At 62.6% G+C, this 43,461-nt stretch carries 40 protein-coding genes and 1 pseudogene (1 of these 41 cut by a window edge); 24 read left to right on the top strand and 17 right to left on the bottom strand.

Annotated elements, in window-relative coordinates:
* The 3 genes from F6X62_RS15255 to F6X62_RS15265 form a co-directional block, all read left to right on the top strand.
* Nucleotides 1-57, top strand: partial view of an OmpA family protein gene (locus F6X62_RS15255; protein WP_054891767.1) — the 3' end only. It extends 666 nt beyond the left edge of the window; the window shows 57 of its 723 coding nt (coding positions 667-723); its start codon lies beyond the left edge, outside the window; its stop codon occupies nucleotides 55-57.
* Nucleotides 58-167: 110 nt separating this feature from the next.
* Nucleotides 168-443, top strand: a complete 276-nt coding sequence (locus F6X62_RS15260; protein WP_065863069.1) for a DUF1145 domain-containing protein — start codon at nucleotides 168-170, stop codon at nucleotides 441-443.
* Nucleotides 436-1,194 (top strand): collagen-like protein, encoded by a 759-nt coding sequence (locus F6X62_RS15265; protein ID WP_153774022.1) that lies wholly within the window; start codon nucleotides 436-438, stop codon nucleotides 1,192-1,194. The genes F6X62_RS15260 and F6X62_RS15265 overlap by 8 nt, the downstream gene beginning before the upstream one ends.
* A 69-nt stretch (nucleotides 1,195-1,263) precedes the next feature.
* Here the strand turns inward: F6X62_RS15265 and F6X62_RS15270 are convergent, their stop codons facing one another.
* Nucleotides 1,264-1,728 (bottom strand): CopD family protein, encoded by a 465-nt coding sequence (locus F6X62_RS15270; RefSeq protein ID WP_153774023.1) that lies wholly within the window; start codon nucleotides 1,726-1,728, stop codon nucleotides 1,264-1,266.
* Nucleotides 1,729-1,826: 98 nt separating this feature from the next.
* On the opposite strand from F6X62_RS15270, the gene dinG reads away from it, so the two are divergent.
* The 6 genes from dinG (at nucleotide 1,827) to F6X62_RS15300 (ending at nucleotide 10,068) form a co-directional block, all read left to right on the top strand.
* Nucleotides 1,827-3,971, top strand: coding sequence for an ATP-dependent DNA helicase DinG (dinG, locus tag F6X62_RS15275; RefSeq protein ID WP_054891763.1), 2,145 nt, complete (start codon nucleotides 1,827-1,829; stop codon nucleotides 3,969-3,971).
* Nucleotides 3,972-4,049: 78 nt separating this feature from the next.
* Nucleotides 4,050-6,287, top strand: coding sequence for a beta-galactosidase (locus F6X62_RS15280; protein WP_153774024.1), 2,238 nt, complete (start codon nucleotides 4,050-4,052; stop codon nucleotides 6,285-6,287).
* Nucleotides 6,288-6,432: 145 nt separating this feature from the next.
* Nucleotides 6,433-7,578, top strand: a complete 1,146-nt coding sequence (locus tag F6X62_RS15285; protein ID WP_054891761.1) for a serine hydrolase domain-containing protein — start codon at nucleotides 6,433-6,435, stop codon at nucleotides 7,576-7,578.
* Nucleotides 7,579-7,677: 99 nt separating this feature from the next.
* Nucleotides 7,678-8,670 (top strand): OmpA family protein, encoded by a 993-nt coding sequence (locus F6X62_RS15290; protein ID WP_153774025.1) that lies wholly within the window; start codon nucleotides 7,678-7,680, stop codon nucleotides 8,668-8,670.
* Nucleotides 8,671-8,690: 20 nt separating this feature from the next.
* Nucleotides 8,691-9,338: a pyridoxamine 5'-phosphate oxidase gene (gene pdxH, locus F6X62_RS15295; RefSeq protein ID WP_153774026.1), complete on the top strand. Its 648-nt coding sequence runs from the start codon at nucleotides 8,691-8,693 to the stop codon at nucleotides 9,336-9,338.
* A 265-nt stretch (nucleotides 9,339-9,603) separates the two neighbouring features.
* On the top strand, nucleotides 9,604-10,068 hold the full coding sequence (locus tag F6X62_RS15300; protein WP_054891758.1) for a glycine zipper 2TM domain-containing protein: 465 nt from the start codon (nucleotides 9,604-9,606) through the stop codon (nucleotides 10,066-10,068).
* A 65-nt stretch (nucleotides 10,069-10,133) separates the two neighbouring features.
* Here the strand turns inward: F6X62_RS15300 and nhaA are convergent, their stop codons facing one another.
* Nucleotides 10,134-11,324, bottom strand: coding sequence for a Na+/H+ antiporter NhaA (gene nhaA / locus F6X62_RS15305; RefSeq protein WP_063543485.1), 1,191 nt, complete (start codon nucleotides 11,322-11,324; stop codon nucleotides 10,134-10,136).
* Nucleotides 11,325-11,799: 475 nt separating this feature from the next.
* Here nhaA and F6X62_RS15310 point away from each other — a divergent pair, with 475 nt between their 5' ends.
* Together F6X62_RS15310 and F6X62_RS15315 are read left to right on the top strand one after the other, a co-directional pair.
* The gene (locus F6X62_RS15310; protein ID WP_153774027.1) at nucleotides 11,800-13,071 is read left to right on the top strand and encodes an OprO/OprP family phosphate-selective porin; all 1,272 of its coding nucleotides are present in this window, start codon (nucleotides 11,800-11,802) and stop codon (nucleotides 13,069-13,071) included.
* Between the two features lie 62 nt (nucleotides 13,072-13,133).
* Nucleotides 13,134-14,057 (top strand): ParB/Srx family N-terminal domain-containing protein, encoded by a 924-nt coding sequence (locus F6X62_RS15315; RefSeq protein ID WP_153774028.1) that lies wholly within the window; start codon nucleotides 13,134-13,136, stop codon nucleotides 14,055-14,057.
* 27 nt (nucleotides 14,058-14,084) lie between these two features.
* On the opposite strand, the gene F6X62_RS15320 is transcribed toward F6X62_RS15315, so the two are convergent.
* From F6X62_RS15320 to F6X62_RS15350, 7 genes are all read right to left on the bottom strand, one after another.
* Complete coding sequence (locus F6X62_RS15320) at nucleotides 14,085-15,698, bottom strand: NAD(P)/FAD-dependent oxidoreductase (RefSeq protein WP_153774029.1); 1,614 nt, start codon at nucleotides 15,696-15,698, stop codon at nucleotides 14,085-14,087.
* 104 nt (nucleotides 15,699-15,802) lie between these two features.
* On the bottom strand, nucleotides 15,803-16,477 hold the full coding sequence (locus F6X62_RS15325; RefSeq protein ID WP_153774030.1) for a COG3650 family protein: 675 nt from the start codon (nucleotides 16,475-16,477) through the stop codon (nucleotides 15,803-15,805).
* Between the two features lie 131 nt (nucleotides 16,478-16,608).
* Nucleotides 16,609-17,310, bottom strand: coding sequence for an ABC transporter ATP-binding protein (locus F6X62_RS15330; RefSeq protein ID WP_153774031.1), 702 nt, complete (start codon nucleotides 17,308-17,310; stop codon nucleotides 16,609-16,611).
* On the bottom strand, nucleotides 17,311-18,078 hold the full coding sequence (gene livG, locus F6X62_RS15335; RefSeq protein ID WP_054891752.1) for a high-affinity branched-chain amino acid ABC transporter ATP-binding protein LivG: 768 nt from the start codon (nucleotides 18,076-18,078) through the stop codon (nucleotides 17,311-17,313). It abuts the gene before it with no gap.
* Nucleotides 18,075-19,331, bottom strand: a complete 1,257-nt coding sequence (locus tag F6X62_RS15340; RefSeq protein ID WP_054891751.1) for a high-affinity branched-chain amino acid ABC transporter permease LivM — start codon at nucleotides 19,329-19,331, stop codon at nucleotides 18,075-18,077. The genes livG and F6X62_RS15340 overlap by 4 nt, the downstream gene beginning before the upstream one ends.
* Nucleotides 19,328-20,251 (bottom strand): high-affinity branched-chain amino acid ABC transporter permease LivH, encoded by a 924-nt coding sequence (gene livH, locus F6X62_RS15345; protein WP_054891750.1) that lies wholly within the window; start codon nucleotides 20,249-20,251, stop codon nucleotides 19,328-19,330. Before livH ends, F6X62_RS15340 begins: the two co-directional genes overlap by 4 nt.
* A 226-nt stretch (nucleotides 20,252-20,477) precedes the next feature.
* On the bottom strand, nucleotides 20,478-21,593 hold the full coding sequence (locus F6X62_RS15350; RefSeq protein ID WP_054891749.1) for a branched-chain amino acid ABC transporter substrate-binding protein: 1,116 nt from the start codon (nucleotides 21,591-21,593) through the stop codon (nucleotides 20,478-20,480).
* A 361-nt stretch (nucleotides 21,594-21,954) separates the two neighbouring features.
* Between F6X62_RS15350 and F6X62_RS15355 the strand changes: the two genes are divergently transcribed.
* Nucleotides 21,955-22,260 (top strand): DUF2288 domain-containing protein, encoded by a 306-nt coding sequence (locus tag F6X62_RS15355; protein ID WP_153774032.1) that lies wholly within the window; start codon nucleotides 21,955-21,957, stop codon nucleotides 22,258-22,260.
* 187 nt (nucleotides 22,261-22,447) lie between these two features.
* On the opposite strand, the gene F6X62_RS15360 is transcribed toward F6X62_RS15355, so the two are convergent.
* Complete coding sequence (locus F6X62_RS15360; RefSeq protein ID WP_153774033.1) at nucleotides 22,448-24,619, bottom strand: hypothetical protein; 2,172 nt, start codon at nucleotides 24,617-24,619, stop codon at nucleotides 22,448-22,450.
* Between the two features lie 194 nt (nucleotides 24,620-24,813).
* Between F6X62_RS15360 and F6X62_RS15365 the strand changes: the two genes are divergently transcribed.
* Nucleotides 24,814-25,701 (top strand): NAD(P)-dependent oxidoreductase, encoded by an 888-nt coding sequence (locus F6X62_RS15365; RefSeq protein WP_153774034.1) that lies wholly within the window; start codon nucleotides 24,814-24,816, stop codon nucleotides 25,699-25,701.
* Here F6X62_RS15365 and F6X62_RS15370 read toward each other — a convergent pair.
* Nucleotides 25,601-27,865 (bottom strand): bifunctional diguanylate cyclase/phosphodiesterase, encoded by a 2,265-nt coding sequence (locus tag F6X62_RS15370; protein ID WP_153774035.1) that lies wholly within the window; start codon nucleotides 27,863-27,865, stop codon nucleotides 25,601-25,603. The genes F6X62_RS15365 and F6X62_RS15370 overlap by 101 nt on opposite strands.
* 232 nt (nucleotides 27,866-28,097) lie before the next feature.
* The gene (rapA, locus tag F6X62_RS15375) at nucleotides 28,098-30,944 is read right to left on the bottom strand and encodes an RNA polymerase-associated protein RapA (RefSeq protein ID WP_153774036.1); all 2,847 of its coding nucleotides are present in this window, start codon (nucleotides 30,942-30,944) and stop codon (nucleotides 28,098-28,100) included.
* A gap of 118 nt (nucleotides 30,945-31,062) precedes the next feature.
* Between rapA and F6X62_RS15380 the strand changes: the two genes are divergently transcribed.
* The 7 genes from F6X62_RS15380 to F6X62_RS15400 all read left to right on the top strand — a co-directional run bounded on the left by F6X62_RS15380 (nucleotide 31,063) and on the right by F6X62_RS15400 (nucleotide 35,910).
* A complete protein-coding gene (locus tag F6X62_RS15380) occupies nucleotides 31,063-31,758 on the top strand; it encodes a M949_RS01915 family surface polysaccharide biosynthesis protein (RefSeq protein WP_153774037.1) in 696 nt (231 codons plus the stop codon).
* A gap of 110 nt (nucleotides 31,759-31,868) precedes the next feature.
* Complete coding sequence (locus F6X62_RS15385) at nucleotides 31,869-32,207, top strand: hypothetical protein (protein WP_054891742.1); 339 nt, start codon at nucleotides 31,869-31,871, stop codon at nucleotides 32,205-32,207.
* A 67-nt stretch (nucleotides 32,208-32,274) separates the two neighbouring features.
* The gene (locus F6X62_RS25215; RefSeq protein WP_172964788.1) at nucleotides 32,275-32,436 is read left to right on the top strand and encodes a hypothetical protein; all 162 of its coding nucleotides are present in this window, start codon (nucleotides 32,275-32,277) and stop codon (nucleotides 32,434-32,436) included.
* A gap of 133 nt (nucleotides 32,437-32,569) precedes the next feature.
* Nucleotides 32,570-32,686, top strand: a complete 117-nt coding sequence (gene ccoM / locus F6X62_RS25520; RefSeq protein WP_054891741.1) for a cytochrome c oxidase subunit CcoM — start codon at nucleotides 32,570-32,572, stop codon at nucleotides 32,684-32,686.
* A gap of 161 nt (nucleotides 32,687-32,847) precedes the next feature.
* Entirely contained in the window at nucleotides 32,848-34,836 is a 1,989-nt protein-coding gene (locus tag F6X62_RS15390) for an FUSC family protein (RefSeq protein ID WP_063543512.1), read from the top strand.
* On the top strand, nucleotides 34,823-35,029 hold the full coding sequence (locus tag F6X62_RS15395; protein ID WP_054891739.1) for a DUF1656 domain-containing protein: 207 nt from the start codon (nucleotides 34,823-34,825) through the stop codon (nucleotides 35,027-35,029). The genes F6X62_RS15390 and F6X62_RS15395 overlap by 14 nt, the downstream gene beginning before the upstream one ends.
* An 11-nt stretch (nucleotides 35,030-35,040) precedes the next feature.
* A complete protein-coding gene (locus F6X62_RS15400; protein WP_153774038.1) occupies nucleotides 35,041-35,910 on the top strand; it encodes an HlyD family secretion protein in 870 nt (289 codons plus the stop codon).
* A 45-nt stretch (nucleotides 35,911-35,955) separates the two neighbouring features.
* Here F6X62_RS15400 and F6X62_RS15405 read toward each other — a convergent pair whose 3' ends face one another.
* Complete coding sequence (locus F6X62_RS15405; protein ID WP_054891860.1) at nucleotides 35,956-36,684, bottom strand: SDR family oxidoreductase; 729 nt, start codon at nucleotides 36,682-36,684, stop codon at nucleotides 35,956-35,958.
* A gap of 101 nt (nucleotides 36,685-36,785) precedes the next feature.
* On the opposite strand from F6X62_RS15405, the gene F6X62_RS15410 reads away from it, so the two are divergent.
* A complete protein-coding gene (locus tag F6X62_RS15410; protein WP_153774039.1) occupies nucleotides 36,786-37,574 on the top strand; it encodes a LysR family transcriptional regulator in 789 nt (262 codons plus the stop codon).
* On the opposite strand, the gene F6X62_RS15415 is transcribed toward F6X62_RS15410, so the two are convergent.
* Nucleotides 37,571-38,329 (bottom strand): SDR family NAD(P)-dependent oxidoreductase, encoded by a 759-nt coding sequence (locus F6X62_RS15415; protein WP_153774040.1) that lies wholly within the window; start codon nucleotides 38,327-38,329, stop codon nucleotides 37,571-37,573. The two genes, F6X62_RS15410 and F6X62_RS15415, sit on opposite strands and share 4 nt — an antisense overlap.
* Before the next feature lie 115 nt (nucleotides 38,330-38,444).
* Here F6X62_RS15415 and F6X62_RS15420 point away from each other — a divergent pair, with 115 nt between their 5' ends.
* Together F6X62_RS15420 and F6X62_RS15425 are read left to right on the top strand one after the other, a co-directional pair.
* Complete coding sequence (locus tag F6X62_RS15420) at nucleotides 38,445-39,365, top strand: LysR family transcriptional regulator (protein WP_153774041.1); 921 nt, start codon at nucleotides 38,445-38,447, stop codon at nucleotides 39,363-39,365.
* Between the two features lie 125 nt (nucleotides 39,366-39,490).
* Complete coding sequence (locus tag F6X62_RS15425) at nucleotides 39,491-39,811, top strand: DUF2025 family protein (protein ID WP_054891734.1); 321 nt, start codon at nucleotides 39,491-39,493, stop codon at nucleotides 39,809-39,811.
* A 10-nt stretch (nucleotides 39,812-39,821) separates the two neighbouring features.
* Here the strand turns inward: F6X62_RS15425 and F6X62_RS15430 are convergent, their stop codons facing one another.
* A complete protein-coding gene (locus F6X62_RS15430; RefSeq protein ID WP_178117556.1) occupies nucleotides 39,822-40,898 on the bottom strand; it encodes a diguanylate cyclase in 1,077 nt (358 codons plus the stop codon).
* 128 nt (nucleotides 40,899-41,026) lie between these two features.
* Here F6X62_RS15430 and F6X62_RS15435 point away from each other — a divergent pair, with 128 nt between their 5' ends.
* A complete protein-coding gene (locus F6X62_RS15435) occupies nucleotides 41,027-42,121 on the top strand; it encodes an MBL fold metallo-hydrolase (RefSeq protein ID WP_153774042.1) in 1,095 nt (364 codons plus the stop codon).
* 3 nt (nucleotides 42,122-42,124) lie between these two features.
* Here the strand turns inward: F6X62_RS15435 and F6X62_RS15440 are convergent, their stop codons facing one another.
* Nucleotides 42,125-43,018: a formate/nitrite transporter family protein gene (locus tag F6X62_RS15440; RefSeq protein WP_153774043.1), complete on the bottom strand. Its 894-nt coding sequence runs from the start codon at nucleotides 43,016-43,018 to the stop codon at nucleotides 42,125-42,127.
* Nucleotides 43,019-43,081: 63 nt separating this feature from the next.
* A pseudogene (locus F6X62_RS25285) lies at nucleotides 43,082-43,461 on the bottom strand (hypothetical protein); the annotation flags it as partial.

Below are 43,461 nucleotides of genomic sequence, written 5' to 3' on the forward strand. Positions count from 1 at the left end.
AACGACACCGACGAAGGGCGAGCGCAGAACCGACGGGTGGAACTGCATCTGAACTGAATCGCCTCTGGCGCGCGCCCTGGCGCGGCGGTACTGTTGTGCGCACGGCCCGCTCGAACGGGCCGCGCGCACATAACAAAGACAGTACAAAGACAGTCGGGGGGCGGGGTATGAAGTTCATCCTGGGCCTGGGCAAGGCCCTGACGGTGGTTTTCTGGTGGGTGGTGCTGGTCAATCTGTTGATGCCGCAACCCCTGCCGTTCAATCTGCTGATCAATGCGGCAGGCATCACGCTGCTGGGCTTGCATGTGCTGGAGGTGTTGTTCTTCAACGCCAGCCTGCGCGGGCGCAGCCATCGCTGGTTCGATCGCTTGCAGATCCTGCTGACCGGCATCTTCCATGTCATGTCCATTCCCCGTCCGCAGGAGGCTTCGCGCCATGCGTAAGTTGATGTTGCTGGCCGCGCTGGCCACCCCGCTGGCCCAGGCCGAGAGTCTCGAAGTCGCTGCCCATTCGATGCTGCGCCTGCCGAACAAGGCGTCCAGCGTGCACCTGGAGCGCGTGCAGGTGGCTGATTCGGCGACCTTGCTGTTGCCCGCCACGCTCACCGCATTGAAGATCGACCACCTCGAACTGGGCCGTGACGCGCGCATCGCCATCGCTCCGGCGCAAAGCGCCTTGAGCATCGAAGCGAGCAGTGCCGTGCTGGGTGTCGGTAGTGAAATCAGCGCGCCGGGGGCACCGGGCAGCTACGAGCGTGCGGCGCGTCCCGGTCGTGACCTCGACTTGCGCCTGCAAACGCTGGAGGCCGAGCAGCTGTCGATCGACGCCCGTGGCGGCGCCGGGGCACCGGGCTATGCCGGCCTCGATGGCGGCAATGGCACGGCCGGAGGGTGTACCTGGGGCACCGCCAGCCGTGGCGCGAACGGTGACAACGGAGGAAATGGGCATGACGGCGCGGCCGGAGGCCGGATTCGCCTGGCCCTGCCGGCAGACTTCCCGCAGGAGCGTATCCAGGTACGCCTCGATGGTGGTGCGCCGGGCAAGCCGGGCGCTGCCGGCAAGGCCGGGCAGGGTGGTGCGAGCAAGGGGTGCCTGGTGTATCGCACCGAGGCCGGTGCCAACGGTCGTCCGGGCCTGCCAGGGCAACCGGGGCTTGCCGGTACCGCGGGGGAGTTGATTCTGCAGCGGCTTTGACGGGGAGCGTGTTGCGCTCTCAAGCGTTTGCGTTCCCAAGGGCCGCGTTGCGGCCCCGAGTCGATGACTTCAGAGCATGACGCGAGCGCTGGCCACTGCCACCACGGCAATGCCCAGCAGCAGGTTGATCCCCACCATCCGTCGGATCCTGCCCAGCACCCCGGCACCCGCCGGCCAGTCCTCGGCCTGCACCGCAGCGCGCAGTTCCGGCAGCAGCAGTGCCTGCACGCGCAGGAACAAGGCAAACATCACGATCCCGCCGCCCATCATCAGTTGTACATAGCGGGGCGCGGTCTCGAAGCCGGAAAATCGCAGGTGCAACATGCCGATACCACTTATCGCCAGCACCGCTATCGCCAGCCAGACCCATCCGAAGAAGCGTCGGAATACTTCCACCCACAGCCGCAGCCGCGCGGGCCCTTCCAGCGCTGCGACCGTTGCCGGGCGCAGTACCAGCCAGGCGAAGAACATCCCGCCAACCCAGACAAGGGCGGCCAGGACATGCAGTGTGTAGGGCAGGGCAAAGGCAAGCATCCGGATCTCCATGCGGCACAAAGGGCAATAGCGGGGTATGATAGCCGCCCCATGCGAAACACTGAAAATATATCCAGCCCTTCGGGCGCCCGCAGACCATGATCAGCAACGAACTCAAAGCCACCATCCAGGGCGCCTATTCGCGTTTTCTCGAAGCCAAGAGCCTCAAGCCGCGTTACGGCCAGCGCCTGATGATCGCCGAAGTGGCCAAGGTACTCGGCGACATCGCCTGCGATGATGAAGGTCGCCGGGCCGGCGAACCTGCCGTGGTCGCGGTCGAGGCCGGCACCGGTACCGGCAAGACGGTCGCCTACAGCCTCGCCGCGATTCCCGCCGCCAAGGCCGCCGGCAAGCGCCTGGTGATCGCCACCGCCACCGTCGCCCTGCAGGAGCAGATCGTCTTCAAGGACCTGCCCGACCTGATGCGCAACAGCGGCCTGAACTTCAGCTTCGCCCTGGCCAAGGGGCGTGGGCGCTACTTGTGCCTGTCCAAACTCGACGTGCTGCTGCAGGAGGGCCACGCCCAGTCGGCGACCGCCCAGCTGTTCGAAGAAGAAGGCTTCCACATCGAAGTCGACGAGCGCAGCCAGAAGCTGTTCAACAGCATGATCGAGAAACTTGCCGGCAACCGCTGGGACGGCGACCGCGACAGTTGGTCGGAAACCCTCGAGGACCAGGACTGGGCGCGCCTGACCACCGACCACAGCCAGTGCACCGGCCGACATTGCCCGAACTTCCAGCAGTGCGTGTTCTACAAGGCGCGCGAAGGCATGGGCAAGGTCGATGTGATCGTCACCAACCACGACATGGTCCTGGCCGACCTGGCCCTGGGCGGTGGCGCGGTACTGCCCGACCCGCGCGACACGATGTACGTGTTCGACGAAGGCCATCACCTGCCAGACAAGGCCATCGGCCATTTCGCCCATTATTCGCGGCTGCGCTCCACAGCCGACTGGCTGGAGCAGACGGCCAAGAACCTCACCAAGCTGTTGGCCCAGCACCCGTTGCCAGGCGACCTGGGCAAGCTGATCGAGCAGGTGCCGGAGCTGGCGCGGGAAATCCGCACCCAGCAGCAGTTCATGTTCACCCTGTGCGAACAGGTTGCCGATTTCCGGCCCGGTGAAGACATGGAAGGGCGTGATCGCCCGCGCTACCGCTTCGAGGGGGGCGTGGTGCCGGAGCAGATCCGCGAGGTCGGCATCGAGCTGAAAAAGGGCTTCGCCCGCCTCAACGATCTGTTCACCCGGCTTGCCGACCTGTTAAAGGAAGGCATGGACGGTGAGGTCAATATCGGCATCGCCAGCCACCAGGCCGAAGAGTGGTACCCGCTGTTCGGCAGTCTGGTCACCCGTGCCCAGGGCAACTGGGAGCTGTGGACCGCCTTCACCGCCGAAGACCCTGAAGACAGCCCGCCCATGGCGCGTTGGCTGACACTGGCCGAAAGTGGGGCGCTGTTCGATATCGAGGTCAACGCCAGCCCGATTCTCGCTGCCGAGATGCTGCGCCGCAGCCTGTGGAGCGTTGCCCATGGTGCACTGGTCACTTCGGCGACTCTGACTGCGCTGGGCAAGTTCGACCGCTTCCGCATGCGCTCCGGGCTGCCGCGTGATGCGGTGACCTGCGTCGTGCCCAGCCCATTCGTGCATGGCGATGCCGGCTTGCTGCGGGTGCCCGACCTGGGCGCCGACCCGCGCGATGCAGCGGGCCATACTGCGGCGATCATCCGCGAATTGCCGAACATCGTCGAAGAAGCCCGTGGCGCGCTGGTGCTGTTCTCTTCGCGCAAGCAGATGCAGGACGTGTTCGATGGCCTGGACCGCGACTGGCGCAAGCTGGTGCTGATCCAGGGCAACCTGTCCAAGCAGGAGACGCTGAACAAGCACAAGGCCCGGGTCGATGACGGTCAGCACAGCGTGTTGTTTGGCCTGGCCAGTTTCGCCGAGGGTGTCGACCTGCCAGGTGCTTATTGCGAGCACGTGGTCATCGCCAAGATTCCGTTCGCCGTGCCGGACGACCCTGTCGAGGCGGCCCTGGCGGAGTGGATCGAGGCGCGTGGCGGTAACCCGTTCATGGAAATCGCCGTGCCCGACGCCTCCCTGCGCCTGATCCAGGCCTGCGGTCGTCTGCTGCGTACCGAGCAGGACCGTGGTGTCATCACCTTGCTCGATCGACGCCTGGTCACCCAGCGCTACGGCAAGGCTATTCTCAATGCGCTGCCGCCCTTCCGGCGGGAGATCCAGTAACGGCCGGAGCATGATGCCCGGCCCGTTGTCCATGACTCGACCAGGTCCATGAGGGCCTTGAAGGAGAGCCACGTCCACATGATCCGCCGTACCTTGCCCGTCGTTTTCACCTTGTTGTTCAGTACCCCGTTGCTGGCAGCCCAGCAGACGTTGTTCAGCTTCGTGCGCCCGACTTCGGTCGTCACCGTGACCACCGAAGACACGGGGATGCCGCAGTACAACGCGGAGCAAACAGCCGAAGGCGAAGTGCTGCGGCGCGTGGTATTCAACCCGGTGGAGCGCCCGACCTTGCGCCTCAGCCCGCAGTCAGGGACCTGGGACTGGTCGACAGGGCAGTTTCTGACGCTACGCCTGCAAAGTGCGATGGACTGGGCCTTGACCGTGGATGTCACGCTGCTGGGCAGCGATGGGCGTACGCTCACCAGCCGCATCGACCTGCCAGCGGGCCCGGCGCAAACGGTGATGGTGCCGCTCAAGGCCAGTTCGCCGTTGAGTCAGGGCATGCGTGCCGGTCCGCCGATGCCTTGGACGTACGAAGGGCAACGCGTGCTGTTGACCAGCAGCACGGGCGAGGTAGATCTCAAACAGGTGGTTTCGATCAGCCTGAGCATTCCCCGACCCAAGGTCGCGCAGAACCTGCTGATCGAAAAGGTCGGGATACAGGATGATGACCAGGCATACCGGGCGGCCTACGGCGATTTGATCGATGCCTATGGCCAGTCCACCCGAGGTCGCTGGCCGGAAAAAATCGTCAACGATGAGCAACTCAAGGCCGCCGATGCCCGTGAGCGCCAGCAACTCAAGGCCTGGCTGGCCGAGCGCGAGAAGCAGAAACTGGACACGTACGGCGGCCTGGTGGCCGGACCGACCTTCGAAGCCACCGGCTTCTTCCGCACTGAAAAGCGCGACGGCCGCTGGTTCCTGGTGACCCCGCAGGGGCACCCTTTCTACTCGCTGGGCGTCAACGCGGTGGCCGCCGATGGCGGGCGCACCTACGTCGCGGGCCGAGAATCGATGTTCAAAGGGTTGCCTGGGGAGGGCGATCCGCTCGCGGCGTTCTATGGCCAAGGCAACAATGACGACGGTAATGCGTCTTCCCAAGGGCGTGGCTTCAAGCAAGGGCGTTGGTATGACTTCTATGCTGCCAACCTGCAGCGCACCTATGCCAAGCCCTGCGCCCCGGCGCCCGAGGGGCAGCCTCCGGTGGACTGCCCGGCCGCCGGTGTCGATGCCGAACGCTGGCAGGTGCACAGCCTCGATCGTTTGCAGGCCTGGGGGTTCAACACCCTGGGGAACTGGAGCGATCCGGCCCTGAGCCAGGCCAGGCGCGTGCCGTACACCCTGCCGCTGTCGATCGTCGGTGACTATGCCAGTATCAGCACCGGCATGGACTGGTGGGGGCGCATGCCCGACCCGTTCGACCCGCGATTTGCCATGGCTACAGAACGTGCGGTGGCCATTGCCGCGCGGGATCATCGCGACGACCCGTGGCTGATCGGTTATTTCGCGGACAACGAGCTGGCCTGGGCGGCGCCGGGCGATGATCCCAAGGCACGGTATGGCCTGGCTTACGGCACCTTGCGCCTGACCACCGATGTGCCGGCCAAACGCGCCTTCCTCAAGCAGTTGCGTGACAAGTACCGAAACCAGGAGGGGCTGTCGAAGGCGTGGGGTATCGAACTGAAAGCCTGGGAGCTCATGGAGGACCCCGGTTTCGAGGCGCCACTGCCCAACCCTGAGCACCCGGAAATCGAGCGTGACTATCAGTACTTCCAACAGGTGTTTGCACAGACTTACTTCAAGACCATCTCCGATGCGCTGAAATGGCATGCGCCCAACCATTTGTTGCTGGGTGGACGCTACGCGGTCAGTACACCTGAGGCAGTGAAGGCCTGTGCCGAGTTCTGCGATGTGCTCAGTTTCAACTTCTATACCCTCAAGCCCGAGGACGGCTACGACTTCGCCCGGTTGGCCGAGCTGGACAAGCCGGTGCTGGTCTCGGAGTTCCAGTTCGGCTCCCGTGACCGTGGCCCGTTCTGGCCAGGGCCGCTCGAGGTCGCGCGTGAAGAGGACCGTGGGCCTGCCTACGGCAATTTCCTCAAGGCAGCGCTCGCTCAACCGATGATCGTGGGTGCTCACTGGTTCCAATACCTCGACCAGCCAGCCAGCGGGCGTCTGCTCGACGGGGAAAATGGGCATCTGGGCCTGGTCGGTATTACCGACGTGGCCTATCCGGGGTTTGTCGAGGCGGTAAGGCGGAGCAACCAGCAGGCGTTGGAGCAATTGCGCAGGGGGCTTGAGGTCATGGCGCCCTGAGCACAGCAGTTGGGTTCCGGCCAGTACTGGCCGCCTAACCTCTGGGGTTTTGCTTACAACCTTCCAGCCACATTCAGTAGGCAAACCCGCCAACTACTGAAACAATGCACGACTTTGTGAGACAGGTCGTACGGAGAGTAGGCGGGTGCAGATCCAGGGCCACTATGAGCTGAAGTTCGAAGCGGTGCGCGACGCGTTTGCCGCATTGTTCGATGATCCCCAGGAGCGTGGCGCGGCGCTGTGCATCCAGGTTGGTGGCGAAACCGTCATCGATCTGTGGGCCGGCAGCGCCGACAAGGACGGCCAGCAGGCGTGGCACAGCGATACCATCGCCAACCTGTTTTCCTGCACCAAGACCTTCACTGCTGTGACTGCGCTGCAATTGGTGGGTGAGGGCAAGCTGGCCCTGGACGTGCCGGTGACCCGTTACTGGCCGGAGTTTGGCCAGGCGGGCAAGGACGGCATTACCCTGCGCCAGTTGCTGAGCCACCGCGCCGGCCTGCCGGCAATCCGTGAGTTGTTGCCGGCCGAGGCCCTCTACGACTGGCAGGTCATGGTCGACGCCCTGGCGGCCGAAACGCCGTGGTGGACCCCTGGCAGCGAGCATGGCTATGCCGCCATCACCTATGGCTGGCTGATCGGCGAACTGATCCGCCGCGCCGATGGCCGTGGCCCTGGTGACTCGATCGTCGCCCGCACTGCGCGCCCGTTGGGGCTGGATTTTCATGTGGGGCTGGCCGATGAGGAGTTCCACCGCGTGGCGCATATCGCCCGTGGCAAGGGTAATCCTGGTGATGCCGCAGCCCAGCGTTTGCTGCAGGTGACCATGCGCGAGCCTGAGGCGTTGTCGACCCGTGCTTTCACCAATCCGCCAGCGATCCTCACCAGCACCAACAAACCCGAGTGGCGCCGCATGCAGCAACCGGCTGCCAATGGCCACGGCAATGCCCGCAGCCTGGCGGGCTTCTATGCCGGCCTGCTCGATGGCAGCCTGCTGGAATCCGAACTGCTCGATGAACTGACCCGCGAGCATAGCCTTGGGCAGGATCGCACCCTGTTGACCCAGACCCGTTTTGGCCTGGGCTGCATGCTCGACCAGCCGGATGTCGCCAACGCCACCTTCGGCTTGGGTGCTCGGGCTTTCGGTCATCCGGGGGCGGGTGGATCGGTCGGTTTCGCCGACCCCGAGCACGACGTGGCCTTCGGTTTCGTCACCAATACCCTTGGCCCCTACGTATTGATGGACCCCCGTGCGCAGAAACTGGTGCGGGTACTGGGTAGTTGCCTTTGATCGGGTAATGCGGGTAATGCCCGATTCCTTTGACTATCCTCAATGCCAACGCCTCGTGTGTGTGGGCAAAATTTCTTTCTAATTCATGGTGTATCGCTGATGTCTTCACAAAAAACCTTAGCACTTGCCCTGTGCCTGGCCATGACCGGCTGCGCCAGCCACTCCCAGGACGCTTCGAAGGACGGCGGCCTCAGCTGGTGGCCCTTCGGTTCGGACAAGGTTGCCGAACAGGACGTGAAGGACGCGGTGACCGAAAAGGTCGTCCAAGCCGATGCGAAGTCTGAAAGCAGCAGCCGCTGGTGGTGGCCGTTCGGCTCGAGCGACAAGCAGGCCGAGGCGCCGGCAGTGCCCAAGATCGACCAGAAGGCTACCCAGGCCTGGCTGGACGAGTACGAACCGAAGCTGCGCGAGGCCGCCAAAGACAGCAAGCTTGAAATCGAGCGTCGTGACAACGTGCTTGCGGTGACCCTGCCGGTCGACGGCTCCTACAACCCGGACCGCCCGAACATGCTGCTGCCGTCTTCTCTGGGCCCGATCACCCGTGTGGCCAAGATCGTCGAAGGCGACCCGAAGACTGCCGTGCTCGTACTTGGCCATGCCGATACCAGCGGTGTCGCCGTCGCCAACCAGAAGCTCAGCCTCGAGCGTGCCGCGTCGGTCTCGGCGATCTTCCGCTTGAGCGGCTTGCAGCGTGACCGCCTGACCCTCAAGGGCATGGGCGCCGTGATGCCACGCGCGGCCAATGACAGCGTCGAGGGGCGAGCCCTGAACCGCCGTGTGGAAATGCTGCTGACCCCGCAGAACACCATGGTCGCCTTGCTGGCCAAGTACCAGCAGGCAGCCCCGGCACCGGTACCTGCGGCGATGGTTGCCACCCAGGATGCCAAGGCACCCGCCAAGGCCGCTGATGCCAAGCCCGCCGCGAAGAAGACTGTTGCCAAGGCTGCAGCCAAGCCCGCTGCGAAAAAGCCTGTCGCCAAGGCTGCAGCCAAGCCGGCCGCGAAAAAGCCAGCAACCAAGCCCGCAGCCAAGAAAGCGGCGCCTGCTGCCGACAAGAAAGTCGCCGCCAACAGCCCTGCGAAGACCAATTGATCGTCTAAGGAAACGCAGCCATGACTCAATCCCTGGCCGACATGCGGCGCGACTACACCCGTGATGGCCTGGCCGAGGCCCAGGCACCGGGTGAGCCGTTCGCGCTGTTTCACCATTGGTTCGGCGACGCGGTGAAGACCGAACAGCCGCCTGTCGAGGCCAATGCCATGACCCTTGCCACGGTTGACGGTGAAGGGCGTCCGCATTGTCGGGTGCTGTTGCTCAAGGGGCTCGATGAGCGCGGATTCACGTTCTTCACCAACTATGAAAGCGCCAAAGGCCAGCAATTGCTGGTCAATCCGTTCGCTGCGATGACGTTCTTCTGGCCGGCGCTCGAGCGCCAGGTGCGCATCGAAGGGCGAGTGGAAAAAGTCAGCGCAAAAGAGTCGGACGACTACTACCAGGTACGTCCTCTGGGCAGTCGGCTGGGGGCCTGGGCCTCGCCACAGAGCCGAGTGATCGCCGATCGCGCAGCGCTCGAAGGTTTGGTCAAGGCTACCGAGGCGCGGTTCTCCGACACTCAGCCGCATTGCCCGGACCATTGGGGTGGTTACCGCTTGCTACCTGAGCGGATCGAGTTCTGGCAGGGGCGCTCCAGCCGCTTGCACGATCGCCTCAATTACCGGCTGGTCGATGGTCAGTGGCAGCGAGAGCGGTTGGCTCCGTGATTGCCAGGGGGCCGCTTGCGGCCCTCGCCATTACCCGGTACGGCTTGATCTTCATCCCGTCTTCAGCGGCGAAAACACAGTCCAGCGCCCCCTGTCATTGCGACGATGAAGTAATCCACGACTATTCTTGGTCTCATTGGTGAAGTGGGCGGCAAGCTGCTTGGCGCCTGTACTCGAGCTGAATGAAAACAATTTAATAACGTTTGTGTCGTGACACCCATCCACACGGGGAGTCTAATAGACACCTGACTTATGGAGATTCCCCATGCGTAAATCCGTTTTGATGGTGGCAAGCTTCACCACCATGGCGCTGTTGCTCGGTGGCTGCCAGTCCAGCCTGACCGGTGACAGTTACTCTCGAGATGAAGCCCGTCGCGTGCAGACTGTGCGCATGGGCACGATCGAATCCCTGCGCCCGGTCAAGATCGAGGGTACCAAGACTCCGATCGGCGGTGGCGCCGGTGCCATTGTCGGTGGCGTCGCGGGCAGCGCCGTAGGGGGTGGTCGCGGCAGTATCGTTGCTGCGGTGATCGGTGCCGTGGCCGGTGGCCTGGCAGGCTCGGCCGCTGAAGAAGGCCTGACCCGCACCCAAGGCGTTGAAATTACCGTTCGTGAAGACGACGGCAGCATGCGCGCCTATGTGCAGCAAGTGCAGCAGAACGAGATCTTCCGCGTTGGTGAACGTGTGCGCATCATGACCGTCGATGGCACCAGCCGCGTCACTCACTGATTTCGCAGCGCAAAGAAAACCCCGATCCGGCGAGGCCGGTCGGGGTTTTTTTGTGCCTGATGCTATCAGCTGGTTGCAACCGATACTTGTCGCTTGCGGCTGGCCGCCGCAGTCACGGCATAGCCGATCAACGCCGCGAAGAGCGAGCCGGTGAGGATGCCCATGCGGTCCTCCCCGGCATACTCGCTGACACCGGATGGGAAGGCCAGGGAGCCAACGAACAGGCTCATGGTGAAACCGATACCGCACAGAATCGCGACGCCAAACACCTGGCCCCAGTTGGCGCCCGCGGGCAGGGCGGCCAGGCGCAGCTTGATGGCCATCCAGGTCAGGCCGAACACACCAACCGTCTTACCCAGCAGCAATCCGATGGCGATGCCCATGGGCACCGAATGCGTGAAGCTCTCCGCGCTGGCATTGGTCAGCGATACTCCAGCATTGGCGAACGCGAACAGCGGCAGGATCGCGTAGGCCACCCAGGGGTGTAGCGCGTGCTCCAGGGTGAGCAGTGGAGAGGCATTTTTCTTGTCGCCGGTGCCCAGGGGAATGAACATTGCCAGCGCCACGCCGGCGAGGGTGGCATGGACGCCGCTCTTCAGCACGCAGACCCAAAGGACCAGCCCGACGATCAGGTACGGCGCAAGCTTCTTCACCCCGAGGCGGTTCATGCCCAGCAGCGCCAGCAGACAAGCTCCGGCAAGCATCAATGCCATGTTCGAAAGCTCGCCGGAATAGAACAGGGCGATGATGATGATCGCGCCGAGGTCGTCGATGATCGCCAGGGTCATCAGGAACAATTTGAGCGATACCGGCACACGCTTGCCGAGCAGCGCCAGCACGCCAAGGGCGAACGCGATGTCGGTGGCGGTAGGGATGGCCCAGCCAGCCAGTGTGGCGGGGTTGTCACGGTTGATGAACCAGTAGATCAGCGCCGGTACCAGCATGCCGCCGACCGCCGCAGTGGCAGGAAGAATGATCTGCGAGGGCTTGGACAACTGGCCTTCGAGTACCTCGCGCTTGACCTCCAGGCCGATCAGCAGGAAGAACAGTGCCATCAGGCCATCGTTGATCCACAACAGCAGCGGCTTGGCGATCTGCAGGGCGCCGATCTGCACCGCGACAGGAACGTCGAGAAAGCCCATGTACAGGTGCGACAGGGGTGAGTTGTTGACGATCAGGGCAATGACCGCCGCGATGATGAGCAGCAGGCCGCTGGCAGACTCCAGCTGCAGGAAACGATTGATAAGGCTGCGCACGGGCGAGCGTCTCCAGTACGTATTTGAACGGAACGGGCGTACACCCTAACGTGCGGCGATATTCTTTAAAACAAAAACTATATTCTTTTTTGTTATAAATGATTGCGCTTTGGCTATCTGACTCCTGGGCGGAGGTATCCCTCTGGATTCCAGGAATATTCAGCCAACTGCCGAGCCGTTTTACCGTTGAAATCTGTGCTGCAACGCTTTTCTTCGAAACAGGCGTCACGGAGGGGGAGTTGGGGACTGCGCATTGGCCTACATCCTGCTCGGATCGTTCCCCCGCTCTCTACAGAATTGGGTGTCTGCCTTCCAAGAACATGGCTGGTGAAATTTCAAAAAAACTCACTAATTCTCTGATTTTATTGGCTAATTATTTCAAGGAAACCTAACTGTAATGCGCTCCCAACAGGCTCTGCTGCCACCGATCGGCTGTGGTCCGGCGGTAGAAAACCATTACTTTGGGAGAAGTTGCATGAACGCTATTCACCGCCTGGCAAGCTGTCGTTTCGGCTTTGCTGCGGGCGCTCTGGGATTGATGGTCAGCACCCAGGCATCAGCCGGTACCGTTACAACCGATGGGGCTGATATCGTCATCAAGACCAAGGGGGGGCTTGAAGTTGCCACGACCGACAAGCAATTCGCTTTCCAGATAGGTGGCCTGTTGCAGGCTGACTACAGTGAGTTCGACGGTATCTATAGCAAGAATGGCAAGCGCGCGAACGAGGCTTTCCTGCGTCGTGCCAGATTGGAGCTCAATGGCAAGGCCTATGGTGATTGGTCCTATGAGTTCTCCATCGATTTCGCCGACGACGGTGCGACGTCCTGGAAGGAAGCCTCTGTCAGCTACCTGGCGCTGGAGCCGGTGACGATCAAGTTGGGGCGTTTTGATCCCGACTTCGGGCTGGAGCAAGCTACCAGTTCCAAATGGACAACCGCCATGGAGCGTAGCCTGCTCGGCGATCTGGCCCCGTGGGTAGCCGACCATGCAGACGGCATGGGCGTGCAATTGAGCGCCAGCACCGATCTGTTCTATGGCGTCGCCAGTGTCAATCGCCCCAAGGGGCAGGAAGACAAGAACGGCAAGAACACCAATATCTATAACCTCCGCGCCGTCGTCGCGCCCTGGGCCGAGCCTGGCAATGTGCTGCATTTTGGTGTCGATTACGCCATGAGTGATATGGACAAGGTTGCCAGCAACGGCCGTATCCGTTCACGCCTGGGCGCGCGCGCAACCTCCGAGGACGCTGTCAACGGCAACCGCGTGGACCTTGCTCCCGGTGTTGCCGGAGCCTACGACGGTGATGCGGTCTGGGGGCTGGAAGCCGCCTGGGCGCGGGGGGCTTTTTCGGTGCAGGCCGAGTACCTGCGCCGGGATCTTGATGCAGTATCGGATACCAGGCGCAATGATCGAAAAGCTGAGGGGTACTACGGCCAGTTGGCCTACACCCTCACTGGCGAGCCTCGGGGTTACAAACTCAACGGTGGCAAGTTCGACAAGGTCAAGCCGTCCGACAAGCAACTGGGGGCATGGGAGGTCTTCTACCGCTTCGATGCCGCGCGAGTCGAAGAGCGCGGTTACCTGGGTAACCGGGCGAAGCTGCACACCTTGGGCGTCAACTGGTATGTAAATGATCAGGTCAAGGTTTCGGCCAATTATGTGAAAACAAACGTCGATGGCATCAGCAACCAGGCCGGTGATGACTCTGGCGACGCCGTGGCGATGCGCCTGCAGTATGTTTTCTGAGGCCTGGACCAGACATGTAGCAGCCCCGGTGCTCCGGGGCTTGCCTGACCGCGAGGAATACCATGATCCGCTTCTGCACTACCGTTTTGGCGCTGTTTCTGCTCTGTGCCCAAGCCCGAGCCGATGGCGAGCCTGTCCGCATCGGACAGCTGCTGGAGGTCAGCATCGAGCAGGTGCACCCAACCCAGGCTGTCATCGGATTCGACCAGATCTATTACAAGCTGGGTCGTTATGCCGCCGAGCCGAAAAGAGCCTTCGATGACTATTGTGAAGTCAACGGGCAGGGCGAGGCTCGTGCGGTGGGCAAAGGCGCCGAGTTGAGCAATCTTGACAGCTTTGTCTGTGAGGCCGCCATAGGTACTCGCAAGGCCGACATGAAGACGGTCGTCGTCGGCCCGGGCGGGCGCCTTTATCTCACCGATGGTCACCATGGTTTCACCAGCCTCGCCGAGTGGGCCGGTCGTGGCTTGAAGGTCTGGGTGAGAGTTACCGACGATTTCAGCGACAGCACCGACCTTGCGCAGTTCTGGCAGCGCATGCAGCAGGCCCGCAAGACCTGGCTGCGCGATGCTGACGGCAAACCGATCAAACCTGCCCAGCTACCCGCCCATGTTGGCTTGAGTGATATGGCCGATGACCCGTATCGGTCCCTGGTGTACTTCGCCCGCAAGGTTGGCTACGACAAGCCGCGCTCCGGTGACGTGGCGCCTGAGTTTCTCGAATTTTACTGGGGCAACTGGCTGCGGGGAACGTTGCCGCTGGCAGCTTTCGATCTTGATGAGCGCAGCGGTTATCGGCAGGCGGTTGCCGCAGCCGCCAGGTTGATGGTGACGCTGGCCCCGGACGAGGTTGTTGGCGACAGCGGCTTCACTGCGCGCCAACTGGGCGGTTATCACAGCGTTGACCGCAAGGAACTGGACAAGACTGCGAGCCGCAAGCTGGGCTATGTGGCCGAGTACCGCAAGAACCGCAGTACTCGGCAATAGCCCGTGCAACTGGCCTGGCTCGGGGCGTCAGGCCTTGATTCCCAGTATGTCGCGCGCGACCGCTTCGGCGATCCGAATGCCATCGACGCCCGCCGACAGGATGCCGCCGGCATAGCCTGCCCCTTCACCGGCCGGGAACAGCCCTTTGAGGTTCAGGCTCTGGTAGTCCTCGCCACGGGTAATGCGCAGTGGCGACGAGGTACGTGTCTCGATGCCGGTCAGCACTGCATCGTGCAGGTTGTAGCCCTTGATCTGGCGATCGAAGGCCGGTAGCGCTTCGCGAATCGCCTCGATGGCGAAGTCTGGCAGGCTGGGAGCCAGGTCACCGAGAGTGACGCCTGGTTTGTAGGAAGGTTCGACGCTGCCCAGCGCCGTGGACGCACGACCTGCGACGAAATCGCCGACCAGTTGCGCCGGCGCCTGGTAGTTGCTGCCGCCCATGACATAGGCGTGGGCTTCCAGGCGCTCCTGCAACTCGATGCCGGCCAGCGGGCCGCCCGGATAGTCACGCTCAGGGTCGATGCCCACGACGATGCCAGAGTTGGCATTGCGCTCATTGCGCGAATACTGGCTCATGCCGTTGGTGACTACGCGCCCCGGCTCGCTGGTGGCGGCGACCACGGTACCGCCCGGGCACATGCAGAAGCTGTAGACCGAGCGGCCATTCTTGGCGTGGTAGACCAGCTTGTAGTCGGCGGCGCCGAGTTTCGGGTGCCCGGCATACTTGCCCAGGCGCGCCTTGTCGATCAGCGATTGCGGGTGCTCGATACGGAAGCCCACCGAGAAGGGCTTGGCCTCCATGAACACGCCCCTGGCGTGGAGCATACGGAAGGTGTCGCGGGCACTGTGCCCCAGGGCCAGCACCACATGGCGCGAGTGCAGCTGTTCGCCGCTTTCCAGAACGACGCCGGTGAGCTGTTCGCCATCGACCAGCAGGTCGGTGACCTTCTCCTGGAAGCGGATTTCACCGCCCAGGGCAATGATCTCCTCGCGCATCTTCTCGACCATGCTGGTCAGGCGGAAGGTGCCGATGTGCGGCTTGTTGATGTAGAGGATCTCCTCCGGTGCGCCTGCCTTGACGAATTCTTCGAGCACCTTGCGGCCATGGTGCTGCGGGTCCTTGATCTGGCTGTACAGCTTGCCGTCGGAGAAGGTGCCGGCGCCGCCTTCGCCGAACTGCACGTTGGATTCGGGGTTGAGCACGCTCTTGCGCCACAGGCCCCAGGTATCCTTGGTGCGCTGGCGTACTTCCTTGCCGCGCTCGAGCACGATCGGCTTGAAGCCCATCTGCGCCAGCAGCAGGCCTGCAAAGATGCCGCACGGGCCGAAGCCGACCACGATCGGACGTTGCTGAAGATCGGCCGGGGCATGCCCGACGAACTTGTAGCTGACGTCCGGCGCCACGCTGATATTGCGATCATCGGCGAACCTGTGCAGAAGCTCGGCTTCGTTGCTGGCTTCAAGGTCGATGGTGTAGATGAACAGCAGTTCGCTGTTCTTCTTGCGTGCGTCGTAGCTGCGCTTGAACAGGTTGAAGCCGAGCAGTTGCTCGTCGCGGATCCCCAGGCGCTGGACGATAGCCTCGCGCAAGGCTTCGTCGGGATGGTCCAGGGGCAGCTTCAGTTCGGTGATTCGTAGCATGGCAGGGTCCAGTATCCCGGCCATGGGGCGGCCGGCGGCTTTACTCAAACCGCCAAGTATAAGCTGTTCGCCGCCCCGACTGGCAGGATAAAAGTACCCGATGATCAGTTGTCGCGCGCACCGCCGTAGTAAGCACAGCCTTGCAGGGCCTGGCCATCGATGCGCAGTTCGGCGCGCAGGTGACGTACGGCGCCAGTGCCAGGCTCCACGCAGCGCTGCGGCGCGACCCACAGCTCGACGCGCTGGCCGTTGGCTTCGCTGGACAGGCTCAGGCCGCCGCCGGGCATCTGCTCTTCGAGGAACGGCAGCGGCAGCGGATCCTTGCCTTCACGGTTGATCACCATGCCCTTGCCGCTGGCCTTGATGTCCCAGTCGGGTGCATGCCCGCCAGCACGCAGGGTCAGTTGCTTGAAGTTGGGGTCTTCGCAGGCACTGGCCGAGGCTTCGACTCGGTACAGCCGGGTAACGTCCAGCTGGCCGTCACTGTTGGCCTCGCGACTGCCGGCCAGGCGCCCACGGATATCGGCGAACAGCATTGTCTTGGGGCCACTGGCGAGGTTGGCGGCTTCCTGCAGGATGCCGGTTCCAGCGGCATCCTTGACCACGAAGCGACGTGCCTCGCTGCAGGGCTTGAACAGCAACTGACTATTGGCTGCACTGAGTTCGCCTTGCATGCGGGTAGTGCCGACGTTCGGGTCGCTCGGTTGTTCGGCGAGCATCTGGCAGCCGGCGAACAGGGGCAGCAGGGCGGCGAGCAGCAGGGAAGGGGTGAGACGCATCGTGCAGACTCCGGGGTCGCGGGTATCGAGGGGAGTCACGTTACCCAGCGAGCGTTGGCTTCACAAGGGTCATCACCCAGTGTCGTATTTCGCGGGATCATGAAAAAAGGGCCCGCAGGCCCTTTGATCATTCAACCACCCAGGTACGCGTCACGCACCTTCGGATCGGTCAGCAATGCCTCACCAGTCCCTTGCATCACCACCTTGCCGTTCTCCAGCACGTAGGCGCGGTCGGCGATCTTCAGTGCCTGGTTGGCGTTCTGCTCTACCAGGAACACCGTCACGCCATCACGGCGCAGTTGTTCGATGATGTCGAAGATCTGCTGGATGATGATCGGCGCCAGGCCCAGCGACGGCTCGTCGAGCAGCAGCAGCTTGGGTTTGCTCATCAGCGCGCGGCCGATGGCCAGCATCTGCTGCTCGCCACCGGACATGGTGCCGCCGCGCTGGGTGAAGCGCTCCTTCAGGCGCGGGAACAGTTGCAGGACCTTGTCCTTCTGCTCCTGGTAATCGCCCTTGTCGGTGAAGAAACCGCCCATGGCCAGGTTTTCCTCGACAGTCAGGCGGGCGAACACGCGGCGGCCTTCCGGCACCACCGCGATGCTCTTGCGCATGATGTGCGAGGAGGGCTGGCCGACCAGCTCTTCGCCCAGGTACTTGATGCTGCCGCTGTGTGCCTGTGGCGAGCCGCACAGGGTCATCAGCAGGGTCGACTTGCCGGCGCCGTTGGCGCCGATCAGCGTGACGATCTCGCCCTGGTTGATTTCCACGTTGACGCTGTGCAGCGCCTGGATCTTGCCGTAGAAAGTGGAAACGTTCTCGAACTTCAGCATTTACGCTTCCCCCAGGTAGGCCTTGATCACATCAGGGTTGCCGCGGATTTCCTCCGGCGTGCCATCGGCCAGGGGTGTGCCCTGGTTGATCACCACGATGTGGTCGGAAATGCTCATCACCAGTTTCATGTCGTGCTCGATCAGCAGCACGGTCACGTTGTGGGATTCGCGCAGGTAGCCGATGAGGGCCTTGAGGTCTTCGGTTTCCTTGGGGTTCAGGCCTGCTGCCGGTTCGTCGAGCATGATGATCCGTGGCTGGGTCATCATGCAGCGGGCGATTTCCAGGCGGCGCTGCTGGCCGTAGGCGAGGGTGCCGGCGGTACGGTTGGCGAACTCGGTCAGGTTGACCTTCTCCAGCCAGTACTGGGCCCGCTCCATGGCTTCCTTCTCGCTGCGGCGGAACGCCGGGGTCTTGAACAGGCCGGCGAAGAAGTTGGTGTTCAGGTGGCGGTGCTGGGCGATCAGCAGGTTTTCCAGCGCGGTCATTTCCTTGAACAGACGTACGTTCTGGAAGGTCCGCACCACGCCCTTGCGGGCGATCTGGTGGCCGGCCAGGCCCTGGATCGGCTGACCGTCGAGCAGGATGGTGCCGCCACTTGGCTTGTAGAAGCCGGTCAGGCAGTTGAACACCGTGGTCTTGCCGGCACCGTTCGGGCCGATCAGGGCGACCACCTGTTTTTCCTTGACGGTCAGGCCCACGCCATTGACCGCCAACAAGCCGCCGAAGCGCATGCTCAGGCCGCTGACTTGCAGAATTTCGCGGCTCATCGACGCAGCTCCATGTGTGGACGTTGCATAGGCAGCAGGCCTTGCGGACGCCAGATCATCATCAACACCATCAGCGCACCGAACATCAGCATCCGGTATTCGCTGAACTCACGCATCAGCTCAGGCAGCAGGATCATCACGATGGCCGCGAGAATCACGCCCAACTGAGAGCCCATGCCGCCAAGCACGACGATGGCGAGGATGATCGCCGACTCGATGAAGGTGAACGACTCCGGCGTCACCAGGCCCTGGCGCGCAGCGAAGAAGCTGCCGGCGAAACCTGCGAAGCAGGCGCCCAGGGTGAAGGCCGAGAGCTTGATCACGGTAGGGTTCAGGCCCAGCGCGCGGCAGGCGATCTCGTCTTCGCGCAGCGCTTCCCAGGCACGCCCGATCGGCATGCGCAGCAGGCGGTTGATCACGAACAGCGCGAGCAATGCCAGCAGCAGGGCGACCAGGTAGAGGAAGATGACCTTGTTGATCGAGTTGTATTCCAGCCCGAAGAACTCATGGAAGGTCTGCATGCCCTCTGCCGCACGGCGTTCGAAGGTGAGCCCGAAGAACTCGGGTTTGGGGATGTTGCTGATGCCGTTGGGGCCGCCGGTCCAGTCGGTGAGGTTACGCAGGAACAGGCGAATGATTTCGCCGAAGCCGAGCGTGACGATCGCCAGGTAGTCGCCGCGCAGGCGCAGTACCGGGAAGCCGAGCAGGAAACCGAAGGTTGCGGCCATGAGGCCCGCGATCGGCAGGCAGACCCAGAAGCTCCAGCCCAGGTAGTGCGAGAGCATGGCGTAGCTGTAGGCACCGACGGCGTAGAAACCGACGTAACCCAGGTCGAGCAGGCCGGCCAGGCCGACCACGATGTTCAGGCCCAGGCCCAGCAACACGTAGATCAGGATCAGGGTGGCGATGTCGACCGCGCCGCGCGAGCCGAAGAACGGCCAGATCAGGGCGGCCACGATCAGGCCCAGGATGATCCAGCGCTGGGTCTTGGGCAGGGTCAGGAAGTTGCTTACCGAAGGCGGGATCAGTTTGCGATCGGAACGCCCGCCCATCACTGAGCTCCACTGCTTGTCGAACAGCACACGCAGGAACATCAGTATCGAACACACGGCAATGATGCTGATGGTGAAGCTGCCCTGGCTGTGCACGATCAGGCTGATGCCATCGATGCTCAGCTTCAGGCCCAGCACCGGGAAGGCGACGGCCCAGACCAGCAAGGCGCTGAAGAACGCCTGTTTGAGATTTCTGTTCATACTTTTTCAACCTCCGGACGGCCCAGGATGCCGGTCGGCCGGAACAGCAAGACGAGAACCAACAAGCCAAACGCCACCACATCCTTGTACTGGTCGCCGAAGATGTCGGCGCCGAAGGCTTCGGCCACACCCAGCACCAGCCCGCCGAGCATGGCGCCCGGGATGCTGCCGATGCCGCCCAGAACCGCTGCGGTGAAGGCTTTAAGGCCTACCAGGAAGCCGGCGTTGGGGTTGATCACCCCGTACTGCATGCTCAGCAGCACGGCCGCCACGGCTGCCAGGGCGGCGCCGATGACGAAGGTCAGGGCAATGATGTTGTTGGTGTTGATGCCCAGCAGGTTGGCCATCTTGATGTCCTCGGCGCAGGCGCGGCAGGCGCGGCCCAGACGGGAACGGGAGATGAACAGGGTCAGGCAGGTCATGGCCACCAGCGTGACGACGAATACCAGCACCTGCATGTAGGACACCAGCACTTCCTCCGCACCGCCCGGGCCGAACGAGAAGGCGCCCGGAATCAGGTTGGGGATGGATTTGTCCTTGGAGTCCTGCGACAGGAGCACGGTGTTCTGCAGGAAGATCGACATGCCGATGGCGGAAATCAGCGGGATCAGGCGGTTGCTGTTACGCAGCGGCCGGTAGGCGACCCGTTCGATGCTGTAGCCGTAGGCACTGGTCACGCAGATGGTTGCGACGAAGGCCACGGTCATGAGGATCGGCAGCGAGTGGATACCCATCATGGCCAGGCCCGCGAGGGCGATGAAGGCCACATAGGATCCGATCATGTACACCTCGCCGTGGGCGAAGTTGATCATCCCGATGATGCCGTACACCATCGTGTAACCGATGGCGATCAAGGCATAGGTGCTGCCGATGGTCAATCCATTAACCAGTTGTTGGAAGAAATGGTAGATCTCAGGCATTACAGCGCTCCTAAAAACCTGATTTGCATTTCGCTGGCGGGCGATGGGCCCGGCCCGTTTCGTGGTCTTCGCCAAGTCAGTGGGCACAGCCAGGAAACCGCGGGTGACGGTTTTAAGATTTTCAGGTGAACCGGCTCCCGGATCGCGGGAATCAGGTCCATGAACCTCGTAAAACAAAGCCCACTGCTCGCACAGTGGGCTTCTCGGTCAGCTATTAGTCACGCAGTTACTGAGGGGAGACTTCGGTCTTCGGCTTGCCGAAGTGCCATTCGTAGACCACGAACTTGAAGTCTTTCAGGTCACCTTTCTCGTCGTAGGACAGCTCGCCGGTCGGGGTCTTGAACTTGCCGGCGTGGATGGCGGCTGCCACCTTGTCGGTGTCTTCGGACTTGGCGGCTTCGATACCCTTGGCGATCAGCTCGACAGCGGAGTAGGCCGGGAACACGAACGGACCGCTAGGATCCTTGCCGTCAGCCTTGATGGCGTCGACGATTGCCTTGTTCTCAGGATCAGCGTCGAACGACTTCGGCAGGGTGACCAGCAGGCCTTCCGAAGCGCCCTGGGCGATCTGCGAGATGGAGTCGTTGCCGACACCTTCCGGACCCATGAACTTGGCTTTCAGGCCCTTCTCTTGCGCCTGGCGCAGGATCAGGCCCAGCTCTGGGTGGTAGCCACCGTAGTAGACGAAGTCGACGTTGTTCTGCTTGAGCTTCTGGATGATCGAGGAGAAGTCCTTGTCACCGGCGTTCAGGCCTTCGAAGACGGCGACCTTGGTGCCTTTCTTCTCGAGGGTCTGCTTGACCGCGGTGGCGATGCCTTCACCGTACTGCTGCTTGTCGTGCAGGACGGCAACGACCTTGGGCTTGACGTGGTCGGCAATGTAGTTGCCGGCTGCCGGGCCCTGGGCGCTGTCCAGACCGATGGTGCGGAAGATCAGCTTGTAGCCACGGGCGGTGATTTCCGGGGAGGTGGCGGCGGGGGTGATCATGATCACGCCTTCGTCTTCGTAGATGTCGGACGCAGGCTGGGTGGAGCTGGAGCACAGGTGGCCGATGACAAACTTGACGCCGTCGTTGACCACTTTGTTGGCGACTGCAACGGCCTGTTTCGGGTCGCACGCGTCGTCATATTCCTTGGCCTCGAGCATCTTGCCGTCGACGCCACCCTTGGCGTTGATGTCTTTGATGGCCTGTTTGGCGCCGATGAACTGCATGTCGCCGTACTGGGTTACCGGACCGGTCTTGGGACCGGCGATGCCGATCTTGATGGTGTCGGCGGCAAACGAATGGCTGGCTACCCCGGCCAGGACCATTGCGGCGAACAGCTTGGAAATCTTGATCATAGTGCTCCACTCATTCTGTTGTAATTCTTATAGTCCTGGCGGCCAGGGCTACAGACCGGGCGGGATTTGCGGCACGCTCGTGCCATGTCGCAAGCCCACCTTCCCCCGGAACATGTCCCGGAACTGTACCGGTACAGTGTAGAGCGCTGTTCGAGCGCTTGAAAAGCGGGCAAAAAGCGCCTGTTTCCCGGGGTGTCGCATGATCGACATAAAGATACAGAAAAGCGCCATCACTTTGCCTCTATCCTGGGCCCAACCCCATACAACCGGGGCCCGTCGATCAAATTACGTATTTGAAACCGGGTTTTTCTGCAAAAATGCCGGCCTTTTACAAACGGCCATTCTGTCGGCAGGAACCCCCATGACTGATCACACAAGCACCCTCTATGCCAAATTGCTCGGCGAGACCGCGATTATCGAGTGGAAAGCCTTGGAGCGTTTCTGGGCCAAGGGTGACCTGATTTGGGTCGACCCCAGCCTTGACCTGATCGCTGTTGCCGAGGCGATGGCCGAGAATCGCAGCGAAATCTTCGCCAAGTGGCGTAATGATGGCGTTGTCGGACCGCTCACTGCAGAGCAGGCGCTAGACCTGCAAACCCGTGATCCTGAGATCTGGGCGGTGGTGGTTTCGCCGTTCATCGTGATCCAGATGAAGAAAGCGGAATAATCGCGGGCGTTTTTAGTGCGAAAAAGGAGTTGATCGCACCTTGTTGGTGCGCGTTGACGCTGACGTAAGGTGGAAGTAAGTAACAAGTCGCCGGGGCGTTCGCCAGTGCGGTAACAGTTTACGGGATGCGTAATACCCCCTGCAGGGGTGGCGAACCGCCACTCCTGCAGCAGTGACGTGCCAGCCCTCAGTAATCCACCCGCCCGGTATGGCTGTTGAGCGAAATCACCCGGGTCTTGCCGATCCGATGCCTGAAGATCTCGCGCAGGTACTTCACCGCTTTCTTCACGCATTCGCGCGACAGGCGGATGTCGTTGATCGAGACGAAGCGGCTCTTGTCGTTGATCAGCTCGCGGTACTTCTTCTCGTACATCGGTTTGATCGCATACCAGTTGGTATCGAGTATTTTCGCCGGATTCTCGAACTCGTTTAGCAGGTCATCGATACGGTCTTCATCGAAATGTTCGCTGGTGATGAATTCCAGGATGGCGTTGTCCAGCGTGTCGTCGAAACGGTAGGGTGTGCGCGCGAAGCAGCGCTTGATGAAGGCCACGATCAGCGTCAGGAAGTCGTCCGACAGGCATGGGCTCTTGGCGATCAGGGTGGTCAGCGACAGGTTGGCCGAGGCGCCGATCACCAACGCGTAGCGCTTGAGCGTGGTGTTGGGGAACAGGCTGTTGAGGTGGGTCTTGAGCCGGTTCAGGTCCATGTACGACAGCTTGTAGTCCTTGGGCAGCGACACGATCGATACCACTGACGAGCAGTTCTTGAAGAAATGCAGGTCGTGCAGTGCCGCCGCGTCGAAACCCGAGGCCTGGTACTGCTCCAGTGCCGCGCGATAGCGGCGCGACTCGATGGGCAGCAGGCTGATGCCCTCGATGGCCTGGGTCTGTTTGTTGAAGTGGGGCAGGTCGATGGAGCGCAAGAACAGGTCGTCGATGTCCAGGCGCGGCGATTCGCGTTCGAACACCTTGAACTTGTCCGAGGCCTGCGCGGGCGCCTCCGGCACTACCGATTCGGCATAGGCGATGGCTACCGGGCCCGCGAGGCTCATGAAGAGGTCGTTGGCGTCCAGGCGGATGGTTTCGCCAATGTCGATGCCGGCGCGGCGGAAGTAGTTCTGGTCGTAGTCGGTGGTCACGGCCTGCGCGGTGAGGATGTTGAAGATCTGCTGGGAGATGTACTGGTTGGCGTGCTTCTCCATGGCATTGACGTCGATGTTCTGGATCGTTCCGTCATCGCTCTCTTCGGCGTAGCGCATGATGTCGTTGGAGATCAGCATCATGGCGTTCCACGGGCGGATGCGCCCCATGACGCTGGCTTCGCTGCTGTCTTCGTTATCGAAGTTGTACGAGAAATCCCATTCTTCGGACAAGTATTTGCACAACAGGCGCCCGGCATTGATGTGCAAGGCCTCGGACATTTCACTGCGGTGGTCGGAGGCATTGGGCAGCACACAGATGCCGCTGGTGAAGATCGGCTCGAAAACGAAAGAATGCCCGCCCTTGCCGTCGTTCTCGTCAGCCGGCTTGGTGTCGAAAGTCTTGTTCATGTACGAGTACTGCTGGGCCAGCCCGAACTCCGAGGCCATCCCTGAGCCGGTGCCACCGCCAGCGCTGAAGATGTAGAAATACAGGCGCGATTGGTTGGCCTTGATGCCGCAGGAATCGATCAGGTAGGAGTGGATCAGTTTCCAGTCGGCGCTCGAGAAGCGCTGGGTATCCTTGTTGAGGATGATCTTGGCCAGGTACTGGCCGAGGATCGGCGCATTGCCGGCGCCGCCGGCGTGCACCTCGGACAGGTCCATGATCTTCATCTTGCTATAGTCGCGCAGGAACCCGCCGCGCTCACCCTTGCGCGAGAAGCGGATGCGCCCGGCGATGTCCTTGTCCAGATCGCCGAGCATCACCAGTGGCTCGACCAGAAATACCGGTTTGGCGCCCTTGTTCTGTACCAGGCGCAGGTTCTGTCGGATCCAGCGTGCAGGGCTGTAGCCGCCTTCGTTCCTGTTGCGGTCTTCGTTGTTGAACTCGTTGAGGAAGAAGGTGCGCGCGTTGTACACCAGTTCCGCCACGTCCAGGGCAATGTTCGAACCACAGCGCCCCAGGCCGATCAGGCATACCGAGGGGAACTGCTGGTCCAGACGCAATTGGCTTTCGTCTTCCGCGTGCAGGCCCTGCGGGAATACCAGGTCACGCAGGCCGTCGAGGTTGTCGAGGATGCGCTGGATATCGCTCTCGGTGAAGTACAGGTATTGCGCGGGGACGTTGCGGGTGGCCTGGCCGCCACCGAGGGTCAACGAGGTGCTGTTGGTGGAGGGCTCGGGCACTGCATTGGCAGAAGTATTATTGGAGGTCATAGTGCGCCATTTGCCTGGAGTGGTGGACGGTCGGAAGATATGTCATCTGGCCATTACGTAAATCCGGCGACTGTAGCAGTGCGCCTTTTGCCTATGCGATAGGGGTTTACCCTATGGTCGTTAGGGGTTCGTGCTGGCATCTGCACTGCATCGTCCGAAGGTCGCGCTTCTTTAATCCTTGCCTGGAGTCGTTCATGAGTACTGCATTGCCTTCCCTGGGATTCGCCGGGATCGGCCTGATGGGCCTGCCGATGTGCCGTCGTCTGCTGGCTGCCGGCTACCCGCTGACCGTGTGGAACCGCAGCCCGCAGAAGTGCGCCGAGCTGGTCGCCGCTGGCGCACGCCTGGCCGAGAGCCCGGCGGCGTTGTGCCGTGACACTGACATCGTGCTGCTGTGCCTGGCCGACACGGGCGTGGTCCGCGAGGTGGTGTTCGGCGAGCAAGGCATCGCCCAGGGCGGGCGCAGCGGCCAGTTGCTGGTGGATTTCTCCAGCCTCGAGCCAACCGCCACCCGCGACATGGCCGCGGAGCTTGCGGCCCTGTGCGGCATGGCCTGGCTGGATGCGCCAGTGTCCGGCGGTACGCCAGGCGCCGAGGCGGGTACCCTGGCGATCATGGTGGGCGGTGACGCTGCGGACCTGGCGCGCGTGCGCCCGGTGTTGCTGACCCTCGGCCAGCGCGTGACGCACATGGGGGCGGTTGGTGCCGGCCAGGTGACCAAGGCCTGCAACCAGATGATCGTTGCCTGCAATGCCTTGGTGATTGCCGAGGTGGTGGCCCTGGCCGAACGTTCAGGGGTGGATGCCAGCCTGATCGCCGAAGCGCTTTGCGGCGGATTCGCCGACTCCCGGCCGCTGCAGATCCTCGCGCCACAGATGGCGCAAAGTCGCTACACCCCGGTCAAATGGCATGTGCGCACCTTGCTCAAGGACCTCGACACTGCAGTGAAGTTTTCCCGCGAGCAAGGTTCGGCAACACCCATCAGTGGCCTCGCCGCGCAACTGATGCGCCTGCACGGCAGCCAGGGGCATCTGCAAAACGATCCGGCGACCCTGGTAGAGCTGTTCCGCGCTCGGGAATGAAGTCGCTGTCCAGATTGTCGAGCCGCTCCAGCACCAGCGGCAGGTCGGTCAACGGTACCGGACGGCTGAGCAGGTAGCCTTGAAGGAAATCGCAGCCCTGGGCGGCGAGAAATGCGCGTTGCTCGTCGGTTTCCACGCCCTCGGTGACGACCTGCAGGTGCAGGGTGTGGGCCATGATGATGATGGCCTGGACGATCTCTCGGTCTTGCTGGCTGCCTGGCACATCCTGGATGAACGAGCGGTCGATCTTCAGCACGTCCAGGGGAAGGCGCTTGAGGTAGGCCAGCGATGAATAGCCGGTGCCGAAGTCGTCGATCGACAGGGCCACGCCCTGAGCGCGGATGCGTTTGAGCAGGTTGATGGTGCGGTGGATATCGCCCATCAGGGCGTTTTCGGTGACTTCCAGTTCCAGTTGGCGAGCAGCCACACCGGCCTGGAACAAGGCCATCTCCACTTCGCTGGCCAGTTCCTCGCGCCCCAGTGTCACGGCGGAGCAATTGACCGTGACCTTGAGGTGTCCGTAGCCCAGGCGGTTGAGTTCTGCCACGTCTTCGCAGGCGCGGCGCAGTACCCAGAGGTCGAGTTCGGCGATCAGGCCATTGGCTTCGGCAATACCGATGAAGCGGTCGGGGCCGAGCAGGCCATGCTGCGGGTGCTGCCAGCGTACCAGGGCTTCCAGCTTGGCGACCCGTGCGCTGTGCAGGTCGAAGATCGGCTGGTAATGCACGCACAATCCGCGCTCATCGAGCAGCGCCACGCGCAGTTCCTCTTCCAGTTGCAACTCGAGCGTGGCGCGGGTCTTCAGGCTGCTGTTGAAGAAGTTCAGGTTGTTGCGCCCGCCACCCTTGGACTGGTACAGCGCCAGGTCGGCATTCTTCAGCAGCTCCTCGGCGCTGCGTCCATCGTCGGGAAAGATGCTGATACCGATACTGGTGGTCATGACCATGCGTCGCCCACCGAGATCGATGGGCTCCTTCATGCGCTGCATGATGCGTTGCGCCAGGTGACGGGCTTCGTCGCGGTTGTGCAGGCTGGTGACGATGCAGAACTCATCGCCGCCAAAACGCGCCACCACGTCCTGGGAGCGGGTCGCCGCCTTGATGTGTCCGGCGATCACCTTGAGCAGTTCGTCGCCAGCGGCGTGCCCGAGGCTGTCGTTGATGCGCTTGAAGTGGTCGATGTCGAGGAACATCACGGCCAGCATGCCTTCGCTTGCGGTCTGCTCGGCCAGGCGTTCGGCAAAGACCTGGTTGAAGCCGCGGCGATTGATCAGGTTGGTCAAGGCATCGTAGTGGGCGGCCTGTTGCAGCGAGGCACGGGCCTGGTCGAGCTGGCTGAGCAGCACATTGACCCGCCGCAGGTCATGTTCCTTGCTTTGCAGCTTCTTGTCGGCCAGTGCAGCGCTGATGCTGCTGCCACTGATCAGCAGGGTGATGAACGCGATGGTCAGCCCCAACTGCAGGCTGTTGTTGGCCGAGGGCAGTTGCAGGGGCAGGTTGTCTGGAATGACCAGCGACAGTGCCGCCATGCCCGTGAAGTGGGTGAGGACGATGCCTGCCGCCATCATCAGGCTGGCGCCGTACTTCATCACCAGATGCAGGGTGCCGCTGCCACTGCGAAAGTGTCGGGCCATCAGCAGCGCCACCAGGCTGGTGACTACAGCGATGCCCAGCGAGGCGACCAGCAGTGGGGTCTGGTAGTACTGCAGGGCGCTGGTCTGCAGGGCGGCCATGCCGACGTAATGCATCACGGTGATGCCGAGGCCGATCGCCAGCGCAGCCTGCAGGTAATGACGCCACTGCATCACAGTGCGATCGAGGCTGTTCATTGCCAGCCACGCGGCGAGCAGGGCGATGATCAGCGAGAGGGCGGTCAGCGGCATGTCGTAATGCACTTCAAGCGGCGCCTGGAACGCCAGCAGGCTGATGAAGTGCATGGCCCAGATACCGCTGGCCAGGCAGCAGGCACCCAGAATCCGCCATTGGCGGCGGGCGTTGAGCCCCTCGCTGTGACTTTGCCGCTCGGCCATGTCCAGGGTGGCGAAGCATGCAGCGCAGGCCACCAGGTAGGCGAGCATGACCAGGAAAGGGTTATGACGGCAGTCGAGGATGATTTGTCCGCTCGCCGGAAGCTCGGCGAACAATTGAAGTCCCAGCCACTCCATTGCCTGTCTCTTCGTCGAGTTTGCACTCGTCCCCAAACAGCGTGGTGGAGACCGTTGAAACCGGAGTATAGGAAAGGGGAGCTAGGCCTTCCTGATTAATGGCAGTTTGATCTCTACCATTTGGACATGAGGTCAATAGCGGAAGGTTATAAAAACAGATGAGGCGGCGCGTGCTTCGCGGGCAAGCCCGCTCCTGCATGTACAACGCTGCGGGAGCGGGCTCGCCGTTTTGTCAGCCGGCCACCAGCACGCGAATCGCTTCCAGGCGCAGCGCGGCCTTTTCGAGCATCGCCAGGCCCTGTTCGCGCTGCTTGCGCAGGGCATCGATCTCGCTGTCACGCACGCTCGGGTTGACTGCCTTGAGCGCCGTCAGGCGAGCCAGCTCCTCGTCGGCTTCAGCGGCCAGGCGACGCTGCGCCTCGGCGACACGCTCGTCATGCACCGGCAGTACCTTCGCCTCGCCAGCGGCGATGCGCTTGGCCAAGACATCGCGCTGGGCCTGGATGAACTTGTTGGCGCTGGCCTTGGGTACGCTTTCGAGCTGGTCGTTGAGGGTTTCGAAGGCAACCCGCGGCGCCAGGTCGTTGCCATTGGTATCGAGCAGGCAGCGCAAGGCGGCCGAGGGCAGGTAGCGACCCAGTTGCAGGCTACGTGGTGCCACCACCTCGCTGACATAGAGCAGTTCGAGCAGCACGGTGCCAGGCTTGAGCGCCTTGTTCTTGATCAGCGCCACGGCGGTGTTGCCCATCGAGCCGGACAGCACCAGGTCCATGCCGCCCTGCACCATCGGGTGTTCCCAGGTCAGGAACTGCATGTCCTCGCGCGACAGGGCCTGGCCACGGTCGTAGGTGATGGTCACGCCTTCGTCGTCGCCCAGCGGGAAGCTCGCGTCGAGCATCTTCTCGCTGGGTTTGAGCACCAGCGCATTTTCCGAATGGTCTTCGCTGTCGATGCCGAAGGCGTCGAACAGGGTTTCCATATAGATAGGCAGGGCGAACTGGTCATCTTGCTCGAGAATCGCCTCGACCAGTGCTTCGCCTTCGCCAGCGCCGCCGGAATTGAGCTCCAGCAGGCGGTCGCGGCCGCTGTGCAGTTCGGCCTCCAGGCGCTCGCGCTCGCCGCGGGCTTCAGCGACCAAGGCGCTCCAGGCGGCATTGTCGACGCCGACCAGTTGCGCCAGCAGGCGCGTGCCGAACTGGTGCTGCAGGGCGCTGCCGGTCGGGCAGGTGTTGAGGAAGGCATTCAGGCCTTCGTGGTACCACTGGAACAGGCGCTCTTGCGGGCTGTCCTGCAGGTACGGGATGTGCAGCTGGATGGTGTGTTTCTGACCGATCCGGTCGAGGCGACCGATGCGTTGCTCGAGCAGGTCCGGGTGCGCCGGCAGGTCGAACATCACCAGGTGGTGGGCGAACTGGAAGTTGCGGCCTTCACTGCCGATTTCCGAGCAGATCAGCACCTGCGCGCCAAATTCTTCGTCGGCAAAGTACGCGGCGGCGCGGTCACGCTCAAGGATGCTCATGCCTTCATGGAATACCGTCGCGGGGATGCCGGAGCGCACACGCAGGGCGTCTTCCAGGTCCATGGCGGTCTCGGCATGGGCGCAGATCACCAGAACCTTGGTGCGTTTGAGCATCTTCAGGGTGTCGATCAGCCAATCGACCCGTGGGTCGAAGCGCCACCAGCGTTCGTCGTCGCTGCCTTCGCCCTGGGCCTGGAAGGCCACTTCCGGGTACAGCTCGGCACGCTCACCGGCGGGCAGCGCGCTGTACGGTTCGGGGTTGGCGAGCGGGTAGGGGTGCAGTTGGCGCTCGGGGAAGCCCTGGATCGCGGCGCGGGTGTTGCGGAACAGCACGCGGCCGGTGCCATGGCGGTCGAGCAATTCGCGGATCAGGCGTGCGCTGGCCTGGCTGTCGCCATCGCTGACTGCGGCCAGCAGGGCTTCGCCCTCGGCGCCGAGGAAATTGTGAATGGTGGCGTGGGCCTTGGGCGACAGGCGGCCTTCGTCGAGCAACTCCTGGACGGCTTCGGCTACTGGGCGATAGTGCTCGCTCTCGGCGCGGAAGGCGGCCAGGTCGTGGAAACGGTTGGGGTCGAGCAGGCGCAGGCGGGCGAAATGACTGTCCTGGCCAAGCTGTTCGGGGGTTGCAGTGAGCAGCAGCACGCCAGCAATGACCTGGGCCAACTGCTCGACCAGCGCGTATTCGGCACTGGCCTGCTCCTCGTGCCATACCAGGTGGTGGGCTTCGTCGACCACCATCAGGTCCCAGCCGGCGGCGAACAGGGCGTCCTGGGCCTTTTCATCGTCGACCAGCCACTCCAGCGCCACCAGCGCCAGTTGGGCATCTTCGAACGGGTTGCTGGCATCGCTCTCGATGAAACGCTCGGCGTCGAACAGTGCCACCTGCAGGTTGAAGCGCCGGCGCATTTCCACCAGCCACTGGTGCTGAAGGTTTTCCGGAACCAGGATCAGCACGCGACTGGCACGGCCCGTCAGCAATTGGCGATGGATGGCCAGGCCCGCCTCGATGGTCTTGCCCAAGCCTACTTCGTCGGCCAGCAATACCCGCGGGGCGATACGGTCGGCGACTTCACGGGCAATGTGCAACTGGTGGGCGATCGGCTGGGCGCGGCAGCCGCCCAGGCCCCAGAGCGAGGAGAGCATCTGCTTGCTGCTGTGCTGCAGGGTGTTGTAGCGCAGCGAGAACCACGACAGCGGGTCGATCTGCCCGGCGAACAGACGGTCGCTGGCCAGGCGGAACTGGATGAAGTTCGACAGTTGCGTCTCAGGCAGGGTACGCGCCTGGTTCTGCCCGTCCAGGCCATGGTAGACCAGCAGGCCATCGACATCCTCGACCTCGCGCACGGTCAGCTTCCAGCCATCGAAGTGAGTGATCTGGTCACCCGGCGAGAAGCGCACGCGGGTCAGCGGCGCGTTGCGTAGCGAGTACTGACGGGTATCGCCAGTGGCCGGATAGAGCACGGTCAACAGGCGGCCATCCTGCGCCAGGATGGTTCCCAGGCCGAGCTCGGCTTCGCTGTCGCTGATCCAGCGTTGCCCCGGTTGATACTGCTGCGCCATACTGCCTGAACTCCCGCGATGAAAAAGCGCACTATCTTAACGGATAGGCCCGGCGGACCAAAGCGTTCAGCCACTTCATCGACGAATACCCTTTAGTCAACGAGGGCCTCGCGCCAACATGCCTGTCACGCACCGCTGGTTGAACCTCTCCCTGGCCGTGGGCAGCCTGGCGCTGCTCGCAGCCTGTGACCAGAAGAAGTTCGAGATCCTCGCGCCGATTCCGGTCGAGCAACTGGAAGTCCTGGGCGTTCAGACGCCGCTCAAGAGCGTGCATTTCCACGACCGCGAAGGCGAAGGCCTGCTGGTGCTCAGCCGTGTGGACGGCCAGGCGACCGATGCCGACAGCGAACAGGAAGTCGACAAGGTCGTGCTCAAGGCCACGCTCTATGGGCGTGCGAGCGAAAGCGAGGCGTTCAAGCCACGCTGGCAGATCGATCAGGAGACAACGTGCCCGGGGCTGGACCTGGATGTCGACTTCTATACCGATGTCAGCGACGTCACCGACCTGAACAAGGATGGTGTCGCTGAGGTCACCGTGGCCAGCCACGCCTTCTGTGGCGGCGGCATCGACCCGCACGACATCAGCATCGAACTGCGCGAAGGCGAGGCGATCTACAGCATCAGTGGTCAGTCGCAGATCAGCCCGGCGGGCGAGGAGCCCATCGGTGGCGAGCGCGAGGACAGTGCGTCGCTCAAGAGTGCGCCGCAGGTGTTGCGCGAACACATGGACGCGGTCTGGCAACAGGTCTACAAGCGGCCCTGGAGCGAAACCAGCCAGCCCGCTGACGACGATCCCGACGACGAAGGCGAATGATCGCGGTCTATACTTTGCAGACGGTATTGTGACCGGCCGCACAAACCCTTGCCCATGTGCTCAAGGCGCACCTTGGCTGGCCGACACAGTGGCTACAGGAGAACCGACTCATGCTGCCGCCGATCATTCCGCTCAGTGCCGTCCCCGTGACCTCGCAACAAGACCCCGTCAAGCAGAGCCCCAATATTCCTCCGGTGGTTCCGGCCCAGCCTGCCTCCAGCGATGGCACCATCGACCTCAAGCAGCAGCGCGACCCGCAGGATGAAGCCTATCGGCTGCGTGAGGAACAACGCCGCCAGCAGCAGCGCCGTCAGCAACGCCGCCAGGACGAGCAGGAAGAACTCTACAGCGCCATGCCCGGCGATGAACTCAATGCCGACAATACCGTGCCGGTGGCGCCGCTCGGTGAGCGCCCGCGTCAGGGGTTGCTGGTGGATATCGAAGTCTGAGACGGGGCTGTTCAGCGTCGCCATCAGGCTTCATCATGGGCGCATCCGCTGTCAGTCGAGCCCGCCCATGAGCCAAGACAACCTGATCGACTTCGGCGCCGAGCGCGCCAAACGCATCCACGACATCAAGGACAAGCGCCTGGATGAAATGCGCCAGGCCTTCGAACAGGCCATGCCGTTGAGCAAAAGCAAGAAGAAGAAAGGCAAAAGCAAGCCCAAGAAGCGCTGAAAACTGATGCAGGTCAAACCTGCGCCCCCTCCTGTGCCCGGTCCCGGGCCCTATTGACCCTGGTCAATTTCTCCTCCCCGCACATTCGTTACCTTGCACACATCGGACAACGGCAACGAATCGGGAGGCCGACATGTTCTTCGACAACGTGGTGATCGCCGGTGTGGTGACAGTCGGGTTGATGTTGACGTTCTTTGCCGGTCTGGGACTTTTCATCTGGAAGGATGCGAACAAGCGCAAATCGCGCTGATCCTTCCGGGTATACGAGCACGCAAGGCATTTAGGGCGACTTCGGTCGCCTATTTTTTTATCTTTTTAAAAGATGATTAGCTAGCTAATTAGTTGATTGCATTTTATTCTTCCGTTCGTTGTCTATCGTTCTATTCAATATCCCCCCGCAAGGTCCGCTTCGTGCCCATCACCCTCCAGGCCCTGTTCGCACCCACCAGCCCTGCTCTGAAGTTCGCCATCAAGACCCTGCTGGGCGGTGGACTGGCGCTGTGGCTGGCGCTGCGCTGGGGGTTGGAACAACCGGCCTGGGCCTTGATGACGGCGTTCATCGTGGCCCAGCCGCTGTCGGGCATGGTGGTGCAGAAGGGGCTGGCGCGACTGGCCGGCACCCTGGTCGGTACGTTCATGTCGGTGGTGTTCATCGGCCTGTTCGCCCAGACCCCGTGGTTGTTCCTGCTGACCCTTGCCTTGTGGCTGGCGCTCTGTACCGCTGCTTCAACCCAGTTGCGCAGTGCCTGGGCGTACGCCTTTGTGCTGGCTGGCTATACCGCAGCGATCATCGCATTGCCAGCGATCGACCACCCTTTACAGGTGTTCGACCAGGCGGTGGCGCGCTGCACCGAAATCTGCCTGGGCATCGTCTGCGCCACAGCCACCAGCGCGCTGATCTGGCCGATGCGCGTCGAGCAGCAACTCGGCGGCCAGGCGCGGCAGGCCTGGCAGAACGGCATGCAGACCGCCAGCGCCATGCTCGGCGGTGAAGACGAGGCGCGCCAGGGGCTGCTGGACATCCTTGGGCGCATCGTCGCCATCGACGTTCAGCGTGAACATGCCTGGTTCGAAGGCAGTCGTGGCCGCCAGCGGGCCCGCGCAATCCGTGGCCTGAGCCAGAAGCTGATGGTGCTGCTGCGCATTTCGCGTTCGGTGCGTCGTCAGTGGCGTCAGCTCGACGAACAGCAAGCGGCGCACCTGGCGCCCTGGCTGGAGGAGGTCCGGACCCAGTTGGCCAATCCCGATCAGCCCAGCCTTCTGTTATTGCGCCAACGTATCTGGGACGCAGCCCACGACGAACAGATCAGCCCCGCCGAGCATTTCTGCCTGGCGCGCCTGGCCCTGCTGCTGGACTTCGCCATGGCCGCCACCCAGGCGCTGCTCGATGTGGAGGAAGGGCGAACGCCCAAGGATGTATCGCTGGGCCTGGCGGCGCATCGCGACCTGCCGCTGGCGCTGCTGTTCGGTTCGCGCAGTGCGTTGGCGTTTCTGGTCATGAGCAGTTTCTGGCTGGCCACGGCCTGGCCCTCGGCCCCCGGAGGCCTGGTGCTGACCTGCGTGGTCTGCAGCCTGTTCGCCAGCCGCGAGAACGGCGCGCAGATCGGCTTGAGCTTTCTGCGTGGCATCTTGCTGGCGATTCCGGTGGCGTTTTTCGTTGGGCAGATCCTGTTGCCACAATGGAGCAGTTTCGCCTTGCTGTGTCTTGGCATGGGCGTACCGCTGTTCTTCGGTGCGCTGGGCATGGCCCATCCGCGCACGGGGCCGACGGCGACTTCGTACTGCCTGCATTTCATCGTGCTGGTGGCGCCTCTGAACGCCATGCACTTCGACGTGGCCAGCATGCTCAACAGCGCCCAGGCCATGCTCATCGGTGTGGGGGCGGCGGTACTGGCGTTTCGGTTGGTCGTGCTGCGTCATCCGAAGTGGCTGGGTCGGCGCCTGAGGGCCGCCACCCAGAGCGACCTGGTTCGCCTGACCCATCGCGACCTGCGGGGCGCCGACAGTTGGTTTGGTGGACGCATGGCCGATCGCCTGATGCAGTTGGCCCGTCATGCCAGCGAGTTGCCCGAGGCCGAGCGCAAGCGTTGGGACGATGGCCTGCATGGCTTGGACATCGGTGACGAACTGGTGCACCTGCGCATGTGCCTGGCGGTGGCCCAGGTACCGTTGGCCGGTGCCGAGCGCCAGTACCTGCAGCAACTGGAGGCGGTTCTGGCCAGTGGCCCTGCGCCTGGGCGCGGCCAGCGTCTGGATGCCGCCAGCGAGCAGTTCATCGAGGCCCTGCGCCGCCAGCCGTCGAGCGACCCGCTGCGCCTGGCTATCGGCGCGGTCCTGCAATTGCAGAAGAGCTGGGGCAAGTGGTGCCGTTGGCAGGAGGAAGTCCATGGGGTTGCGTGAGTGGGCGCTGGGCGGCGTATTGCTCAGCCCGTTTCTGATCTACGTGTTGATGGCGTTGGTGCTTACTGGGCTGTTGCGCTGGGTGGTGCAGGCGACGCCACTCGGTCGCTGGATCTGGCATGAAGCGCTGTTCGATGCGGCGTTGTTCGTCTGTGTGCTGTCGTTGGTGGTACATCTGTTGGGACCTTTGTAAGGAGTCAGTCCATGCGTACAGCGGTACGTACCCTGGTCACCCTGTGCGTGGTGGCCATTGCCGTGTTTGCCGGATATCACCTCTGGCAGTACTACATGCTTACCCCCTGGACGCGCGATGCGCGGGTGCGGGCCGATGTGGTGGTGATCGCCCCGGACGTGTCCGGCTGGGTGCGCGAACTGCGGGTCCACGACAACCAGCCGGTGAAGGCCGGCGATGTATTGATGATCATCGATCACGAGCGCTTCCAGGCGGCTTTCGACCAGGCCAGTGCCTTGGCTGAAACCCGCACCCAGCAGTTGCGCCTGCGTGAGCGCGAAGCGGCTCGGCGCACGGCCCTTGGGCCGGAGGCGATCAGCGCCGAGCTGCGCGAGAACGCCCAGATCAACGCTGCCATCGCCCGTGGTGAACTGCACGAGGCGCAAGCGCAACTGCAGGTGGCCAAGATCAACCTGGCCCGTAGCGAAGTGCGCGCACCGCGCGACGGTCACATCACCAACCTGCGACTGGCCCAAGGCAACTACGTCAATACCGGGCAATCGATGATGGCGCTGGTGGACGACTCGACCTTCTATATCCAGGCCTATTTCGAGGAAACCAAGCTGCCGCGCATTCGTGTCGGGGATCCGGTGAAGGTCTGGCTGATGGGGGCGGGGGAGGCCATGCATGGGCATGTGGAGAGCATCAGCCGGGGCATCACTGACCGCAACTCGACCCCGGACGGACAGTTGTTGCCGGAGGTGGAGCCGACCTTCAACTGGGTCAGGTTGGCGCAGCGGATACCGGTGAGGATCAGGCTGGACGATATCCCCGCGGGGGTGAATCTCAGCGCCGGGATGACCGCGAGTGTGCAGGTGCGGGAGGATGAGGTGCAGCGCTGAGCCAGCTCCCACGGACGCCCGGCGTGCCCGTGGGAGCGCTTGCCATCAGGGTTGCTGGGCAGTGGCTGCCAGTACGATCTCGCGGATGCACACATGTTGCGGCTGCTGGTACGCCCAGACGATCGCCCCGGCCACATCCTCGGCCTTGAGCACTACGCCGCCCATGTCATTGGCTTTCCACGACTCGTAGTCGCGCTTGATGCCCTCGTCGGTGGTGTGGCCGAGCAGCTCGGTCTCGACCGCGCCCGGCGCGATGGTGACGACACGCACGTTGTGTGGCGCCAGCTCTTCGCGCAGGTTTTCCGACAGGCCATGCACGGCGAATTTGGTGCCGACGTAGGCGACATGATTGGGGAAGGTCTTGCGCCCGGCGACGGAGCTGACGTTGATCAGGGTGCCGGCGCGTCGTGCGACCATGCCGCTCGCCAGTGCATGCACACCGTTGAGCAGGCCTTTGACGTTGATGTCGATCATCCGGTCCCACTGCTCAGGATCCTGCTCGTGCACCTGGCCCAGCAGCATCACGCCGGCATTGTTCACCAGTGCATCGGCCGGGCCGTACACGGCTTCGGCTTCGTTCACCGCCGCCACCAGCGCGGCACGGTCGCGAATGTCGACGGCGCGGCACAGGCAATTGGGCAGGGCCAATGCTTCGAGACGTTCCAGGCGACGAGCGATCAGCAGCAGCGGGTGACCTGCGGCCGAGAATTGCTGGGCCGTGGCGGCCCCGATACCGGAGCTGGCGCCGGTGATGATGATCAGAGGTTTGTTCATGAGCGCCTCCAAGGCATAATCGTTTTCGATGGCCAGAATTGTAAGCATCGATCCAGGCCATGAAAAACGGCTTATTCCTCTGGCTGGCATCGGTTTTATCTATGGATATTCGTCATCTCAAGGCGTTCATCGCCGTGTTCGAAGAGCGCAACATCACCTTGGCCGCGCAGCGCCTGTGCGTGGCTCAGCCGACATTGTCAGTGACCATCCGGCAACTCGAGGAGGACCTCGGCGTCAGCCTGTTCCTGCGCCAGGCCCGCGGTGTGGACGTCAGCGAGCAGGCGCGGGCGCTGTATCCGCAGGCGTGCCGCATGGTTGCTGAAGCCGAGGCGCTGCGCCTGCGCTTTCGCCAAGAGCAGGAGCGTGTCCCGCTCGTGCTGGGTATCGAGGCCGATATCGCCCCGGCCCAGGTCGAAGCATGCGTGCGTCTTGCGGCTCAGGCCGTGCCTGGGCTGCAATTGACGTTGCTGGACGGTTGCCAGGGCGATGCGCGGTTGGCCGATGAAACCGAGCGCTGTGAGGATGAGCTCTTCCTGGCGCTGTGGGAAGAGTCGTTTGTCCTGGTCATGGCCACCGGCAGCCAGACCGACGGTCGCTGGATCACCTGCCCGCAGCATCCTTCGCACCAGCGCCTGATGGGGCTGTATGGCGAGGGTGAGCAGGTGGCGCAGGCCGGATCATTGCAACTCGCGTTGGCGTTGGTCGCCGCCGGACTGGGCGCGGCCTGGTTGCCGCAGTCGCTGGCCGAGCGCCACCCAGGGGTCTACTGGCAACCAGGGCCCGGCCCGGCGCTGAGGCGTCGGGTCGGGTTGTGCTACGCCGCCCAGGCGCTGGACATTCCTGCCTTGGCGAGCTTGCAGCAGGCACTGAGCGGCAGCAGCCTGGGTTAGAGGAACATGCCGCCGGAGACTTCCAGACGCTGCCCGGTAATCCAGCCATTACCGTCCCCAAGCAGCAGAGCGATGGCTGCGCCGATATCGTCGGGCAGGCCGGCGCGGCCCAGGGCAGTATTGCTGGCCACGAAGGCGTTGACCTGCTGATTGTCACGCACGGTGCCACCCCCGAAATCGGTCTCGATGGCGCCCGGCGCCAGGATGTTCACCCGGATGCCGCGCTCACCCAACTCCTTGGCCTGGTAGCGGGTAAGCACCTCCATGGCGCCCTTCATTGCCGCGTAGGCGGAGTAACCGGGCAGCGAGAAGCGTGCCAGGCCACTTGAAATGTTGACGATGCGCCCCCCGTCGGCCAGTAGCGGAAGCAGGCGTTGGGTGAGGAAGAACGGGCCCTTGAGGTGGATGTTCAGCAATTGCTCGAACTGCGCCTCGGTGGTTTCGCTGAACAGTGCATGTATGCCGACACCGGCGTTGTTCACCAAAAAGTCGAACTGTCGGCGGGCAAAGCGTTGATCAAGGGTGTGCGCCAGGCGTTCGGCGAAGTCGGCGAAGCTTTGGCTGTCGCCGACATCCAGTTGCAGCATGGCGGCACGCACCCCAGCCTGTTCCAGGCGCTCGACCAGGGCCTGAGCTTCGTCGGCCCGGCTGTGATAGGTGCCGATGACATCGATGCCGCGGGCCGCGAGATGTTCGGCGGTGTTGCGGCCAAGGCCGCGGCTGGCGCCAGTGAGCAGAGCGATTTTACGGGTCATGTGGATTACCTCGTCGATGGAGTCTGTGCTCACAGGTTATTGGTCGAAAAAAGGCTGTTAAATCCTGCTGTTTTGGAAATACTGTTCGCCATATTCGAACTATCAAGGCGGCTCGATGAACAAGCTGGAATTGTTGCGTACCTTTGTCAGGGTCAGTGAACTGTCCAGTTTCACCCTGGCGGGTGAGAGTCTTGGCTTGCCACGTTCGACTGTCTCGGAGCAAATCCGGGCACTGGAGCGCTTGCTTGGCACGCGCCTGCTCAACCGCACCACGCGCCGCGTGCAGGCGACGCAGGACGGCCTGCTGCTCTACGAGCGCAGCAAGGATTTGCTGTCAGGCATGGACGAGATCGAGAGCCTGTTTCGCAGCGACGAGGCCGAGCTGGCCGGGCGTCTGCGTATCGACATGCCGACCATGATGGCGCGCAAGGTGGTGATGCCGGCCCTTTCAGGCTTTCTGTTGCGCTATCCGCGCCTGGAAGTGGAGCTCAGTTGCACCGACCAGCGTGTCGACCTGCTGCAAGGTGGCTTTGACTGCGTACTACGGGTGGGCGAATTGGGTGACCTGGATGTGGCCGCCCGGCCACTGGGGCGCATGACCATGTGCAACTGCGCCAGCCCCGAATACCTTGCCCGGCATGGCGTGCCGCACACGCTGGACGATCTGGCGACGCATCAGCTCGTGCACTACGTCTCCAGGCTCGGTGCGCAGAGTCCGGGGTTCGAGTACGAAGTCGACGGGCAATCGCGTTTTCTGCCCATGAGGGGTGTGCTCACGGTGAACAATGCCGTGGCGTATTCGGCCGCGGGCCTGGCCGGCCTGGGGCTGATCCAGGTTCCAGCGGCGGGTGTTGCCGAGGACGTGCGGCGCGGAGATCTGGTACGGGTGCTCGAACCTTGGCAGGCCCGGGCCATGCCGGTGACGATGCTGTACCTGCGCCAGCGGCATGTTCCGCGCCGGGTACAGGCGTTCATGGGATGGATGGAGGCGCTGTTGACCGATCAGCTCGATCGGGCGGTGTCCGGCGCTCGCTGAAAAACCTTGGCGAAGGCGGCGCAGGTTGCGTTAGGCTGCGCAACAGACGATCTGCGCGTTGCCCGATAGAGGCAACCGTTCCTGCCTGGCGTGCGTTCCTTCCGACTTCTTTGCGAGGTAACGTCATGGCCATTACATCCCAGGATATCTGCACAGCTGCCGAGCAGCTCAACGGCTTCGTCGGTTTTCACGGCAAGCGTGGCACGCATATCGTGCGCTTTTCCGAGGACGCATTCGGTATGGATGTCGCGGATGCGAGCATCACGCCCTGCAGCGAGTTCGTCTGGCGTCCCGAGTCGGGGCGGCGCATGGCGCTCTGCCGTGAGCGTCTGGCACTGTTGCTGCGACAGCATGTGGACGATCGCCTGAACATTGGCGAGCCGCTGCGGATCTATCTGCGCCGCACCGACCTGCCGGAGATCGTCGCCGAGCGTAGCCTGCGCTGAGCCAGCAGGTTCAGTCGGGGTAGGCCAGCTTGAGAGGGCCAGCCTCGCTGCGGGCGACGTTGACCTGGTTGCGGCCTTGATGCTTGGCGGTGTAGAGGGCCTTGTCGGCGTCTTCAAGCCACTGCTCGGGCGTTTTCAGCCCAGGGTGATAGGCCGAGAGGCCTATGCTCAGGCTGATGCGCAATTCCGGCAGTTGCGGGTTGCGATAGGCGCTGACCTGCTCACGCAGGCGCTCCATCGCAACGCCCGCCTGGTCTTGATCGGTGGCAGGCAGGATCAGACAGAACTCGTCACCGCCGTAGCGCCCGGCCAGGTCATCGTCGCGCAGGACGCGCTTGAGCTCGTGGCTCAGCTGGCGGAGCACGCAATCGCCGACCACGTGGCCGAAGGTGTCATTGATGGTCTTGAAATGGTCGATGTCGATCAGGGCGATCACGGCCGGGGCCTGCTGCTGGTGGCAGATCTGGAACCTCAGCAGCAGCAAGTCTTTCCATGAGCCATGGTTGAGCAGCCCGGTGAGGCTGTCGGTGCGGCTCAGGGCGCTCAGTCGACGCTTGTGGTCGGCCAGTTTGATCGCCAATTGATAGCAGACCCAACCGAGCGCCAGCGGGTAGAGCGTCAACATTGGCAGGCAGGCATAGACCTGCAATGTCGTGGCTTGCAGTTGCAGCCCGGGGCCGAACAGCGCCATGGCCAGCAGCATGCCTGTCAGTTGCGCGACCAACCCGCGCAGTACCATGCGCTTGCCGCCTGCAGCGACGTTGTTCATGGTCATCATCGACAGGATGGTCACGGTCGGCAACGGATTGAAATGAATGGCTGCAGCCCAGAAACCGCCACTCAGCGAATCGAGCAACAGGTTGCGCTGTTCGGCGCGGTAGGGGGCCGGGGAGCGGATCGCCCATTGATAAGCCAAGTGCGGCCAGGCCAGGCCGTTGAATAGCATCAGCAGCCACACCCAGGTGGGTGGTTGCAGCGGGGCAAGTGCCGCCATGACGCTGAACAGGCCGATGCCCATGCCGATGGTCCGCGGCAGATAGATGCGCCTGACGAAGGAGAGCCCCTTGCCGCTTCTGTTGTCGATCATGTCTATCGTTCTTTTTCTGCAGAAGCCGTTTATCGCATAAGTTGCATGAATATTGTTGAACAATGATTCATGGCGGAAAAATGACCTTACAAGCCAATTCACGGTTGATCCGATCATTGTGAGGTAGCATGAAGCCTTTGTTTCTCCTCGGAGTGCTCCTGCTCATGGCCCCCATGGCTTCCCCCGCCGGCGAGCCGGCACCTTACAGGGATGGGCGTTTTCACAACCAGGCCGAGCTGCCCAAGGATGGCGTGCTCAAGAAATTGCGCATCGGCCTCAAGTATCTGCTGCTGCGCAAACCTCCCGAGACACGTCCTGCCACTCCCCCGAGCCTGCAGCCGATGACCCGCCAGCAGGTACTCGATGCCCCGGACCACAGCCTCTGGCGTCTGGGCCATTCCACGGTACTGCTAAAACTGCGTGGGCACTTCTTCATTACAGACCCGGTATTTGCCGAACGCGCCTCGCCCGTGCAATGGGCCGGCCCGCTGCGCTTCCACGCTTCGCCGCTGGCAATCGACCAGCTTCCGCCGCTGGCAGCGGTGATTCTGTCCCACGACCATTTCGATCATCTCGATGAGTCGGCCATACGCCAGCTGGCGCCAAGCACCGGCCAGTTTCTTGCACCGCTGGGCGTGGGCGATCGTTTGGTCGAGTGGGGTGTGCCGAGCGACAAGGTGCGTCAACTGGACTGGTGGCAGGAAACCGAAGTCGCAGGCGTGCGTTTCGTCGCCACACCGGCGCAGCACTTTTCTGGGCGCGGCCTGTTCGACAGTAACAGCACCTTGTGGGCGTCGTGGGTGGTGATCGATGAAGGGCTGCGCCTGTTCTTCAGTGGTGATACCGGATATTTCGAAGGCTTTCGCGAAATCGGCGAGCGCTTCGGACCCTTCGATCTGACATTGATGGAGACCGGTGCCTACAACCTGGCCTGGCCCAATGTGCATATGCAGCCTGAGCAGAGCCTGCAAGCGCACCTGGATCTGCGCGGACGCTGGATGCTGCCGATCCACAACGGAACGTTCGATCTCTCCCTGCACAGCTGGCAGGAGCCTTTCGAGCGCATCGTCGCGCTGGCGGCGCAGGCCCAGGTACCGTTGAGCACGCCACAGATGGGCGAGCGCGTCAGTCTGGATTCGCCCCATGCAGGGCAGAACTGGTGGCAGCCCAGGCCTTTGCGTCAGCGAGGCGACAGCACCGAGCGTGCAGTGGCGGTGCGCTGAGTATCAGCTTTCACGGCCCTTCTTTATTGGCGACTCTTGTTCATCATCCAGCAGCTTCGACGGCGGCTTGCCGCTGTCGCTGCGTACCTGGGCGTGGCTGATGAGGGCGAAGATGAAGCTGCCACCGATGATGTTGCCGGCCAGGGTCGGCAGGGCGAACTCCAGCCAGAAGCTGGGCCAGGTCTGCTCTCCGGCCCAGACCAGATAAGACACTTCTACCGAGCCGACGACGATATGGGTGAAGTCGCCCAGGGCCATCAGGTAGGTGATCATCAGGATGATCCAGATCTTGGCGTTCTCCATGGATGGGATCATCCAGACCATGGTCGCGATCATCCAGCCCGAGATGATGCCCTTGGCAAACATCTGGCTCGGATCGTTGTGCATCACCTTGCGCCCGATTTCGAGAAAGGCCACATCGGTCTTGCTGTCGAAGATCGGCAGCTCGAGCATCACCCAGGCCACCAGCAACGTGCCGGCAAGATTGCCCATCAGCACCACTGTCCACAGGCGTATAAGGCGGCCGAGGTTGGCGAGGGTAGGGGCGGTCATTACCGGCAGCACGGCAGTCAGGGTGTTTTCGGTGAACAACTGTTGGCGAGCGAGGATCACGGCAAGAAAACCGGCGGCGTAGCCGAGGCTGGCAATCACCTGGCTGCTGTCGTTGTCTGGCAGGCGTGCATAGAACAGTCCCATCGCCATCAGCGACAGGCCCATGGTCAGGCCGGCGGCCAGTGCCGACCACCACAGGGCTGCCAGGGTGCGTTCCAGTTCCTGATCGCCCTGGGCGCGGATGATCTCGTGCAGTACTGCTGCGCGGGGTGGCTGGTTATGACTGACTTCCTGCTCTTCATCTGCCGACAGGCCCGGGGTTTTCTCGTTCTGCGCTTGGCTCATCGTGTCGCGCTCCTGGGATGTTTCTCTACAGATCGATTGCGCTCGAATTAGTTGCCGGTGAGCTCATGGAGGCGGATAAAAGTTTTTTTGGATCAAAGTGTTGACTCTGATTTCAAACCACGTATTATTCGCCTCCTCGCAGCGATGAACGCAGCGAGGCAGTCGGTAAGTTGTTGACGTTGAAGGCTTTTGAAAGAAAGCGGTTTGAAAAAACTTCAAAATAAACGCTTGACAGCAAATGAGGAAAGCGTAGAATGCGCGCCTCGGTTGAGGCGAAAGGCTCTTAACCAAACGCTCTTTAACAAATCGAATCAAGCAATTCGTGTGGGTGCTTGTGAGTACGGACTGATGGTCGCCAAGATTATCAGCATCACAAGTGGCCATGCGAGAAATCACATAGTCATTTGAGATTGCTGAGCCAAGTTTAGGTTTTCTTAAAAACC

It is taken from the genome of Pseudomonas sp. MNR3A (assembly GCF_009650575.1).
GTDB lineage: Bacteria > Pseudomonadota > Gammaproteobacteria > Pseudomonadales > Pseudomonadaceae > Aquipseudomonas > Aquipseudomonas machongensis.

What these genes read in the sequence shown, in the direction of transcription:
- ccoM (WP_054891741.1), top strand. Translation starts at nt 32,570, where the DNA reads ATGTTCTTCGACAACGTGGTGATCGCCGGTGTGGTGACAGTCGGGTTG.
- F6X62_RS15300 (WP_054891758.1), top strand. Translation starts at nt 9,604, where the DNA reads ATGCGTAAATCCGTTTTGATGGTGGCAAGCTTCACCACCATGGCGCTG.
- F6X62_RS15280 (WP_153774024.1), top strand. Translation starts at nt 4,050, where the DNA reads ATGATCCGCCGTACCTTGCCCGTCGTTTTCACCTTGTTGTTCAGTACC.
- F6X62_RS15330 (WP_153774031.1), bottom strand. Translation starts at nt 17,310, where the DNA reads ATGCTGAAGTTCGAGAACGTTTCCACTTTCTACGGCAAGATCCAGGCG.
- F6X62_RS15385 (WP_054891742.1), top strand. Translation starts at nt 31,869, where the DNA reads ATGCTGCCGCCGATCATTCCGCTCAGTGCCGTCCCCGTGACCTCGCAA.
- livG (WP_054891752.1), bottom strand. Translation starts at nt 18,078, where the DNA reads ATGAGCCGCGAAATTCTGCAAGTCAGCGGCCTGAGCATGCGCTTCGGC.
- F6X62_RS15405 (WP_054891860.1), bottom strand. Translation starts at nt 36,684, where the DNA reads ATGAACAAACCTCTGATCATCATCACCGGCGCCAGCTCCGGTATCGGG.
- F6X62_RS15270 (WP_153774023.1), bottom strand. Translation starts at nt 1,728, where the DNA reads ATGCTTGCCTTTGCCCTGCCCTACACACTGCATGTCCTGGCCGCCCTT.
- F6X62_RS15340 (WP_054891751.1), bottom strand. Translation starts at nt 19,331, where the DNA reads ATGAACAGAAATCTCAAACAGGCGTTCTTCAGCGCCTTGCTGGTCTGG.
- F6X62_RS15365 (WP_153774034.1), top strand. Translation starts at nt 24,814, where the DNA reads ATGAGTACTGCATTGCCTTCCCTGGGATTCGCCGGGATCGGCCTGATG.
- F6X62_RS15360 (WP_153774033.1), bottom strand. Translation starts at nt 24,619, where the DNA reads ATGACCTCCAATAATACTTCTGCCAATGCAGTGCCCGAGCCCTCCACC.
- rapA (WP_153774036.1), bottom strand. Translation starts at nt 30,944, where the DNA reads ATGGCGCAGCAGTATCAACCGGGGCAACGCTGGATCAGCGACAGCGAA.
- F6X62_RS15325 (WP_153774030.1), bottom strand. Translation starts at nt 16,477, where the DNA reads ATGCGTCTCACCCCTTCCCTGCTGCTCGCCGCCCTGCTGCCCCTGTTC.
- F6X62_RS15420 (WP_153774041.1), top strand. Translation starts at nt 38,445, where the DNA reads ATGAACAAGCTGGAATTGTTGCGTACCTTTGTCAGGGTCAGTGAACTG.
- F6X62_RS15430 (WP_178117556.1), bottom strand. Translation starts at nt 40,898, where the DNA reads ATGATCGACAACAGAAGCGGCAAGGGGCTCTCCTTCGTCAGGCGCATC.
- F6X62_RS15435 (WP_153774042.1), top strand. Translation starts at nt 41,027, where the DNA reads ATGAAGCCTTTGTTTCTCCTCGGAGTGCTCCTGCTCATGGCCCCCATG.
- F6X62_RS15350 (WP_054891749.1), bottom strand. Translation starts at nt 21,593, where the DNA reads ATGATCAAGATTTCCAAGCTGTTCGCCGCAATGGTCCTGGCCGGGGTA.
- F6X62_RS15425 (WP_054891734.1), top strand. Translation starts at nt 39,491, where the DNA reads ATGGCCATTACATCCCAGGATATCTGCACAGCTGCCGAGCAGCTCAAC.
- F6X62_RS15380 (WP_153774037.1), top strand. Translation starts at nt 31,063, where the DNA reads ATGCCTGTCACGCACCGCTGGTTGAACCTCTCCCTGGCCGTGGGCAGC.
- F6X62_RS15260 (WP_065863069.1), top strand. Translation starts at nt 168, where the DNA reads ATGAAGTTCATCCTGGGCCTGGGCAAGGCCCTGACGGTGGTTTTCTGG.
- F6X62_RS15440 (WP_153774043.1), bottom strand. Translation starts at nt 43,018, where the DNA reads ATGAGCCAAGCGCAGAACGAGAAAACCCCGGGCCTGTCGGCAGATGAA.
- F6X62_RS15370 (WP_153774035.1), bottom strand. Translation starts at nt 27,865, where the DNA reads ATGGAGTGGCTGGGACTTCAATTGTTCGCCGAGCTTCCGGCGAGCGGA.
- livH (WP_054891750.1), bottom strand. Translation starts at nt 20,251, where the DNA reads ATGCCTGAGATCTACCATTTCTTCCAACAACTGGTTAATGGATTGACC.
- F6X62_RS15415 (WP_153774040.1), bottom strand. Translation starts at nt 38,329, where the DNA reads ATGACCCGTAAAATCGCTCTGCTCACTGGCGCCAGCCGCGGCCTTGGC.
- F6X62_RS15315 (WP_153774028.1), top strand. Translation starts at nt 13,134, where the DNA reads ATGATCCGCTTCTGCACTACCGTTTTGGCGCTGTTTCTGCTCTGTGCC.
- F6X62_RS15395 (WP_054891739.1), top strand. Translation starts at nt 34,823, where the DNA reads ATGGGGTTGCGTGAGTGGGCGCTGGGCGGCGTATTGCTCAGCCCGTTT.
- F6X62_RS15410 (WP_153774039.1), top strand. Translation starts at nt 36,786, where the DNA reads ATGGATATTCGTCATCTCAAGGCGTTCATCGCCGTGTTCGAAGAGCGC.
- F6X62_RS15310 (WP_153774027.1), top strand. Translation starts at nt 11,800, where the DNA reads ATGAACGCTATTCACCGCCTGGCAAGCTGTCGTTTCGGCTTTGCTGCG.
- F6X62_RS15400 (WP_153774038.1), top strand. Translation starts at nt 35,041, where the DNA reads ATGCGTACAGCGGTACGTACCCTGGTCACCCTGTGCGTGGTGGCCATT.
- dinG (WP_054891763.1), top strand. Translation starts at nt 1,827, where the DNA reads ATGATCAGCAACGAACTCAAAGCCACCATCCAGGGCGCCTATTCGCGT.
- F6X62_RS15355 (WP_153774032.1), top strand. Translation starts at nt 21,955, where the DNA reads ATGACTGATCACACAAGCACCCTCTATGCCAAATTGCTCGGCGAGACC.
- F6X62_RS15320 (WP_153774029.1), bottom strand. Translation starts at nt 15,698, where the DNA reads ATGCTACGAATCACCGAACTGAAGCTGCCCCTGGACCATCCCGACGAA.
- F6X62_RS25215 (WP_172964788.1), top strand. Translation starts at nt 32,275, where the DNA reads ATGAGCCAAGACAACCTGATCGACTTCGGCGCCGAGCGCGCCAAACGC.
- pdxH (WP_153774026.1), top strand. Translation starts at nt 8,691, where the DNA reads ATGACTCAATCCCTGGCCGACATGCGGCGCGACTACACCCGTGATGGC.
- F6X62_RS15265 (WP_153774022.1), top strand. Translation starts at nt 436, where the DNA reads ATGCGTAAGTTGATGTTGCTGGCCGCGCTGGCCACCCCGCTGGCCCAG.
- F6X62_RS15290 (WP_153774025.1), top strand. Translation starts at nt 7,678, where the DNA reads ATGTCTTCACAAAAAACCTTAGCACTTGCCCTGTGCCTGGCCATGACC.